At 56.8% G+C, this 57,037-nt stretch carries 55 protein-coding genes; 13 read left to right on the forward strand and 42 right to left on the reverse strand.

The annotated features are described in order from the left end of the window. Positions 1 to 32 precede the first annotated feature (32 nt). The 6 genes from aphA to dnaB form a co-directional block, all read right to left on the reverse strand. Positions 33 to 746 (reverse strand): acid phosphatase AphA, encoded by a 714-nt coding sequence (aphA, locus tag BFG58_RS09085; RefSeq protein ID WP_063622860.1) that lies wholly within the window; start codon positions 744 to 746, stop codon positions 33 to 35. A 240-nt stretch (positions 747 to 986) separates the two neighbouring features. Next, positions 987 to 2,180, reverse strand: coding sequence for an aromatic amino acid transaminase (gene tyrB, locus BFG58_RS09090; RefSeq protein ID WP_048226451.1), 1,194 nt, complete (start codon positions 2,178 to 2,180; stop codon positions 987 to 989). Between the two features lie 75 nt (positions 2,181 to 2,255). After that, complete coding sequence (locus BFG58_RS09095; RefSeq protein ID WP_069719697.1) at positions 2,256 to 3,266, reverse strand: AAA family ATPase; 1,011 nt, start codon at positions 3,264 to 3,266, stop codon at positions 2,256 to 2,258. Further along, entirely contained in the window at positions 3,263 to 3,820 is a 558-nt protein-coding gene (pnuC, locus tag BFG58_RS09100; RefSeq protein WP_069719698.1) for a nicotinamide riboside transporter PnuC, read from the reverse strand. Before pnuC ends, BFG58_RS09095 begins: the two co-directional genes overlap by 4 nt. 22 nt (positions 3,821 to 3,842) lie before the next feature. Continuing rightward, positions 3,843 to 4,922 (reverse strand): alanine racemase, encoded by a 1,080-nt coding sequence (gene alr, locus BFG58_RS09105; RefSeq protein ID WP_048030228.1) that lies wholly within the window; start codon positions 4,920 to 4,922, stop codon positions 3,843 to 3,845. A gap of 16 nt (positions 4,923 to 4,938) precedes the next feature. Next, complete coding sequence (dnaB, locus tag BFG58_RS09110; RefSeq protein WP_008503375.1) at positions 4,939 to 6,351, reverse strand: replicative DNA helicase; 1,413 nt, start codon at positions 6,349 to 6,351, stop codon at positions 4,939 to 4,941. Positions 6,352 to 6,411: 60 nt separating this feature from the next. On the opposite strand from dnaB, the gene BFG58_RS09115 reads away from it, so the two are divergent. Next, entirely contained in the window at positions 6,412 to 7,395 is a 984-nt protein-coding gene (locus BFG58_RS09115; protein WP_069719699.1) for a quinone oxidoreductase, read from the forward strand. 184 nt (positions 7,396 to 7,579) lie between these two features. Here BFG58_RS09115 and pspG read toward each other — a convergent pair whose 3' ends face one another. The 4 genes from pspG to BFG58_RS09135 all read right to left on the reverse strand — a co-directional run bounded on the left by pspG (position 7,580) and on the right by BFG58_RS09135 (position 11,008). Continuing rightward, positions 7,580 to 7,822 carry an envelope stress response protein PspG gene (gene pspG / locus BFG58_RS09120; RefSeq protein WP_008503373.1) on the reverse strand — a complete coding sequence of 81 codons (243 nt, stop codon included), beginning with the start codon at positions 7,820 to 7,822 and terminating at the stop codon, positions 7,580 to 7,582. Positions 7,823 to 7,958: 136 nt separating this feature from the next. Next, positions 7,959 to 8,954, reverse strand: coding sequence for a tRNA dihydrouridine(20/20a) synthase DusA (gene dusA / locus BFG58_RS09125; protein WP_032623124.1), 996 nt, complete (start codon positions 8,952 to 8,954; stop codon positions 7,959 to 7,961). A gap of 82 nt (positions 8,955 to 9,036) precedes the next feature. Next, positions 9,037 to 10,347, reverse strand: a complete 1,311-nt coding sequence (locus tag BFG58_RS09130) for a conjugal transfer protein TraF (RefSeq protein ID WP_048030222.1) — start codon at positions 10,345 to 10,347, stop codon at positions 9,037 to 9,039. 172 nt (positions 10,348 to 10,519) lie between these two features. Next, positions 10,520 to 11,008 (reverse strand): cupin domain-containing protein, encoded by a 489-nt coding sequence (locus tag BFG58_RS09135; protein ID WP_048030220.1) that lies wholly within the window; start codon positions 11,006 to 11,008, stop codon positions 10,520 to 10,522. A 115-nt stretch (positions 11,009 to 11,123) separates the two neighbouring features. Between BFG58_RS09135 and zur the strand changes: the two genes are divergently transcribed. Then, a complete protein-coding gene (gene zur, locus BFG58_RS09140; RefSeq protein ID WP_008503369.1) occupies positions 11,124 to 11,636 on the forward strand; it encodes a zinc uptake transcriptional repressor Zur in 513 nt (170 codons plus the stop codon). Positions 11,637 to 11,683: 47 nt separating this feature from the next. On the opposite strand, the gene BFG58_RS09145 is transcribed toward zur, so the two are convergent. The 4 genes from BFG58_RS09145 to BFG58_RS09160 form a co-directional block, all read right to left on the reverse strand. Then, a complete protein-coding gene (locus BFG58_RS09145; RefSeq protein WP_014830284.1) occupies positions 11,684 to 11,893 on the reverse strand; it encodes a CsbD family protein in 210 nt (69 codons plus the stop codon). Positions 11,894 to 12,013: 120 nt separating this feature from the next. Next, positions 12,014 to 13,351 carry an MATE family efflux transporter DinF gene (gene dinF / locus BFG58_RS09150; RefSeq protein WP_048030219.1) on the reverse strand — a complete coding sequence of 446 codons (1,338 nt, stop codon included), beginning with the start codon at positions 13,349 to 13,351 and terminating at the stop codon, positions 12,014 to 12,016. A gap of 63 nt (positions 13,352 to 13,414) precedes the next feature. After that, positions 13,415 to 14,023 carry a transcriptional repressor LexA gene (gene lexA / locus BFG58_RS09155; protein WP_045909165.1) on the reverse strand — a complete coding sequence of 203 codons (609 nt, stop codon included), beginning with the start codon at positions 14,021 to 14,023 and terminating at the stop codon, positions 13,415 to 13,417. A gap of 108 nt (positions 14,024 to 14,131) precedes the next feature. Then, on the reverse strand, positions 14,132 to 14,500 hold the full coding sequence (locus BFG58_RS09160) for a diacylglycerol kinase (protein ID WP_021242750.1): 369 nt from the start codon (positions 14,498 to 14,500) through the stop codon (positions 14,132 to 14,134). Between the two features lie 154 nt (positions 14,501 to 14,654). Between BFG58_RS09160 and plsB the strand changes: the two genes are divergently transcribed. Next, entirely contained in the window at positions 14,655 to 17,075 is a 2,421-nt protein-coding gene (gene plsB / locus BFG58_RS09165) for a glycerol-3-phosphate 1-O-acyltransferase PlsB (RefSeq protein ID WP_069719700.1), read from the forward strand. Positions 17,076 to 17,179: 104 nt separating this feature from the next. Here plsB and gntU read toward each other — a convergent pair whose 3' ends face one another. The 5 genes from gntU to BFG58_RS09190 form a co-directional block, all read right to left on the reverse strand. Further along, the gene (gntU, locus tag BFG58_RS09170; protein WP_014833577.1) at positions 17,180 to 18,520 is read right to left on the reverse strand and encodes a gluconate transporter; all 1,341 of its coding nucleotides are present in this window, start codon (positions 18,518 to 18,520) and stop codon (positions 17,180 to 17,182) included. Between the two features lie 3 nt (positions 18,521 to 18,523). Beyond that, on the reverse strand, positions 18,524 to 19,051 hold the full coding sequence (gntK, locus tag BFG58_RS09175) for a gluconokinase (RefSeq protein WP_008503362.1): 528 nt from the start codon (positions 19,049 to 19,051) through the stop codon (positions 18,524 to 18,526). 126 nt (positions 19,052 to 19,177) lie between these two features. Further along, positions 19,178 to 20,173: a gluconate operon transcriptional repressor GntR gene (gntR, locus tag BFG58_RS09180; protein WP_021242747.1), complete on the reverse strand. Its 996-nt coding sequence runs from the start codon at positions 20,171 to 20,173 to the stop codon at positions 19,178 to 19,180. A 101-nt stretch (positions 20,174 to 20,274) separates the two neighbouring features. Further along, entirely contained in the window at positions 20,275 to 20,970 is a 696-nt protein-coding gene (locus BFG58_RS09185; protein WP_021242746.1) for a pirin family protein, read from the reverse strand. Between the two features lie 123 nt (positions 20,971 to 21,093). Then, positions 21,094 to 22,131 (reverse strand): oxidoreductase, encoded by a 1,038-nt coding sequence (locus BFG58_RS09190; protein ID WP_069719701.1) that lies wholly within the window; start codon positions 22,129 to 22,131, stop codon positions 21,094 to 21,096. Positions 22,132 to 22,387: 256 nt separating this feature from the next. Here BFG58_RS09190 and yhhY point away from each other — a divergent pair, with 256 nt between their 5' ends. Then, positions 22,388 to 22,876 carry an N-acetyltransferase gene (yhhY, locus tag BFG58_RS09195; RefSeq protein WP_021242744.1) on the forward strand — a complete coding sequence of 163 codons (489 nt, stop codon included), beginning with the start codon at positions 22,388 to 22,390 and terminating at the stop codon, positions 22,874 to 22,876. Between the two features lie 106 nt (positions 22,877 to 22,982). On the opposite strand, the gene ggt is transcribed toward yhhY, so the two are convergent. Further along, the gene (gene ggt / locus BFG58_RS09200) at positions 22,983 to 24,728 is read right to left on the reverse strand and encodes a gamma-glutamyltransferase (protein WP_175430170.1); all 1,746 of its coding nucleotides are present in this window, start codon (positions 24,726 to 24,728) and stop codon (positions 22,983 to 22,985) included. A gap of 123 nt (positions 24,729 to 24,851) precedes the next feature. Between ggt and BFG58_RS09205 the strand changes: the two genes are divergently transcribed. Continuing rightward, the gene (locus BFG58_RS09205) at positions 24,852 to 25,229 is read left to right on the forward strand and encodes a DUF2756 family protein (RefSeq protein ID WP_045328887.1); all 378 of its coding nucleotides are present in this window, start codon (positions 24,852 to 24,854) and stop codon (positions 25,227 to 25,229) included. Here BFG58_RS09205 and ugpQ read toward each other — a convergent pair. The 10 genes from ugpQ to livK form a co-directional block, all read right to left on the reverse strand. Continuing rightward, on the reverse strand, positions 25,213 to 25,959 hold the full coding sequence (ugpQ, locus tag BFG58_RS09210; RefSeq protein ID WP_069719702.1) for a glycerophosphodiester phosphodiesterase: 747 nt from the start codon (positions 25,957 to 25,959) through the stop codon (positions 25,213 to 25,215). The genes BFG58_RS09205 and ugpQ overlap by 17 nt on opposite strands. Continuing rightward, a complete protein-coding gene (locus BFG58_RS09215; RefSeq protein WP_069719703.1) occupies positions 25,956 to 27,026 on the reverse strand; it encodes a sn-glycerol-3-phosphate import ATP-binding protein UgpC in 1,071 nt (356 codons plus the stop codon). Before BFG58_RS09215 ends, ugpQ begins: the two co-directional genes overlap by 4 nt. A gap of 1 nt (position 27,027) precedes the next feature. After that, positions 27,028 to 27,873 (reverse strand): sn-glycerol-3-phosphate ABC transporter permease UgpE, encoded by an 846-nt coding sequence (ugpE, locus tag BFG58_RS09220; RefSeq protein ID WP_013099125.1) that lies wholly within the window; start codon positions 27,871 to 27,873, stop codon positions 27,028 to 27,030. Beyond that, positions 27,870 to 28,757 carry a sn-glycerol-3-phosphate ABC transporter permease UgpA gene (gene ugpA, locus BFG58_RS09225; protein WP_032650577.1) on the reverse strand — a complete coding sequence of 296 codons (888 nt, stop codon included), beginning with the start codon at positions 28,755 to 28,757 and terminating at the stop codon, positions 27,870 to 27,872. Before ugpA ends, ugpE begins: the two co-directional genes overlap by 4 nt. 127 nt (positions 28,758 to 28,884) lie before the next feature. Next, positions 28,885 to 30,201 (reverse strand): sn-glycerol-3-phosphate ABC transporter substrate-binding protein UgpB, encoded by a 1,317-nt coding sequence (gene ugpB, locus BFG58_RS09230; protein ID WP_008500103.1) that lies wholly within the window; start codon positions 30,199 to 30,201, stop codon positions 28,885 to 28,887. A 247-nt stretch (positions 30,202 to 30,448) separates the two neighbouring features. Then, positions 30,449 to 31,162 (reverse strand): high-affinity branched-chain amino acid ABC transporter ATP-binding protein LivF, encoded by a 714-nt coding sequence (gene livF, locus BFG58_RS09235; RefSeq protein ID WP_008500102.1) that lies wholly within the window; start codon positions 31,160 to 31,162, stop codon positions 30,449 to 30,451. Position 31,163: 1 nt separating this feature from the next. Continuing rightward, on the reverse strand, positions 31,164 to 31,931 hold the full coding sequence (gene livG / locus BFG58_RS09240; RefSeq protein WP_024906698.1) for a high-affinity branched-chain amino acid ABC transporter ATP-binding protein LivG: 768 nt from the start codon (positions 31,929 to 31,931) through the stop codon (positions 31,164 to 31,166). Further along, entirely contained in the window at positions 31,928 to 33,205 is a 1,278-nt protein-coding gene (gene livM / locus BFG58_RS09245) for a branched chain amino acid ABC transporter permease LivM (protein WP_063622872.1), read from the reverse strand. The genes livG and livM overlap by 4 nt, the downstream gene beginning before the upstream one ends. Further along, the gene (livH, locus tag BFG58_RS09250; RefSeq protein ID WP_008500099.1) at positions 33,202 to 34,128 is read right to left on the reverse strand and encodes a high-affinity branched-chain amino acid ABC transporter permease LivH; all 927 of its coding nucleotides are present in this window, start codon (positions 34,126 to 34,128) and stop codon (positions 33,202 to 33,204) included. The genes livM and livH overlap by 4 nt, the downstream gene beginning before the upstream one ends. A 46-nt stretch (positions 34,129 to 34,174) precedes the next feature. Next, positions 34,175 to 35,284, reverse strand: a complete 1,110-nt coding sequence (gene livK, locus BFG58_RS09255; protein WP_008500098.1) for a high-affinity branched-chain amino acid ABC transporter substrate-binding protein LivK — start codon at positions 35,282 to 35,284, stop codon at positions 34,175 to 34,177. Between the two features lie 424 nt (positions 35,285 to 35,708). Here livK and panM point away from each other — a divergent pair, with 424 nt between their 5' ends. Then, complete coding sequence (gene panM / locus BFG58_RS09265; RefSeq protein ID WP_045909159.1) at positions 35,709 to 36,092, forward strand: aspartate 1-decarboxylase autocleavage activator PanM; 384 nt, start codon at positions 35,709 to 35,711, stop codon at positions 36,090 to 36,092. Between the two features lie 133 nt (positions 36,093 to 36,225). On the opposite strand, the gene livJ is transcribed toward panM, so the two are convergent. From livJ to ftsY, 6 genes are all read right to left on the reverse strand, one after another. Then, positions 36,226 to 37,326, reverse strand: coding sequence for a branched chain amino acid ABC transporter substrate-binding protein LivJ (gene livJ / locus BFG58_RS09270; protein WP_072163886.1), 1,101 nt, complete (start codon positions 37,324 to 37,326; stop codon positions 36,226 to 36,228). A gap of 197 nt (positions 37,327 to 37,523) precedes the next feature. After that, positions 37,524 to 38,789 carry a 4-aminobutyrate--2-oxoglutarate transaminase gene (locus tag BFG58_RS09275; RefSeq protein ID WP_048030200.1) on the reverse strand — a complete coding sequence of 422 codons (1,266 nt, stop codon included), beginning with the start codon at positions 38,787 to 38,789 and terminating at the stop codon, positions 37,524 to 37,526. A gap of 136 nt (positions 38,790 to 38,925) precedes the next feature. Further along, positions 38,926 to 39,783 (reverse strand): RNA polymerase sigma factor RpoH, encoded by an 858-nt coding sequence (gene rpoH, locus BFG58_RS09280; RefSeq protein ID WP_008500093.1) that lies wholly within the window; start codon positions 39,781 to 39,783, stop codon positions 38,926 to 38,928. A gap of 251 nt (positions 39,784 to 40,034) precedes the next feature. Next, positions 40,035 to 41,090 carry a permease-like cell division protein FtsX gene (gene ftsX / locus BFG58_RS09290; RefSeq protein WP_045909157.1) on the reverse strand — a complete coding sequence of 352 codons (1,056 nt, stop codon included), beginning with the start codon at positions 41,088 to 41,090 and terminating at the stop codon, positions 40,035 to 40,037. Continuing rightward, positions 41,083 to 41,748, reverse strand: coding sequence for a cell division ATP-binding protein FtsE (gene ftsE / locus BFG58_RS09295; protein ID WP_025758973.1), 666 nt, complete (start codon positions 41,746 to 41,748; stop codon positions 41,083 to 41,085). Before ftsE ends, ftsX begins: the two co-directional genes overlap by 8 nt. A gap of 2 nt (positions 41,749 to 41,750) precedes the next feature. Then, the gene (ftsY, locus tag BFG58_RS09300) at positions 41,751 to 43,211 is read right to left on the reverse strand and encodes a signal recognition particle-docking protein FtsY (protein WP_069719704.1); all 1,461 of its coding nucleotides are present in this window, start codon (positions 43,209 to 43,211) and stop codon (positions 41,751 to 41,753) included. A gap of 127 nt (positions 43,212 to 43,338) precedes the next feature. Between ftsY and rsmD the strand changes: the two genes are divergently transcribed. Continuing rightward, positions 43,339 to 43,941 carry a 16S rRNA (guanine(966)-N(2))-methyltransferase gene (gene rsmD, locus BFG58_RS09305; RefSeq protein WP_069719705.1) on the forward strand — a complete coding sequence of 201 codons (603 nt, stop codon included), beginning with the start codon at positions 43,339 to 43,341 and terminating at the stop codon, positions 43,939 to 43,941. After that, a complete protein-coding gene (locus tag BFG58_RS09310) occupies positions 43,925 to 44,206 on the forward strand; it encodes a DUF1145 family protein (protein WP_008500088.1) in 282 nt (93 codons plus the stop codon). The genes rsmD and BFG58_RS09310 overlap by 17 nt, the downstream gene beginning before the upstream one ends. A gap of 82 nt (positions 44,207 to 44,288) precedes the next feature. Here the strand turns inward: BFG58_RS09310 and BFG58_RS09315 are convergent, their stop codons facing one another. Then, positions 44,289 to 44,648, reverse strand: a complete 360-nt coding sequence (locus tag BFG58_RS09315) for a DUF2500 domain-containing protein (RefSeq protein WP_069719706.1) — start codon at positions 44,646 to 44,648, stop codon at positions 44,289 to 44,291. Between the two features lie 129 nt (positions 44,649 to 44,777). Here BFG58_RS09315 and BFG58_RS09320 point away from each other — a divergent pair, with 129 nt between their 5' ends. Together BFG58_RS09320 and zntA are read left to right on the forward strand one after the other, a co-directional pair. After that, complete coding sequence (locus BFG58_RS09320) at positions 44,778 to 45,404, forward strand: lysoplasmalogenase (protein WP_045909154.1); 627 nt, start codon at positions 44,778 to 44,780, stop codon at positions 45,402 to 45,404. Between the two features lie 76 nt (positions 45,405 to 45,480). Beyond that, positions 45,481 to 47,652 carry a Zn(II)/Cd(II)/Pb(II) translocating P-type ATPase ZntA gene (gene zntA, locus BFG58_RS09325; RefSeq protein WP_069719707.1) on the forward strand — a complete coding sequence of 724 codons (2,172 nt, stop codon included), beginning with the start codon at positions 45,481 to 45,483 and terminating at the stop codon, positions 47,650 to 47,652. Between the two features lie 89 nt (positions 47,653 to 47,741). On the opposite strand, the gene ubiA is transcribed toward zntA, so the two are convergent. From ubiA to malK, 5 genes are all read right to left on the reverse strand, one after another. Continuing rightward, complete coding sequence (gene ubiA, locus BFG58_RS09330; RefSeq protein WP_063622879.1) at positions 47,742 to 48,611, reverse strand: 4-hydroxybenzoate octaprenyltransferase; 870 nt, start codon at positions 48,609 to 48,611, stop codon at positions 47,742 to 47,744. Between the two features lie 12 nt (positions 48,612 to 48,623). Beyond that, positions 48,624 to 49,121: a chorismate lyase gene (gene ubiC / locus BFG58_RS09335; RefSeq protein ID WP_021242729.1), complete on the reverse strand. Its 498-nt coding sequence runs from the start codon at positions 49,119 to 49,121 to the stop codon at positions 48,624 to 48,626. A gap of 180 nt (positions 49,122 to 49,301) precedes the next feature. Beyond that, complete coding sequence (gene malM, locus BFG58_RS09340; RefSeq protein ID WP_048030189.1) at positions 49,302 to 50,255, reverse strand: maltose operon protein MalM; 954 nt, start codon at positions 50,253 to 50,255, stop codon at positions 49,302 to 49,304. A gap of 112 nt (positions 50,256 to 50,367) precedes the next feature. Then, positions 50,368 to 51,693 (reverse strand): maltoporin, encoded by a 1,326-nt coding sequence (locus BFG58_RS09345; protein WP_074168353.1) that lies wholly within the window; start codon positions 51,691 to 51,693, stop codon positions 50,368 to 50,370. 71 nt (positions 51,694 to 51,764) lie between these two features. Then, positions 51,765 to 52,874, reverse strand: a complete 1,110-nt coding sequence (gene malK / locus BFG58_RS09350) for a maltose/maltodextrin ABC transporter ATP-binding protein MalK (RefSeq protein ID WP_008500080.1) — start codon at positions 52,872 to 52,874, stop codon at positions 51,765 to 51,767. 370 nt (positions 52,875 to 53,244) lie between these two features. On the opposite strand from malK, the gene malE reads away from it, so the two are divergent. From malE to malG, 3 genes are all read left to right on the forward strand, one after another. Continuing rightward, a complete protein-coding gene (gene malE / locus BFG58_RS09355; protein WP_045909150.1) occupies positions 53,245 to 54,435 on the forward strand; it encodes a maltose/maltodextrin ABC transporter substrate-binding protein MalE in 1,191 nt (396 codons plus the stop codon). Positions 54,436 to 54,555: 120 nt separating this feature from the next. Further along, positions 54,556 to 56,100 (forward strand): maltose ABC transporter permease MalF, encoded by a 1,545-nt coding sequence (gene malF / locus BFG58_RS09360; protein ID WP_048030187.1) that lies wholly within the window; start codon positions 54,556 to 54,558, stop codon positions 56,098 to 56,100. Positions 56,101 to 56,114: 14 nt separating this feature from the next. Next, positions 56,115 to 57,005, forward strand: coding sequence for a maltose ABC transporter permease MalG (gene malG / locus BFG58_RS09365; protein WP_008500077.1), 891 nt, complete (start codon positions 56,115 to 56,117; stop codon positions 57,003 to 57,005). The last annotated feature ends 32 nt before the right edge of the window (positions 57,006 to 57,037 follow it).

Here is a 57,037-nt window from a genome sequence, read left to right on the forward strand (position 1 = left end):
ATTAAAAAAGAGTCAAACTCGCTGCCAGGGACTCAGTACTCCGAGTTGACGATCACCTCTTCGCCAAACTTTCCGGCCATCGGCAGCGGTCGATAGGTAGAGTTAGACGCGCGTAACACCCTGATCCCTCTGGCACCTGCATCCTGCGCGGCGGAAATGTCGTTATCCGAATCGCCATAAAACACTTTGATGTTTTTCTTTTCCAGCCACTGGATTTTGGTGTTTTGCCCCTCTTTGTCACCCGCAAAGATGACCGGATTCATGTTGGCTGCCGGGATCTGGAAATCGTCCTGCAGGGTTCTGGAGACGGTTTCCGTTTTGGTCTGGCTACGACCGGTGACGAAATAAATACTGTCGCCACGCTTAACATGCATAGCAATTACCGCCCGGGCGACCTCTTTCGGAATGCTGTACTCGTCCCAGCCGTTATTCATTTTTTCCCAGAACTCCGGGTTCTTCAGATACGCTTCGCTGTCGGGAGAATACATTTTTTTGCCGCGCCAGAATCCCGGGCTTGAGAACAACACGGTATCGTCAATATCGAAGCCCACGGCCATTGGTGGGCGCCCCATCAGGCTGTTTTCGATTTGGGCCACGGAAACCCAGTGAATGGGCGCCTGCTCGGCGAGAATGGCGGCGGTAGTGCCGGTGTAAAGCGGCGTCGGGGCGGAAGCTCGCGCGACGACGGCGCTGTTAAGTGAGAACAATAAGCAGGCGGCGCTGAGCGCCAGTGTGATCTTGCGCATATTTTCCCTTGAATATTCAGCTTGTTATCGTTTTATTTTGAGTGAATGGTCAAAAAACTATCCGACCATAACCCCAGCGGGAGGTGAAGGGAAGGAGTTTTTGCTTATGAAGCGGAATAAAAAGAAGACGATCACAAAGCGCAGCGCCACCGGGCAATGACTGGCACCGGCGCGAACAAAAAAGCCGGGTGGCGGCTGCGCCTTACCCGGCCTACATATAGCATGCAAGTAAGTGAATACTTACATTACGGAGGCAAACGCCTGCGCCACGCGATGAACGTTGCCGGCATTCAGGCCCGCCACGCACATACGGCCGCTGGCGATCAGGTAGACGCCGAACTCTTCGCGCAGGCGATCGACCTGCGCCGCGCTCAGTCCGGTATAGCTGAACATCCCGCGCTGCTTGAGCAGATAATCAAAGTTATGCCCAGGCACAGCCTCTTTCAGGACATTAACCAGTTCCTGACGCATCGACAGGATGCGCTTACGCATCGCCTCCACTTCGCCAAGCCAGGACGCTTTCAGCGTTTCGTCACCGAGAACCGTTGCCACCACCTGAGCACCAAAGTTTGGCGGGCTGGAGTAGATACGGCGCACCGTCGCTTTCAGCTGACCCAGCACGCGGCTGGCTGCTTCGGCGTCTTCACATACCACGGAAAGACCACCAACGCGTTCACCGTACAGGGAGAAGATTTTAGAGAAGGAGTTACTCACCAGAACAGGCAGCCCGGCGCTGGCAGCGGCGCGGATGGCATAGGCGTCTTCTTCCATACCCGCGCCAAAGCCCTGATAGGCAATATCGAGGAATGGGATCAGGTTACGGGCCTTCAGCACCTCGATCACCGCATCCCACTGGGCATTGGTGAGATCGGCACCGGTCGGATTATGGCAGCACGGATGCAGCAGCACAATACTGCGCTCCGGCAGGGTGTTCAGTTTTTCCAGCAGCGCGTCAACGCGCACGCCGTTCGTTTCGCTGTCGAACCACGGATAGGTCGCCACCTTAAAGCCCGCGCCCTCGAAGATCGCAACGTGGTTTTCCCACGTCGGGTCGCTGACCCACACGCCTGAATCCGGGAAATATTTTTTCAGGAAGTCTGCGCCCACTTTCAGCGCACCCGAGCCGCCCAGCGTCTGGATGGTCGCCACGCGTTTTTGCGCGAGCACCGCGTGATCGGCGCCGAACAGCAGCGGCGCGATGGTGTTGCGATAAGCGTTTAGCCCTTCCATCGGCAGATACAGAGAAGCGCCGTGTGGAACAGCGTTCAGACGCGCTTCGGCTTCAGCTACGGCTTTTAATTGAGGAATAATGCCATCCTCGTTGTAATACAGACCGATGCTGAGGTTCACTTTGTCGCTGCGAGGATCTTCTTTGAAACGCTCCATTAAGGAGAGGATAGGGTCGCCGGCATAGGCGTCAACTTTCTGAAACACGCGATAGTTCTCCGGAATTCGATGAGGCAGGGATTTCAACAATAAACCGGAAGCAGGTGAAGGTCGAGTGCGATATCAGGCCAGACACTCGATATATCGGCAAATGCAATCGATTCGCTCAGGCACCGAGCCCTGCACGCGCAGAAAAGGAATGTTTCGTTGTGATAGCTCTGCTTCATACCATACCTGCTGTCTGTGGCGAAACGCCTCCCCCTGCCGGGTGCCATCCTGCACAAACGGAAAATCATCTCCGCAAAGCACGACCAGTGCATAGTCTCGTTCAGCAAGCGCCATTAACGCCTGCGGCGCGCTGCCAAACTGATCGAGCGCGTAAAACAGGGTCGTTAAAGGTGACGTATCACAGACCAGATAAGGCGCCGTGCAGGCTGATTCTTCCCGACGCACCTGCTCGCGGGCAATATGCAGCAAATCCTCCAGATCAAGGATGCCGTTCTTCTCTTCCCAGTGTTCACGACCATACTCTGCAACGTACGGAACGTTTAGCGTTTGCGCCAGTGTCTTTGCAAGCGTACTTTTGCCCGTCGATTCTCCACCTAATAAGCAGATACGAAAAACAAAGCTGCGATACACCTCAGGGGACATCATCTTGCGATAACGATGAACATCAGAGCGGATGAGCGTTCCCGATGGAGCTTCTGGTCCCTGTTGACGCTGGAGACGCACGTGCGCAACCGGTCGTCCGAAACGCTGGCTCAGGACAGTGGCAAACCCGTCTCCATAGTCTTCGGCAGTAAATACCGCCTCTGGCTGACAATGCAGAATGTCCTCACATAGCGTTGCAACATAATGCCGGTGAAGATCGTCATCAGCGTCATTCGGTGGCGGTGGCGCAAGGCCATATGAAGCCAACACTTGCGGCGAAAGCACGAGGTGGCGACATTGTGGGAAGCGCGTTGTTAACCAGTTAAGCCGCTTTTCAGGTTCGTAACCGCGTATTTCCGGCGACGAATAGCTGATGATACAGACCGTCTCGCACTGCTCAAGTGCCGTATTGATGAGCGCTTCATGGCCCGCATGTAATGGTGCGAATTTGCCTACCACCAGGCCGTTGGCATACAGCGTCATTGCGCACGGATCTCCTTGCGCCACTGATACAGTCCGTGCCACGCATTAAACCAAAACACCAGATATAAACCGGCGGTCAGATACAGTTCTCTCGTCGCGTACAGCGGTACTGCCAGCGTGTTAACGGCAAGCCAGATGTACCAGTTTTCCAGACGCCGTCCCATCAACATAAACTGAGCAAGAATGCTGAATGTCAAAATGATGGAGTCCAGCCAGGGGGCCCATGCATTGGTATAGAGATGCAATATCCACCCGTACGCCGCTGCTACGCTTACGGCGCAGACTAAAAGCATAAAAAAATGTCCCGGTCTGGTACGACGAACAGGCAAGACCTCTCCATGATTGCCTTTAAGCCAATGCAGCCAGCCGGTTATGCTCGTTATGATGAAAAAGAACTGAAGGGTAACGTCAGCATAAAGCTGAACAGAATAGAAGACCCAGGCATAAAGCCCGCTACCAATGATACCTATCCACCACGTATGGATATTGTTTCTGGCGGCCAGCCAGACGGAGAGAGCATAGGCCAGACACGCAGCGATTTCTGAAGGGGACATTATCCTTCCCTGGAATAAAATGTTAGTCGACGTACTTCATCGCCACCCGAGACGTCAGGCGGGTAATAAGTTCGTAAGCACTCACTTTCGTGATTTCAGCAATACGTTCAACGGGTAAACCTTCCCCCCACATCACCACATCGTCGCCGGGTTTATCCTGGGCTTCAGGACCCAGATCGACACAAATCATGTCCATCGCCACGCGGCCAACGATCTTTACTTCGCGACCGTTGACCAGCACCGGCGTACCCGTGGGTGCAGCGCGCGGATAACCGTCGCCATAGCCCATCGCCACGACGCCGAGACGGGTATCACGCTCGCTGATCCAGGTGCCGCCGTAGCCCACCGGCTCACCGGCTTTGTGTTCGCGCACGGCAATCAGAGTAGACACCAGAGACATGACCGGCTGAAAACCCATGTCCGGCCCCCAGGGTTTATTCTCCAGCGGCGACACGCCGTAAAGAATGATGCCCGGTCGCGCCCAGTCGAAATGCGACTGCGGCCACAGCAGGATCCCGCCGGATGCGGCGATCGAGCGCATCCCCGGCTTACCTTCGCAGAAGGTATTAAAGATATCCAGCTGCCGCTCGGTCGCACCGCACTCGGGCTCATCGGCACGGGCGAAGTGGCTGACAATATTCACCGGCTGGCGCACGTTTTTACACCGGCATAAACGCTGATAAAACGCTTCCGCACTTTCCGGACGCACGCCCAGACGGTGCATGCCCGTATCAAGCTTCATCCACACGGTCACCGGCTCGCTCAGCTCAGCGGTTTCCAGTGCGGCCAGCTGTTCTTCGTTGTGTACCGCCGTGTGCAGATGCTGATCTGCGATGGTTGGCAGATCGGTGGCTTCGAAAAAGCCTTCGAGGAGCAGAATCGGTTGGGTAATCCCCCCCGCGCGCAGGCGGAGGGCTTCTTCAAGACGGGCGACGCCAAAGGCGTCGGCATCGGGGAGCGTTCGCGCGGTCTCAATAAGACCGTGTCCGTAAGCGTTCGCTTTCACGACTGCAACGAGCTTGCTGGCGGGGGCCAGTTCACGCAGACGTTGCAGGTTGTGTCGCAGAGCGCGGCGGTTAATCACAACAGTTGCCGCTTGCATTTGAATTCCTTAGAAATTACTCATCATCATATTGAGGACCGGCATAGTTGTCGAAACGCGACCACTGTCCGTTAAAGGTCAGACGTACCGTCCCGATCGGGCCGTTACGTTGTTTACCAATAATAATTTCGGCGATCCCTTTCAGGTCGCTGTTCTCGTGATAAACCTCATCACGGTAGATAAACATGATTAAGTCGGCATCCTGCTCGATGGAGCCGGATTCACGCAGGTCGGAGTTGACCGGGCGCTTGTCAGCACGTTGTTCCAGAGAACGGTTAAGCTGCGACAGCGCCACCACCGGCACGTGCAACTCTTTGGCTAACGCCTTGAGCGAGCGGGAAATTTCGGCGATCTCCAACGTACGGTTGTCGGAGAGCGACGGGACGCGCATCAGCTGAAGGTAGTCGATCATGATAAGGCCGATACCGCCGTGTTCACGGGCGATACGACGCGCGCGGGAACGGACTTCCGTCGGCGTCAGGCCGGAAGAGTCATCAATATAGATGTTACGTTTTTCCAGCAGAATGCCCATCGTGCCGGAGATGCGCGCCCAGTCCTCATCGTCGAGCTGGCCGGTACGGATGCGGGTCTGGTCCACGCGCGACAGCGATGCCAGAGAACGCATCATGATCTGCTCAGAGGGCATCTCAAGACTGAAAATGAGTACCGGCTTATCCTGCAACATCGCCGCGTTTTCGACGAGGTTCATCGCAAAGGTCGTTTTACCCATCGACGGACGCGCCGCGACGATAATCAAATCCGACGGCTGCAGACCGGCGGTTTTCTTGTTGAGATCATCATAACCAGTGTTCACCCCGGTCACACCGTCGTGCGGCTGCTGGAACAGCTGTTCGATACGGGCAACGGTGGCGTCGAGGACGTCGGCGATATTTTTGGGGCCTTCGTCTTTGTTGGCGCGGCTTTCGGCGATTTTGAAGACGCGGGACTCGGCAAGATCGAGCAGGTCTTCACTGGTGCGACCCTGCGGATCAAAACCGGCTTCGGCGATCTCATTCGCCACCGAGATCATCTCGCGGACAACGGCACGTTCACGCACGATGTCGGCATAAGCGCTGATGTTTGCCGCACTTGGCGTGTTTTTTGACAGTTCTGCCAGATAGGCAAACCCGCCGACGCTGTCCAGCTGTCCCTGACGCTCCAGCGATTCCGCGAGCGTGATCAGGTCAATCGGGCTACCCGACTCCTGCAGGCGCGCCATTTCGGTAAAGATATGACGGTGCGGACGGGTGTAGAAATCCTCAGACACCACGCGCTCGGCGACGTCGTCCCAGCGTTCGTTATCCAGCATTAAACCGCCCAACACCGACTGTTCCGCTTCAATCGAGTGCGGCGGGACTTTTAACCCTGCGACCTGGAAATCACGCTCGCGAGGTTCAGTCTGTTTGTTGAAGGGTTTGTTTCCTGCCATAGTGAATGGAGTTACCGAGATAAAGAGTGGGTCGAAAGATTACCACATTCTGGAGGAAGCATGGCAACACGTATTGAATTTCACAAGCATGGTGGCCCTGACGTACTCAACGCGGTGGAGTTCACCCCCACCGCGCCTGGCGAAAACGAAGTGCAGGTTGAAAACAAAGCCATCGGCATAAACTACATCGACACCTATATTCGCGGCGGGCTCTACCCGCCTCCGTCGATGCCGAGCGGACTGGGCACCGAGGCAGCCGGTGTCGTCATCAAAGTGGGCAGCGCGGTTAAGCATCTTAAAGAGGGCGACCGCGTGGTGTATGCGCAATCTGCGCTGGGCGCTTACAGCACCGTCCACAACGTCCCGGCGGATAAAGCCGCCCTGCTGCCTAATGCCATCTCCTTTGAGCAGGCGGCGGCCTCCTTTCTGAAAGGCTTAACCGTTTACTACCTGTTGCGTAAAACCTATGAAATTAAACCCGACGAGCAGTTCCTGTTTCATGCCGCGGCGGGTGGTGTCGGGCTCATCGCCTGTCAGTGGGCAAAAGCGCTGGGTGCAAAACTGATCGGCACCGTGGGCAATGCCCAAAAAGCGCAGCGCGCACTGCAGGCGGGCGCCTGGCAGGTGATTAACTACCGTGAAGAGAGCATCGTCGAACGGCTGAAGGAGATCACAAGCGGCAAAAAGGTGCGCGTCGTGTATGACTCGGTTGGGAAAGACACCTGGGAGGCATCGCTGGACTGCCTGCAGCGTCGTGGGCTGATGGTGAGCTTCGGAAACGCCTCAGGTGCTGTCACCGGCGTGAATCTCGGCATCCTGAACCAGAAAGGCTCGCTGTACGTCACGCGCCCTTCCCTGCAGGGTTACATCACCAACCGGGAAGAACTTGAGGAAGCCAGCAACGAGCTGTTCTCGCTGATCGCCAGCGGCGTCATTAAGGTGGATGTGGCAGAAGCGCAGAAATACCCGCTAACCGATGCGCAGCGTGCGCATGAGGTGCTGGAGAGCCGGGCAACGCAGGGGTCGAGTTTGTTGATTCCCTGAGCCCCAAAAAGAAATTGGGCTTCCCGTGGGAAGCCCTTTCTTTTTTTAGTTCGGCTGTATGTAGGGTACAGCGCGATGAATTCTTTAACGGCAGTCATAGTGACAGATTCGATAAGTAAATCCTATTCTGTTCTAAGCCATGCTGCCGGAAAAGTTACAACTCTGTGACGAACCCCTCAATACCTTAGTAACGGAAGCGGTTATTGCGCTGATAACTGGGCACTTTTGGCGATTTAATCGCCCGTATCACCCACACCACCGCCACGGCCAGCAGTAACCACGGCAGCAGTTTGATCGTCAGGGCAAACAATCCGCCAATAAACATGACGACCGTCGCCACCACGATAGCCGCCAGAATGCCGAGCAGCGAAATGCCCGTTGCTAACAGCATGACAAAAAAGCCAATCACAAAAAGTAGTTCCAGCATGGTGCTCTCCCACGAGTTCCCGAATGATGCTGCAAACATTACAAGAATCATGCCAGACATAACCTGTTGTTCTTAAAGCAAAACGCCCCGCGAGAATTCGCAGGGCGTGGTGAATTTGACGAATTTTTAGCGAAAGTTATCGCTTGTCTGCCACCAGTCGCAGCGCATGTTCCAGCACCTCGATATCGGCACCGGCTTTATGTGCGTTTTCGCTCAGGTAGCGACGCCACTGACGCGCGCCCGGAATGCCCTGGAACAGCCCAAGCATATGGCGGGTGATATGGCCGAGATACGTACCGTTGCTCAGCTCGCGCTCAATGTAAGGATACATCGCCCGCACGACGGCAACCGGATCGGTGTCTGCACCTTCGATGCCAAAGATTTCGCGATCGACCGTCGCCAGAATGCCCGGGTTCTGATACGCCTCGCGCCCAACCATCACCCCATCCATATGTTCAAGGTGCGCTTTGGCCTCTTCCAGCGACTTGATGCCGCCGTTAATGGACATGGTCAGATGCGGGAAGTCACGCTTCAGCTGATACACGCGCGGGTAGTCCAGCGGCGGGATTTCACGGTTCTCTTTCGGGCTCAGGCCGGAGAGCCAGGCTTTTCGCGCATGGATGATGAACATCTCGCATTCACCCTTTCCGGAGACCGTATTGATGAAATCGCACAGAAATTCGTAGCTGTCCTGGTCGTCAATCCCGATACGGGTTTTGACCGTCACCGGAATGGAAACGACATCACGCATCGCCTTGATACAGTCCGCTACCAGCTGGGCATTCCCCATCAGGCAGGCACCGAACATACCGTTTTGCACACGGTCGGACGGACAGCCAACGTTCAGGTTGATCTCGTCGTAGCCGCGCGCTTCCGCCAGCTTCGCACACTGCGCCAGCGCGGCCGGATCGCTGCCGCCCAGCTGCAGGGCAACCGGATGCTCTTCTTCGCTATAGGCCAGATAGTCGCCCTTCCCGTGGATGATTGCGCCCGTGGTCACCATTTCGGTGTACAGCAACGTATGGCGGGAGAGCTGGCGCAGGAAATAGCGGCAGTGTCTGTCCGTCCAGTCGAGCATCGGCGCAATGGAAAAACGGTGTGCAGGGAAAGCGGTCTGTAATTCTGACGACATGGCGAAGTTTTAAGCATCTGGTGGAAAAGGGGCGCTACTATAGCACAAAGAAAAGCCGGAGGCGCAGCGCCTCCGGATGACTTTAGAACGTCATGCTCAGCTGAGCCCCTGCGCCCCAGGTTTCGTCTTCACCGTACAGGCCCATCAGGTCAACATGCACGGTGCTAAACGGCGCGAAACCGACACCGCCGGTAAAGACATTACTGTCGTTACCCTTCACGTCGGCACGATAACCCGCACGCACCGCCAGCCAGCTCAGCGGTGTCACCTCGGCACCGACACCCACGTACTGCGACGTATCTTCACTCTTGAAGCCTTTGGTTTCCGTCAGATCGCCATCGGCGGTCAGCGTCACCAGATCGTTGTGCCAGGCGGCACCGGCGGTCACCAGCGGACGGATCTGGTAGGTGTCTTTATAGCTCACCACTTCTCCCGTACGGCCATTGCGGATACGGATATCTTTGGTGTCGATATCACGCGACATCAGGTTTTGTCCGCTTACGCCAACGGTCCAGTTTTCGCCGAAATCGGCCGCAATACCGGCATCCACGTTGAAGCCCGTATCGTCAGTACGGTAGCGGCTGTCGTTCCACTTGTTACTGTCGTAATCGTAGATTGACGTGGTGTAGTTATAGACCCAGGTTTTTTGCAGTTTTGGTGTTACGCCCACGGAAACCGGGACGCCGCCGAGATCAAACTGACGGGCAACGGCAACACCGTAGTCGGAGACAATCGCCGCCCGGCCGGACGCCGTTGAGTTGAGGTTCTTAGTGATCTGATCCGTACCGTTCAGCGCAGCATCCAGCGCAACACCGGCCGCCACCACATTACTTCGTTGAATACCACGCAGATAATCAATGTCTTGCTGATCGATAGACGAGCTCACCCGGCCATGTGCATAACCTTTCGCCATGAAGGCGACGGAAAGGACATCGTTAGGGATACTCACCGCAAGCCCTGCACCAGCCGTTGCGCGTGCGGTTTTGCCTTTGAGATAGTCCAGCTCATCGGCCAGATCTTTGGCCGCGCCCTGGAATTGATTAATGGAACCTAACGGATTGGTGATAATTTCTCGTGGCGTGAGATTATCAACCACATCCTTGTAGTGATTGATTTTGTCATTGATGTTATCAATCTCGTCCTGAAGATTGTCTTCATCCGTCACCTGCACCCCAACGGCTGGCAAGATGACCGTCACATCATCGTCCGGTTTTGCCTTTGCCAGCAGCGCCGGGTTGATTAACGCCCCACTGCCATAGCTTCCCGACGCCACGCCGGTGCCACCCATGGCGTCGCTGCGTGATTCTGTCCAGGTATTGGCTGCTCCCGCCTGATTTGCCATAAACAAGGAGACAGCAATGCTAACCACCGAAAATTTAAAATTTTTTTTCACAGTATGCCCGTTATAGTCTGTTATGAAATAACCCCTGTCTGTTATCACCCAAACAGGAACGAACTATTGCTGTGAATAAGTAGTAAAAGACCCGCTATTTCTTTCCCTAAGTAAAACTCCCTTACGGCCTGTTATATTTTGTGACGGCCCTCAATATTTATAGAAGAGGAAATTATTTTTTCCCAGGTTTTCCATCATGCGGCCCAAAAAACTGTGGGGGATGGTCTACCCAGCGATCTTCCCGCGTGGCGGCATACTCAGGGTTGAGCGGATAGTAGATGCGGTTGTGCTTCTTGTTGGCCTCGCCAACGACCAGTAACCGAACCTCGTCGTCCGTGTTGTTGATAAAGGTATGACAGATGCCGGTTCCGGCGGGAAAACCTACACTGTCGCCAGGCTCCAGCTTCCACAAGTAGCCGTTAATCCAGGCTTCAGGGTAACCTTCGAGCACGTAAATAAACTCTTCTTCGTCGCTCTCCGCATGCGGATAGGACGTTCTGCGCCCCGGCGGCAGGCGCTCATGATGGATGCCAATACGCCCGAGCCCAAGCCTGCGAGCCAGCGGTGCGCCGATAGAGAACAGCTCATCGCTGTCGGGGTAGGTCGAGTCATCCGCGCCTTCCACGTCGCGCCAGTGCCGAATACAGTCAGGTCTTTTCATTTTGGTTCTCCCGGTTTTCGATGGGTCAGGTATAGCACAGACTGGCGGATCTCGGTGTTTTTAGCAGAACATGATAAAGTGGGGGTTTTCCGTCCTATAACATCCGGGGTGCTACATGGATAAGTCCACAAAAGAGCTGTTAGCGCAGGCCGAAAAGCTGTGTGCGCAACGCAATGTGCGCCTGACTCCGCAGCGCCTTGAAGTCTTACGCCTGATGAGCCTGCAGCAGGGTGCCATCAGCGCCTACGATCTGCTGGATCTGCTGCGCGAAAGCGAGCCGCAGGCAAAGCCGCCGACGGTCTATCGCGCACTGGATTTCCTGCTTGAACAAGGGTTTGTGCACAAGGTGGAATCCACTAACAGCTATGTGCTGTGCCATCTGTTCGATCAGCCCACCCACACATCGGCGATGTTTATCTGTGACCGCTGCGGCGTGGTGAAAGAAGAGGCTGCGGAAGGCGTGGAAGATATTATGCATACGCTGGCAGCGAAAATGGGTTTTGCCCTGCGTCATAACGTGATTGAGGCGCACGGGCTCTGTTCCGCGTGCGTGGAGGTGGAAGCCTGTCGTCATCAGGACGCGTGTCAGCACGACCACTCTATTCTGGTGAAGAAAAAGCCGCGTTAACGGCAAAAGAAAAGGCGGCTTAGAGCCGCCCTGTGGGTTATTCAGCGTTACCAGCGGTAGTCGTTGCGTTTTTCCCAGTCGCCCACTTCTTTTTCCGCCTGGTCTTTTGCGTAGCCGTAACGTTCCTGAATTTTACCGACAAGCTGATCGCGTTTACCTTCGATGACGGTCATGTCGTCATCCGTCAGCTTACCCCACTGTTCTTTCGCTTTACCTTTGAACTGCTTCCAGTTGCCGCCGATTTCGTCTTTATTCATCATCGTGTCCTCTTCGTTAAGCGTCGGGTCGTAACGTCCGTTACGTTCTTTTCTGCTGGACGTGATAATTATTGTAGTTAAGGATTCCGTGGTTAATTTCATATTCGGAATCTTTAACCGTCACGATATATCGGAGCGCGAGGGAAACCAGGTATTGTTTTGCCAGTGTCGATGCCAGATAAACGCCAGCGATAACCCGCGCAGTGAGAGGAAGACGGCCAGGGCCAGCCACAAACCATGATTACCCAGCCAGGGGAGCGTCAGCAGCGTCAGACCAAACCCAGCCGCCGCGACGGCCATGCTGTTGCGCATTTCGGCCCCGCGCGTCGCACCAATAAACATGCCGTCCAGCAGATAACACCAGACGCCAACCACCGGTAAGACGACTTGCCAGATGAGATAGTGGCTCGCCAGCTCGCGCAGCGCAGGGAGAGAGGTAAGCAATGCAACGATCTGCTCACCAAAGCAGGCGTAAACCAGGCCAAATGCCAGCGCCACCAGTCCCGACTGACGGCAGGCAGCCCGCCAGACATCCCGTAGCTGACCGCTTTCGCGCGCCCCGTACGCCTGCCCGGAATGCGCTTCAACCGCATAGGCAAAACCGTCCAGCGCGTAGGCGGTAAACGTCAGCAACGTCATCAATACTGCGTTGACCGCGACGATTTCTGGCCCCAGTCGAGCTCCGAAAACCGTCAGTGCCCCGAAGCAAAGCTGGAGAAGAAGCGAGCGCAGCATGATGTCACGGTTGAGGGCCAGCAGCTTACGGATATTGCCGCGCCATGCGGTTTTGAGCAGCGCCAGGGAGATCCCGCGCATGGCCAGTACACGCCAGACCATCCATAAGCCAATGATAAAGGTCCCGTATTCGGCAATCGCCGTCGCCAGCGCCGCACCCCGCACGTTCATATGCAGACCCATGACCAGCCAGACATCCAAAACGATATTGAGCAGGTTACCCACCACCAGCAAAATCACGGGCGCACGGGCGTACTGCACGCCCAGTAGCCACCCCAGCAGAACCAGGTTAGCCAGCGACGCGGGCGCGCTGAGCCAGCGGATTTCAAGGAAACGTCGCGCCTGCTCTAATACCGCCTCGCTGCCGCCAACAATATGAAGCGCAAGATCGATCAGGGGTGCCCGCAATAAAACGATGAACGCACCCGCGCCAAGCGCGAGGATCAGCGGCTGCACCAGCGCGCGCGCCAGACGCAGCGGATCTTTCGCGCCATAAGCCTGTGCGGTAAGACCGGTGGTGCTCATGCGCAAAAAGAGCAGCAGCATAAACAGGAAGCTGGTTGCCGTCGCGCCAATCGCCACGCCGCCAAGATAAACCGGTGAATCAAGATGGCCTATAACGGCAGTATCGACCAGCCCCAGCAAGGGCACGGTAATATTGGAGAAAATCATCGGCAGAGCAAGACGCCACAATGCCTTATCGGATGCCGTCAGCAGTGACATGAAAGATACCGGGAGTGGGGAATGAATCAGGCTACAGCGGTGCCATAGCCTGTCAGGAAGAGGTTACAGCCATTCACCGTTGCGAATCACCCCGACCGCCAGACCTTCGATAGAGAAGTTCTGTTCGCGGAGATCGACCACAATGGGTGAAAACTCGCTGTTTTCAGGCAGCAACTGTACGCTGTTACCCTGTTTTTTCAGACGCTTAACGGTCACTTCGTCATCAATGCGCGCCACCACCACCTGGCCGTTTCGCACATCCTGTGTTTTATGCACCGCAAGCAGATCGCCATCAAGAATACCGATGTCTTTCATTGACATGCCGCTGACGCGCAGCAGGAAGTCAGCGCTCGGTTTGAACATACCAGGATCGACCTGGTAATGGCCTTCAATATGCTGCTGAGCCAGTAAAGGCTCACCGGCAGCAACACGCCCTATCAGCGGAATGCCCGTCTCTTCTTCCACCAGCAGGCGAATACCCCGTGACGCGCCCGAGACAATCTCAATCACGCCCTTACGCGCCAGCGCTTTCAGGTGTTCTTCGGCAGCATTTGGAGAACGGAAACCCAGACGCTGCGCGATTTCCGCACGCGTGGGTGGCATACCCGTCTGGCCGATATGATCCCGGATGAGATCAAACACCTCTTGCTGCCTGGTCGTTAACGCTTTCATTCCGCCCCCTGGGTGTATATACAGTTATGCTGTGAGTATATACAGTCAAAGGCGATTTTGGAACCAAAAACTGCACAAAAAACCAGGGACTTAATTATTCCTCGAGGCTCATCGGAAATGTGACCAAAGCAGCGTGACCCAGGTGATAACGGCAGTGATAATCGCCAGCAACACGGCAGCAGAGCCCATGTCTTTTGCACGGCCAGAAAGCTCATGGAAATCGGAACCAATGCGATCCACAACGGCCTCGATAGCGCTATTAAGAATTTCCACTATCATCACCAGAAGAACGGAACCGATAAGCAGTACGCGGGTAATCGCATCAACATCAAGGAAACAGGCGACGATCACCGCGATGATAGCGGCGACGCCCTCCTGGCGAAAGGCGGCTTCGTTGACCCATGCGGCACGGAAACCTTTCCATGAATAGCCGGCGGCTTTGATGATACGTGTTAACCCAGTGGTATTATTGGCCATTAAAAGAACCTTTTTTAAAAAAGAGCGTCAGTAACAGGAGCCGTAGCGCGTTTCGCTACAGCCTGAAGTATGACGGGTAACAACAGAAATTTTGCGCGCTTTCTGTTATCCTTGCGCCGCAATTGCATTATTAACCAGAGGCTTTACATCGTTTATGTCCGGCTGGCCACGAATTTACTACAAATTACTTAATTTACCATTAAGCATCCTGGTAAAAAGCAAGTCTATCCCAGCAGAACCCGCGCTGGAATTGGGGCTCGATACGTCACGCCCCATTATGTACGTTTTGCCTTATAACTCGAAGGCTGACTTACTGACGCTTCGCGCCCAATGTCTGGCGCATGACTTACCTGACCCGCTTGAACCGCTGGAAGTTGACGGTACGCTGCTGCCGCGCTACGTGTTCATTCACGGTGGACCGCGCGTGTTTACCTATTACACGCCAAAAGAAGAGTCCATCAAGCTGTTCCATGACTATCTCGACCTGCACCGCAGCAATCCCGATCTGGATGTGCAGATGGTGCCGGTATCGGTGATGTTTGGTCGTCGTCCGGGCCGTGAAAAAGGCGAAGAGAATCCGCCGCTGCGCATGCTTAACGGCATCCAGAAGTTCTTCGCGGTCTCCTGGCTGGGACGCGACAGCTTTGTGCGTTTCTCCCCTTCCGTTTCGCTGCGTCGCATGGCGGACGAGCACGGCACCGACAAGATCATCGCGCAAAAACTGGCGCGCGTGGCGCGTATGCACTTCGCCCGTCAGCGCCTGGCTGCCGTAGGACCACGCCTCCCGGCTCGTCAGGATCTGTTCAACAAGCTGTTGGCCTCCAAAGCGATTGCCCGCGCCGTTGAAGATGAAGCGCGCAGCAAGAAAATTTCGCATGAGAAAGCCCAGCAGAACGCCATTGCGCTGATGGAAGAGATTGCAGCGAACTTCTCTTACGAGATGATTCGCCTTTCTGACCGTATTCTCGGCTTTACGTGGAACCGCCTCTATCAGGGCATTAACGTCCATAACGCCGAGCGCGTGCGTCAGCTGGCGCATGATGGCCATGAGATTGTCTATGTCCCCTGCCACCGCAGCCACATGGACTACCTGCTCCTTTCCTACGTGCTCTATCATCAGGGGCTGGTACCACCGCACATCGCAGCCGGTATCAACCTGAACTTCTGGCCAGCAGGTCCGATTTTCCGCCGCCTGGGCGCGTTCTTTATTCGTCGTACCTTCAAGGGCAACAAGCTCTACTCCACCGTGTTCCGCGAGTATCTGGGCGAGCTGTTCAGCCGCGGCTATTCCGTGGAGTACTTCGTGGAGGGCGGTCGTTCCCGTACCGGACGTCTGCTCGATCCGAAGACCGGCACGCTGTCGATGACCATCCAGGCGATGTTGCGCGGAGGTACCCGTCCGATCACGCTGGTGCCTATCTACATCGGCTACGAGCACGTGATGGAAGTGGGCACGTACGCGAAAGAGCTGCGTGGTGCGACCAAAGAGAAAGAGAGCCTGCCGCAGATGCTGCGCGGCTTGAGCAAGCTGCGTAATCTCGGTCAGGGCTACGTGAACTTCGGTGAGCCGATGCCGCTGATGACGTACCTGAACCATCACGTTCCGGAGTGGCGCGAGTCCATCGATCCTATCGAAGCGGTGCGTCCGGCCTGGCTGACGCCAACGGTTAACGGCATCGCATCCGAGCTGATGGTGCGCATTAACAACGCCGGTGCGGCTAACGCCATGAACCTGTGCTGTACGGCACTTCTGGCTTCACGTCAGCGCTCGCTGACCCGTGAACAGCTCACGGAGCAGCTGGATTGCTATCTGGATATGATGCGTAACGTGCCGTACTCGGTTGATTCGACCGTGCCTTCTGCAACCGCCAGTGAACTTATCGATCACGCGTTGCAGATGAACAAGTTTGAGGTCGAAAAGGACACGATCGGCGACATCATCATTCTGCCGCGCGAGCAGGCAGTGCTGATGACCTACTACCGCAACAACATCACGCATATGCTGATGCTGCCGTCGCTCATGGCCGCCATTATTACCCAGCATCGTCATATCTCCCGTCAGGAGCTATTGCGCCATCTTGAGACCATCTATCCGATGCTGAAAGCGGAGCTGTTCCTGCGCTGGAGTAAGGATGAGCTGGCGACAGAACTGGATAAGATGATGGAAGAGATGCGTCGCCAGGGGCTGATTACCCTGAACAACGACGAGCTGCACATCAATCCGTCACGCTCCCGCACCCTGCAGCTGCTGGCGGCCGGTGCGCGCGAAACGCTGCAGCGCTACGCCATTACGTTCTGGCTGCTGAGCGCGAATCCGTCTATCAACCGCGGTACGCTGGAGAAAGAGAGCCGGACGCTGGCCCAGCGCCTGTCCGTTCTGCACGGCATTAACGCCCCTGAATTCTTCGACAAAGCGGTCTTCAGTTCCCTGGTGCTGACGCTTCGCGATGAAGGCTTCATCAGTGATACGGGTGATGCCGAGCCGGAAGAGACGCTGAAGGTGTACCAGATGCTGGCAGAGCTGATTACCTCGGACGTGCGCTTGACGATTGAGAGCGCCACGCAGGGCGAGTAACACAATGCCGGGTTATGGCCCGGCCTGACGCCCTGGATAATAAAAAGGCCCGGTAAGCGCTGACGCTACCGGGCCTTATTTTTAGCCTTGTTAAATCACCGCATTTAGCTGAGCAGCGTAAAGGCAATCATCCCGACAATTGCACCCGTCGTGCCGAGGATGGTTTCCATCAGCGTCCAGGTTTTCAGGGTTTGCGCTTCGGTGGCGCCGGTAAACTTACCGAACAGCCAGAAGCCGGCGTCGTTAACGTGAGAGACCACAATCGAACCACCCGCGATACAAATAGAAAGCGCAGCCATCTGGGCACCGGAGTAGTTCAGCTGTTCAATCACCGGCATCACCAGACCCACGGCGGTTAAACACGCCACGGTAGCAGAACCCTGGATGATACGTACCGCCGCAGCCAGCACAAAGCAGGTCACCGCAATCGGCAGGCCCATCCCGGTCAGCGCTTCACCCAGAGCCGGGCCCACGCCGGAATCCACCAGCACCTGCTTGAACACGCCGCCTGCACCGATCACCAGCAGGATAATCCCCGCAGGCTGCAGCGCCGCACCGCAGATCTCCATCACCCGGTCTTTTGGCATCCCCTGACGCATCGCCAGGCCGTAAATCGCCACCAGACACGCCACCAGGATCGCCGTGAACGGGTGACCGATGAACTCAAACCACTCGTAGGCAGTGGACCCCACCGGCACAAAGCGCGCAGCGATGGTTTTCAGACCCACCAGCACCAGCGGCAGCAGGATCAGCGACAGGCTGAAGCCGAAGGATGGCATTTTGCCCTCGCCCAGGTGCGGCTCGGTAATGTCATCCGGAATGTGCAGCTCAACGTAACGGCTGATGAAGTTGCCCCACAGCGGGCCGGCGATAATCATCCCCGGGATTGCCGCGCACAGGCCAATCAGAATCATCCAGCCAAAGTCGGCGTGCATCTGGGATGCCAGCAGCATCGGGGCGGGTCCCGGCAGCAGAAACGCCGCAGCCGCCGCCACGCCCGCAAACAGCGGAATGACCAGCTTCACGAGGTTAGTACCGGTATGGCGCGCCATAGAGAATGCGACGCTTATCAGCAGCACAACGGCCACTTCGAAGAACAGCGGCAGCGCGCAAATCAGACCGGCCAGACCAATCGCGTAGTGCGCACGGCTGTGGCCAAAGGATTTCAGCATCTTGACGGCAATCTGGTCGACCGCACCCGTCTCGTGCAAAATCTTGCCAAACATCGCGCCCAGCGCGACCACAATCGCCAGGAAGCCCAGCGTACCGCCCATCCCTTTTTCCATCGTCGCGGCGATCTTGTCGAGCGGCATACCGGAAAAGAGACCAGCACCAATAGAAACCACCATCAAAGCAACAAAGGCGTGCATACGCGCCTTCATCACTAAAAACAGCAGCAGCAATACCGAACCCACTGCTGTCAAAACTAGCGTTAATGTACTCAAAACTTACTGCCTTTTATTAATGACCTCGATGGTGCTGGCAACAACACCCTCCAGTGACTGATCGATATCAACCACTAAGACGTCTTTCTCGTCTTCACCCGGTTCCTGCAGCGCTTCGAACTGCGTTACCAGCATCTGGGTTTTGAAGAAGTGACCTTTGCGCGCCTTCAGGCGGCTTTCAATCACCTCGAAATCCCCTTTCAGGTAGATGAAAGAGAGGTTCGGGTTGCCGTCGCGCAGCAGGTCGCGATAGGTTTTTTTCAGCGCGGAGCAGACGATCAGGGAGACTTTGTTGGTGCGCTGCATCGCGAACGCGGCGTCATTCAGCGCCTGCAACCACGGTTTGCGGTCGTCATCGTTCAGCGGCTCGCCGGAGGCCATTTTCATGATGTTGCTGCGCGGATGGAGGAAGTCGCCATCAAGAAACGCAGCCTGGAGTTGATGCGCCACTTCGCTGGCCACGGCTGATTTCCCGCTACCGGAAACGCCCATCAGGACGTAGACGTGGTGATCGTGATTAGTCGTGCTCAAAGGGTGTCCCTCAGTCAATTGTTACGGGTAACAGTTATCGGTAACATTGTCCTGCTGGGGCAAAAGAGAAGCAATATCCAAACGTGCGCGAAGTGAATAAGTGTGAGCTACTTCAAATTTGTCAGTTCAAATAGATCCACCCGGTGACAAGGTGAAACCTAAATCTAACATTTTCGGGGTCACCGTCTCGCCACGAATGCGCGCCAGCAGGCGTTCTGCGCCAATACGGCCCATACGTTCACGCGGCGTCAGGACGCTCGCCAGACGCGGCTCCATCACCTGGCCAATATCGTGGCCGTGGAAACCGGCGATCGCCATATCATCAGGGATCTTCAGCCCCAGACGCTGACACTCAAATGCTGCGCCGACCGCAAGGTCATCGTTGGTACAGAAAATACCGTCCAGTTGCGGATACTCGCGTCGCGCCTGACGCATCAGCTCAATACCCGACGTATAGGAAGAGGACTGCTCCACCATCACGCTGTACGGGGTTAAGTTCGCGTCGAGCATCGCCTGCTCGTATCCCTTCTGTTTGATGATAGTACGTTCATCAAGACGCGCACCCAGATAGGCGATATGACGATGCCCGCGGGCGATGATGGCCGCCGTCATCTGACGCGCCGCTTCGAAGTTATCAAACCCCACGGCAATGTCGAGGCACGGCGACTGGCTGTCCATCAGCTCCACGACCGGAATACCGGCCACTTCAATCATTTTGAGCGTGCGGGCAGTGTGGGTTCGTTCGGTTAAAATCAGGCCGTCAATGTTCCAGGAAAGCATCGATTCAAGACGTTCCTCTTCGAGTTCCGGCTTGTACCCGTAGTGGGCGAGCATGGTCTGGTAGCCAAACGCATCGGTGACGCTTTCAATTCCACGTAATACTTCTGCGAAAACCTGGTTGGTCAAAGAAGGAAGCAGAACGCCCACCGCGCGGCTGGTCGCATTGGAGAGAATATCGGGCGCGCGGTTGGGGATATAACCCAGTTCATCAAGGGCAGCGGCAATCTTGCCACGTAACGCCACGGAAACCTGTTCCGGGTTACGTAAAAAACGGCTGACCGTCATTTTGGTCACACCGACGCGATCGGCGACATCCTGAAGTACGGGGCGTTTCTTTTTCATCGTCCTGAGAAATCTTGAAGTGAGAGATTTGCTCAGTTTACCACGGACAAAGCCCATCCTTCCCCTGTCAAAGGGAAGGATGGGGATTTATTTATGTTTTATTACACCGGCGGCAGGTCAAACAGCAGAATTTCGCTTTCGCTGTCGGCGTGCACGGAGATCGCCTGCTCGTCCCAGATGGCCAGACCATCGGCGGTTGTCGCTTTGGTCCCGTTGATGGACACGTCGCCTTTCACCACCTGGATCCAGACGCGGCGGTTAGCGGCAATCTGATGCACGGACTGTTCATCTTTCGCCAGCGCCCAGCGGTACAGCTCCATATCCTGATGCACTTTCAGGGAGCCTTCACGCGCATCCGGGGAGAGCACCAGTTGTTTACCCTGTTTCGCGTCGAAGCGGCGCTGCTCGTAGCGCGGCGTGATGCCGGTCTCTTCTGGAATGATCCAGATTTGATACAGGTGCAGTTTTTCCGTTTTGCTTGGGTTGTACTCAGAGTGACGCACCCCGGTACCCGCGCTCATAATCTGGAACTCGCCCGCCGGAACCTGCTCTTTGTTGCCCATGCTGTCCTGGTGCTCAACCGCGCCTTCCAGCACATAGGTCAGGATTTCCATGTCTTTGTGCGGGTGGGTACCAAAGCCCTGGCCTGCATCAATCACGTCGTCGTTAATCACGCGCAGTGCGGAGAAGCCCATGAAGTTCGGGTCGTAGTAGTCGGCAAACGAGAATGAATGCCATGAGTCCAGCCAGCCATGATTCGCGTGACCACGTTCGTTTGCTTTGCGTAAGTAGATCATTGTTTTCACCCTCAGTTCGTTTCGATGGAGTAAGTGTGGACGCAAACGGCCTGGGATCATAGAGGGTGAAAATTGACTCCTCTGTTCAAAAATTGTGAACAAGTGCAGAGGAGCCGTTTTTGCTTATTTTGCGAGGGTTATCGTGGCAGGAGAAGCCTGTTCGAAGGCCCGTTCAAGGATTTCGAGGTTGGTCAGAACGTCAGATTCCTTGACGTAATTCGCCATGCCGTTTGTGAGGGTCTCAAACAGCGCATCATAGACGCGGCCATAGTCGCCGGTTTCCGGCTTCAGCGTTTCTTTGACCGTCACGCCCTCGTCGTTCACATACTCCAGCACGCCCACGGAATCGTCCGCGGCAAAGCCTGGTTCACCCGGCATGATATTGGCCTTCAGGCTGGTCTCCTGCTGGTCGATACCGTATTTGATAAACGAACCTTTAGTGCCGTGAACGATAAATTTCGGGTAGTCGATTTTCACCAGGTGACTGGTTTTGACGATGGCCTTCAGATCGCCGTAGAACAGCTGGGCTTCGAAGGTATCGTCCGGGTTGGCTTTGTTGCGCAGGCTGCGAATGTCATACGCCACGTGGTCCGGGCGGCCAAACAGGGAGATGATCTGGTCCATGGTGTGCACGCCCAGACCATAGAACGAACCATCCTGAGGCAGTCCGGGTTGCGTTTCCGCCACCGGACGGTAGTAATCGAAGTGACTTTCGATTTCCACGATGTTGCCGAGCTTGCCGCTTTCAATCGCTTTTTTCGCCGTCAGGAAGCAGCTGTCAAAGCGACGGTTCTGATACGGCGTGACGGTCAGGCCTTTGCTTTTCGCCAGCGCGAACAGCTCTTTCGCTTCGGCAATAGTCGGGGTGAACGGCTTTTCTACCAGCACGTTTTTACCCGCATTGAGCGCGCGTTTGGCATAGTCAAAATGGCTGTCGGCGTGGGTGCAGACAACCACCAGCTTCACCTGTGGGTCGTTAAGCACCTCATCGAGATCGCTGGTGAAGTGGATGTGGGAATACTGCGGAGATTGCTCTTCCGGCTTCGCGCGGCGGCGGTAGATATGGGCCACATGCCAGCTGTCTTTGCGGTTAAGAACATACGGAAGGTGATAGCGGGTCGTACTTTTACCAAATCCAATAAATGCGCAATGTAGTGTCATAGCTCAGTCCTTTTGGAAGGTTACTGAGTCTAACCATAACAAAAAAAAAGCCAGCTAAAAGCTGGCTAAAGTAATACTGGAAGCAATGTGAGCAATGTCGTGCTTTCAGGTTCCCGTAGGGGTCTTCCTGAATGCAGAGCAATAATAATCATTCTCATTCGCACTTGTCCAATACTTTTTGCAAAAAATAGCGGTTGACTCAAATTTTAAAGTCATTGATGTTGGAAGGGACGTTTAACTGACTGAGGAACAAGGAATGAGTGAGATAGTGATACGCCACATCGAACCCAGCGATGCAGAAGCTTTACGTGACATCATGTCGCATCCTGATGTGTATCACGACACGCTACAGCTCCCTCATCCTTCTATGGAAATGTGGCACGAACGCGTTGCGACAAAACCAGGCCGGCGCCATCTCGTTGCCTGTCTGGACCAGCGCGTTATTGGACATATGGCGCTGGACGTAATGGAAAACCCGCGTCGCAGCCATGTTGCCACATTCGGCATCAGCGTGGCTGCGGATATGCAGGGACGCGGCGTAGGCCGCAGGCTCATGAGCGAGATGATCAACCTGTGTGACAACTGGTTGCGCATTGAACGTATCGAACTGACGGTCTTTGCCGATAACCCCGCGGCAGTTGCCCTCTATAAAAATTTTGGTTTTGAAATCGAAGGGACCGGCAAGAAATTTGCCCTGCGCAACGGCGAATATGTGGACGCGTATTATATGGCGAGAATGAAGTGACACACTCCCCTCACCCCGGCCCTCTCCCCATAGGGGCGAGGGAGAAAAGACCGCACCGTGCAATCCCCTCTCCCCTATGGGGAGAGGGTTAGGGTGAGGGGAATAATCAATACCCCGCCGTCAAATCATCCACCGAACGCGGATCTGATGCGCCAAACAGCGCTCCGTCCGGCCCCACCATAATGCTCTGGGTGCTGCCCATCGCCTCTTTCACCGCCACCTTCTGCCCACGCTGCTCAAGCAGTTTAATGGTGTCCGGGCTAAAGCCCTTCTCGACGCGCAGCTCGTCCGGCAACCACTGGTGGTGGAAACGCGGGGCGTTGGTGGCTTCGGCGACGTTCATCCCAAAGTCGATGCTGTTCACCACCATCTGCAATACGGTGGTGATAATCCGGCTGCCGCCCGGGCTACCGGTTACCAGCCAGGTTTTGCCCTCTTTCACCACGATGGTGGGCGACATGGACGACAGCGGACGTTTCTTCGGCCCTACCGCGTTCGCATCGCCGCCGACCAGCCCGTAGACGTTCGGCACGCCCGGCTTGGCAGAGAAGTCATCCATCTCGTTATTCAGCAGAATGCCGCTGTTACCCGCCACAATCCCGGTGCCAAACGTGGTGTTGAGCGTATAGGTCACCGCCACCGCGTTACCATCTTTATCCACCACCGAGAAGTGGGTGGTCTGGTTGCTTTCATACGGCGCCAGCTTGCCGGGGCGGATCTCGCTCGACGGCTTAGCCTTGTTGATGTCGATCTGATCGGCAATGGATTTGGCGTACGCCTTGTTGGTCAGCGCCTGCCACGGCACCTTCACGAAGTCCGGATCGCCGAGATATTCCGAGCGGTCAGCGTAGGCGCGTTTTTCCGCCTCCGCCATTATCTGCATGGCATCCGCGCTGCCGAAGCCGAACTTGTGCATATCGAAGTTTTCAAGAATGTTGAGGATCTGCACGATGTGAATGCCCCCGGAAGACGGCGGCGGCATGGAGAAGACCTCGTATCCGCGGTAGGTGCCGCTAATCGGCTCGCGCTCTACCGCCTTGTAGTCCGCCAGATCCGCTTTGGTGATGAGTCCGCCGTTCTTCTGCATCTCTTGTGCAATCTGGTCGGCAATCGCCCCTTTGTAGAAGGCGTCAGGACCGTGCTCCGCAATCAACTCCAGGCTTTTAGCGAGGTTCTTCTGCACCAGCTTATCGCCCTTCTTCAGCGGTTCACCGTCTTTCCAGAAGATGGCCTTGCTGTTTTCGTGATTCGGAATCACTTCGCTGCCGTAGGTTTTGAGGTCGTCTGCCAGCGCGTCATTCACCACAAAGCCCTCCCGCGCCAGCTTGATAGCAGGCTGTACCACCTTGTTCAGCGGCATCGTGCCGTATTTTTCCAGCGCCAGCGAGAAGCCCGCAACGGTGCCCGGCGTGCCGGACGCGAGATGCGAGGTCAGGGATTTTTTACTGTCCGGGTTCCCCTGGTCATCGAGGAACATGTCCCGTGACGCCTGAGAAGGCGCCATTTCACGGAAGTCGATAGCGGTGGTTTTCCCGTCTTTGGTACGCAGCATCATAAAGCCACCGCCGCCCAGGTTCCCCGCCTGCGGGTGCGTCACCGCCAGCGCATAGCCCACGGCGACCGCCGCATCCACCGCGTTACCGCCCTGCCTGAGAATATCGACGCCCACGCGGGTCGCCAGCGCATCCACGGATGCCACCATGCCGTGGGTTGCCCGCACGGGATGAAAAACATCTTCCTCCACGCCGTAAGAGACCGGAGGCGCCGCGGGCGGGTTGGCCGCCACGCTAAATGTACCGCCTGCCATCAGCGCGGCGAGGGCGACCCAGCGCAAAAACGTTGGTTTCATCATTATTGTTCTCCAGGTGAAGGGATCCATATTCCCCGCTTAAGCCTGGTTCACAACTCCTAAAAAATCATCGTCATGGTGAAATCAGGGTAAACTTAAGAGAGACCTCAAAAGGAGGAAATGACAATGAAACGCTTATTGATTCTTACGGCGCTGATCCCCTTTGCCGCGCTCGCACAGCCACTCAACACCATGAATAACCCGAACCAGCAGGGGTATGTCATCCCGAGCCAGCAGCGTATGCAGACCGAGATGATGAGCCAGCAACAGCAGCAAAAAGGGATGCTGAATCAGCAACTGAGAACGCAGACCCAGATGCAGCAACAAAGCCTGCAAAATCAGATGAACGCCAATACCCAGCGCGTGCAGCAGGGGCAGGTGCGCGAGCAGCCGTTGCCGAACAAAAACGGCGGAATGTTAGGTGGGATGACCTCGTCAGGCAGCGGACAGCAGCATATGCTGCCGCCGCAGTCGAATGGCAGTATGCTTAATCCGCAGAACTAAAGTCCGGGCCGATCAGGTCAATCGCATCGGTACAGATGCTGTCCACGCCCCAGCGCAGCAGTTCGGCCGCACGCTGGGGTTTATTGACGGTGTAAACCAGAATACGCAGGCCCGCGTCTTTCAGCATCTTCACCCGCGCCTCATCCAGCAGCTTGTGATTAAGATGAATAGAGACACACGCTAAGCGCGTCGTCAGCTCGCACCAGTCCTCGCGCCACTCGTCCAGCAGCAGTCCGCGCGGCAGTTCCGGCGCTGCGGCCTGTGCGGCCTCCAGCGCATCGATTTCAAATGATGACAGCAGCGGTGCGGTCATCCCCTCCCACAGCTCACGCGCGGCAAGGGCAATGACTTTGCCCGTCAGCGGCCCGGTGCCGGTGGTCGGTTTAATTTCGATATTGGCCATCATGCCGTGCTGGCGACAGCGATCGGCCACTTCCGCCAGCAGCGGCAGCGGTTCGCCTTTGAATTCGCCGCTGTACCAGCTTCCGGCGTCGACTTTCAGCAGATCGCGCCACGGCAGCTCGCCCGCGACGCCCCAGCCGTTGCTGGTGCGTTCGAGGTTATCGTCATGCAGCAGGAAAATCTCGCCGTCTTTCGACAGCTTGGCGTCGAACTCGATCATCGTGTGGCCGTAGCGCGCGCCAACGTCGATCGCCGCCAGGGTATTCTCCGGCGCCAGCTTACCGCCGCCCCGGTGGGCGACGACATGGGGATAAGGCCAGTTGCTCATACTCGTTGTCCTGTTTCACCGTCAAACAGGTGCAGATGATTTTCCGGCAGGTGTAGCCACAGCGTACTGCCTGCTTTAGGGCGCTCCTGATGTGCCAGACGCACCACCATTTTTTGTTCGCCCCAGCGCCCGTGCGCCAGGTTATCTGCACCCAACATCTCCAGCGTGTCCATGACCAGCGGCACGCCGCCTTCCGCCTGAGTGGTTAAACCGATATGTTCCGGGCGGATACCGAGCGTCATCTTACGCCCGGCGTAGCCACGATAGTACCAGTTGATCGGCAATGCCATCCCGCTTTCCAGCTCAAAGTGCGAGCCCGCGCTGCTGATGCGCCCTTCCAGCAGATTCATCGCCGGGCTGCTGATAAAGCTCGCCACAAAGCGGGTGGCTGGTTTCTCGTAGACTTCCACCGGGGTACCAATCTGCTCGGCAACGCCTTTGTTCATCACCATCACGCGCTGGGCGAGGGTCATGGCTTCGACCTGATCGTGGGTAACGTACAGCGATGTGGTTTTCAGACGACGGTGCAATTGCTGCAGCTCAAGACGCATCTGCACGCGCAGCTTGGCGTCGAGGTTAGACAGCGGCTCGTCGAACAGGAATACCGCCGGGTCGCGCACGATGGCGCGCCCCATCGCTACGCGCTGGCGCTGGCCGCCGGAGAGCTCGCGCGGGCGGCGCTTGAGCAGGCCGTCCAGTTCCAGAATGCGGGCGGCTTCTTTCACGCGCTCCTCGATATGGCCTTTGCCCATGCCGCGGATTTTCAGCCCCCAGGCCATGTTCTCCTCCACGCTCATGTGCGGATAGAGAGCGTAGTTCTGGAAGACCATCGCGATGCCTCTGTCTTTCGGCTCCATCTCGGTGACGCGCTGGCGGTCAATCCAGATATCCCCGGAGGTCACGCGCTCCAGCCCCGCCACCATGCGCAGCAGGGTGGATTTACCACAGCCGGACGGGCCGACCATCACGATAAACTCCCCGTCCGCCACGTCGAGCGTGAGCGGCTGAATCACCTGGGTTTTGCCGTCCCAGCTTTTGGTTACTGCCTGAAGTTTTAAACCTGCCATCTTATTTCTCGCTATCGACCAGGCCGCGGACAAACGCGCGCTGCATGGCTAAAACAATGACTACGGGTGGGATAAGGGTCAGCAGCATCGCCGCCATCACCTGGTTCCAGAGGGTGGTGCCTTCGCCGGTGGCAATCATGCCTTTGATGCCCGCCACGGCGGTGCCGAGATTGACGTCCTGAATAATCAGCAGCGGCCACAGGTACTGGTTCCAGCCGTAGATAAAGGTGATCACAAACAGCGCCGCAAGGTTGGTTTTCGACAGCGGCAGCACGATGTCGCGGAAGAAGCGCATCGGCGATGCGCCATCAATGCGCGCCGCTTCAATCAGCTCGTCCGGCAGGGTCATAAAGAACTGGCGAAACAGGAAGGTGGCGGTCGCCGAGGCCATCAGCGGCAGGGTCAAGCCCGCGTAGCTGTCGAGCATCTTCAGGTTGGCGATCACTTCCACCGTCGGGAAGATACGCACCTCCACCGGCAACATCAGGGTGATAAAAATCATCCAGAAAAACAGGTTGCGCAGCGGAAAGCGGAACCAGACGATGGCGAAGGCCGAGAGCATCGACACCGTAATTTTGCCGACCGTAATGCCGAACGCCATGATGAAGCTGTTGAGCATCATCAGCCAGAACGGCGCGCTGTTGGCGCCCACGCCCTGGGTCCAGATGGTCTTCATATTCTCGAACAAATGTGTGCCTGGGATCAGCGTCATCGGCGTGTCGAACACCGCTTTGGTGTCCAGCGTGGCGGCGACAAAGGCCACGTACAGCGGAAACAGGATGACGATAATCCCCAGAATCAGCATGGTATGGCTGAAAATCGTCAGCCCGCGACGGTTCTCAATCATTGGTAGCGCACCTTACTTTCGACATAACGGAACTGCACCACCGTGAGGATGATGACGAGGAACATCAGCACCACCGACTGCGCGGCGGAGGCGGAGAGATCCAGCCCGGCGAAACCTTCGCGGTAGATCTTATAGATAAGCGTGGTCGTCGCCTGCACCGGACCGCCCGCGGTCGCCGCGTCGATCACCGGGAAGGTGTCGAAGAAGGCGTACACGAGGTTAACCACCAGCAGGAAGAAGCTCACCGGGGCGATCAGCGGCAGCGACAGTCTGAAGAAGCGACGAATAGGCCCTGCGCCGTCAATCGCGGCGGCCTCCACCAGCGAACGGGGAATGGACTGCAGCGCGGCAAAGAAGAACAGGAAGTTATAGCTGATCTGCTTCCACACCGAGGCGAACACCACCAGGAACATCGCCTGACCGCTGTTCTGGGCGTGGTTCCAGTCGTAGCCGAACTCTGCCAGGAAATGGGTAATCAGCCCGCGACCGGGGTTAAACAGGAAAATCCACAGTACGGCAGCGACGGCGGGCGCCACGGCGTACGGCAGCAGCATCAGAGTCTGATAAATACGACTGCCGCGCACCACGTAGTCCACCAGCGCGGCGAAAAACAGCGAGGCGACAAGGCCGCTGACGGTGACCAGCGCGCTGAACTTCATCGTCGTCCAGAAGGCGTCCAGGTAGTAGCTGTCATGGAACAGCGCGGTAAAGTTGTCCAGCCCGACAAACTGGCTGGAGAGCCCAAACGGATCGACGCTTTGTACCGAGTACCACAGCGCTTCGCCCGCAGGCCAGATAAAGAAGATAACGGTGATGACCAGCTGAGGCGCGACCAACAGGTACGGCAGCCAGCGGGAACGGAACACCGGACGGGATGATGACATAGGTTAGCTCTGTAGGTATTCACCCCTCACCCTAACCCTCTCCCCAGAGGGGAGAGGGGACTGCACGGAGCCGTCTTTTCTCCCTCGCCCCTTTGGGGAGAGGGCCGGGGTGAGGGGCAGGTTTGAATTACGATTTCGTCGACTGCTCAAAGCGGCGCAGCAGCTGATTCCCGCGCTCTACTGCGGAATCCAGCGCCTGCTGTGGCGTTTTCTTCCCGGTCCACACGCTTTCCAGCTCTTCATCCACAATGGTGCGGATCTGCGGCATGTTGCCCAGGCGCAGGCCTTTGGTGAACGGCAACGGCGGCTTGTTCAGCATCTGACGCGTCGCGATGTCCGCGCCCGGGTTCTTGCTGTAGAAGCCCTGCTCGCGGGTCAGGTCATACGCGGCTTTGGTGATCGGCAGGTAGCCGGTCTTCTGGTGCCATTCGGCAGCGTTTTCCGGCTTCGCCAGGAAGTCGAGGAACTCGGCCACGCCTTTATAGGTGCCCTTGTCTTTACCCTGCATCACCCACAGGCTCGCCCCGCCGATGATGGCGTTCTGCGGCGCGCCCTTCACGTCAGCGTCATACGGCATCATGCCCACGCCGTAGTTGAATTTGGCGTAGTGACGGATATCCGCCAGAGAGCCGGACGAGGCGGTGGTAATGGCGCAGTCGCCGTTATAGAACTTCTCGGTGGATTCGTCTTTACGCCCGAAGTAGCTGAAGTCGCCCTTCTTGTTGAGTTCTTCCAGCAGCGCAATGTGCTTCACCTGCTCCGGCTTGTTGAACTCCAGTACCGCATCGGTGCCGTCGAAGCCGTTGTTTTTGGTCGCCACCGGCAGGCCGTGCCAGGCGCTGAAGTTTTCAATCTGGATCCAGCCCTGCCAGCCGCTGGCGTAGCCGCACTTCATCCCCGCCGCTTTCAGCTTCGCGGTGTATTCGGCCAGGTCCTGCCAGGTTTTTGGCGGCTGCTCCGGGTCTAAACCGGCTTTCCTGAAGGCGTCTTTGTTGTAGTACAGCACCGGCGTGGAGCTGTTAAACGGCTGAGACAGCAGATGTCCGGTTTTGGAATCGGTGTAGTAACCCGCTACGGTCGGCACAAACTGGGATTCATCAAAGTTGATACCCGCCTCTTTGAACACTTCATACACCGGCTTGATAGCTTTGGAGGCCATCATGGTGGCGGTGCCCACTTCATAAACCTGTAACAGTGCAGGCGCGTTGCCGGTACGGAAGGCGGCGATGCCCGCGCTCAGGCTCTGCTCGTAGTTACCTTTGTACACCGGCACAATTTTGTAATCCGGATGGGTGTCGTTGAAACGCTGCGCCAGGGAGTCAACTTCTTTACCCAACTCCCCTTCCATGGAATGCCAGAACGGAATGGTCGTCACAGCCATTGCGTTCGTCGCAAAAGCCAGACCCAGTGCCAGACCCAAAGCTGTGTGTCGTAACGATGTCATTGTCATCTCTCTTATTGTGCCGGATGCGCGATATCACGCGTTTTATGCTCGCGAGGTAACATGACATGCTCGAATGACAGAAAAATAACTGTTTGTTTACAGATAAGTGACAGTAAAGGGTCAGGGGGATGATGGTTGTGTGAAGGGGTGTAGTGGTTAAAAAAGCCGGGTGGCGGCTACGCCTTACCCGGCCTACTCGATCCCTGTAGGCCCGGTAAGCGCAGCGCCACCGGGCGATACAGACAGCTCAGCCGCCCAGGTAAGCACTCCGCACCGCTTCGTTCGCCAGCAGCGCATCGCCGGTGTCTTCCAGCACCACGCGGCCGTTCTCCAGCACGTAGCCACGGTCAGCGAGCTTCAGCGCCTGGTTGGCGTTCTGCTCGACGAGGAAGATGGTCATCCCCTCTTTACGCAGCTGCTCGATGGTGTCGAATATCTGCTGGATGATGATCGGCGCAAGACCGAGCGACGGCTCGTCCAGCAGCAGGAGACGCGGCTGGCTCATCAGCGCGCGGCCAATTGCCAGCATCTGCTGTTCACCGCCGGACATGGTGCCCGCACGCTGAATGCGACGCTCCCACAGGCGCGGGAAGAGTTCGTACACCCACTTGATGCGGGTCTGGTATTCATCGCGATGGGCGAAGAAACCGCCCATCGCCAGGTTCTCTTCCACCGTCATACGCGAGAAGACGCGACGCCCTTCCGGGACAATCGCCACCGCCTCACGCATGATTCTGGCCGTCTGCCAGTCGGTAATGTCTTTGCCATCAAACACAATCCGCCCGCTGGTGGCGCGCGGGTCGCCGCACAGGGTGCCGAGCAGCGTGGTTTTGCCCGCGCCGTTGGCGCCAATCAGGGTAACGATTTCACCCTGATTGATATGCAGGCTGACGTCGTGCAGCGCCTGGATCTTGCCGTAGTGCGCGTTGACCTTGTCGAACGTTAACATCGCTTTTTCCATCTTATGCCTCACCCAGGTATGCGCGGATCACGTCCGGGTTGTTGCGGATCTCTTCCGGCGTGCCGTTTGCCAGCGGCGTACCCTGGTTAACCACGTAGATACGGTCGGAAATGCCCATTACCAGCTTCATGTCGTGCTCAATCAGCAGAATGGTGGTGTCGTGGTGATCGCGCAGTTCGGCAATCAGCTCGTCCAGCTCTTTGGTCTCTTTCGGGTTGAGGCCGGCCGCCGGTTCGTCGAGCATCAGGATCTCCGGCTGGGTCACCATGCAGCGCACAATCTCCAGACGACGCTGGTCGCCGTAGGCCAGGTTGCTCGCCTGACGGTTGGCGTGCTGCAGCAGGCCAATGCGGTCGAGCCAGGTGGCGGCGCGATCGAGCGCTTCATCCTGGGCGCGGCGGAAGGCCGGGGTTTTCAGCAGGCCGGAGAACAGCCCGGTTTTCAGCTGCTGATGCTGCGCGACCAGCAGGTTCTCAATCACCGTCATCTCGCGGAACAGACGCACGTGCTGGAAGGTACGCACCACGCCCATGCGGGCAATCTGCTGGCCAGGCAGCCCTTCAAGATGCTTGTCGCGCAGCATGATGGTGCCGCCCGTCGGCTTGTAAAAACCGGTCAGGCAGTTAAATACCGTGGTTTTCCCCGCGCCGTTCGGGCCAATCAGGGAGACAATCTCTTTCTTGTGCAGATCCAGTGACACATTGTTGACCGCCAGCAGGCCGCCAAAACGCATCATCAGACCGTTAACGGATAATAATGGCTGACTCATGCCTGCTCTCCTTTCGCTTGCCCGTTCTTCAGCTTCAGCTGTGGACGGGTCATCGGCAGCAAGCCCTGCGGACGCCAGATCATCATCAGCACCATCAAACCACCCAGCATTAACATGCTGTATTCGTTAAAGTCGCGCATCAGCTCGCGCGAGACCACCAGCAGGATGGCCGCGAGGATAACGGCAAACTGCGAGCCCATCCCGCCGAGCACCACAATCGCCAGCACAAAAGCGGATTCGGCAAAGGTGAACGATTCCGGGCTGACGAAGCCCTGACGCGCGGCAAACAGCGTCCCGGCGAAACCGGCAAACGCGGCGCTGATGGTGAATGCGGTCAGCTTGATGCGGGTCGGGTTCAGGCCCAGGGAGCGGCAGGCAATCTCATCTTCGCGCAGCGCTTCCCACGCGCGGCCCAGCGGCATGCGCAGCAGGCGGTTAATCACGAACAGGGTAATCACCACCAGCAGCAGCGCCACCAGATAGAGCCAGATGACGCGGTCGGACGGGTCATACTTCACGCCGAAGAAGTTACTGAAGGTGTCCCAGCCGCCTTCGCGGGCGGTACGGCTGAACTCCAGGCCAAAGAAGGTTGGTTTCGGGATCTGGCTGATGCCGTTCGGGCCGCCGGTCACTTCGGTGTTGTTCAGCAGCAGGATACGGACGATTTCGCCAAAGCCTAAGGTCACAATCGCCAGGTAGTCACCGCGCAGGCGCAGTACCGGGAAGCCGAGCAGGAAGCCTGCCGCGGCTGAGACCAGCCCCGCCAACGGCAGGCAGGTCCAGAAGCCGAGGCCGTAATAGTGGTTCAGCAGCGCGAAGGTGTAGGCGCCGATGGCGTAGAAGCCGCCGTAGCCCAGCACCAGCAGGCCAGAGAGCCCCACCACCACGTTCAGACCGAGACCGAGGATCACGTAGATCATGGTCAGGGTAGCGATATCCACGGTGCCACGAGAGACCACAAACGGCCACGCCACGGCAGCCACCAGCAGCACCACGAGGAACAGCTTCTGCTTAACGGTAGACCCGTCGATGGCCGGCAGAACGAATTTCGGCCCGGAGACGTTTTTCAGCGACTTCTGGAACAGCGGACGCAGCAGCTGGAACAAGAACACCACGGCAGTGCCGATAAACACCCACTGCCAGCGGATGTCGGGGGCGGTATCCACCACCAGCTTCGTCCCATCCAGACCTAACTGGACGCCCATAAAGACGCCTGCCAGCACGAAGAACATGGCGGCAGAGAGCAGCGCCATTGCAAAATGCATCGGTTTCATACTTTCTCTACCTCCGGACGGCCCAGAATGCCGGTAGGCATGACCAGCAGAACCAGAATCAGCAGGGCAAACGACACCACATCTTTATATTCCGTGCTCAGATACGCCGAGGAGAGCGCTTCCGCCACGCCCAGGATCAGGCCGCCAATCATCGCGCCCGGAATACTGCCGATACCGCCCAGCACCGCCGCGGTAAAGGCTTTCATCCCGGCCATAAAGCCGATGTACGGGTTGATTACGCCGTAGAACTGGCCGAGCAGGACACCTGCGACGGCCGCCATCGCGGCGCCAATCACGAAGGTCAGGGCAATCACGCGGTCGGTGTTGATGCCGAGCAGGCTCGCCATTTTCAGGTCTTCTGCGCAGGCGCGGCAGGCGCGTCCCATCCGCGAGTAGCGGATGAACAGCGTCAGGGCAAGCATTGCAATAAAGGTCACGACCCAGATAACCAGCTGCATGGTGGTGATAGAGGCCGCGAAGTTTTCACTGGCCCCCACAATCCACTGGCCGTTAAAGAGGCTTGGCAGCGCCACGTCGCGCGAGCCTTCGGTCAGGCTGACGTAGTTTTGCAGGAAGATCGACATCCCGATGGCGGAAATCAGCGCAATCAGGCGTTTGGAGCTGCGCACCGGCCGGTAGGCCACGCGCTCGATGCTCCAGCCGTAGGCGCTGGCAATCACAATCGCGCCGACAAACCCGGCGGCGACCAGCAGCCAACTGCTGTCGATGCCCATCATCATCAGGGCGGCGATAATCATAAAGGAGACATAGCTACCGATCATGTAGACCTCGCCGTGGGCGAAGTTAATCATGCCGATAATGCCGTAAACCATCGTATAGCCGATGGCAATCAGCGCGTAGGTGCTTCCCAGCGTGACGCCGTTAAACATCTGCTGCAGGAAATAGAGAAACTGCTCGGACATATGCAAACCTTTTTATACCCGCCCGTCAGTCCGGGCGGTGGGATAATTATTTGGCGGCCGAGGATGACCCGTCGGCGTGCCACTTAAAGACACCAAACTCAAATCCCTTCAGATCGCCTTTCTCATCCCAGTTCAGCGGCCCAATCACGGTGTTCGCCCCGTGTGCTTTTAAATCTTTCACCAGATCCAGCGGTTCTTTGCTGCCGGTACGATCCAGCGCGGTGGCCAGAGACTGCACGGCGGCGTAGGTGATCCAGACGTACGGACCACTCGGATCTTTCTTCTGCGCCTTGAGCGCATCCACGATAGCCTTGTTGGCCGGATCCTGGTCATAGCGTTTTGGCATCGTCACCAGCATGCCTTCGGCAGAATCCCCGGCGATGTTGGACAGGGAAGCATTGCCCACACCCTCTGGCCCCATAAACTGGGTCTTCAGACCGGTGGCGCGCGCCTGACGCAGCATCTGCCCCATCTCCGGGTAGTAGCCGCCGTAGTAAACAAAGTCGATATTCTCTTTTTGCAGACGAGCGATCAGCGCGGAGAAGTCTTTTTCACCGGCGGTAATCCCGTCGAAGAAGACGATGTTTGCGCCGCCTTTTTTCAGGCCGTCCTGAACGGAGCGCGCCAGGCCTTCACCGTACTGCTGCTTGTCATGAATAATGGCGATACGCTGCGGCTTGACGGTTTCAAGGATGTATTTGGCGGCGGTTGGCCCCTGAGAGGAGTCCAGCCCGGCGGTACGCATGATGTGCTGATAGCCGCGCTGGGTCAGTTCCGGGTTGGTCGCACCGGGGGTGATCATCAGAATGCCTTCGTCTTCGTAGATATCAGACGCGGGCTGGGTGGACGACGAGCACAGGTGGCCGATCACATACTGGATGCCATCGTTGACGATTTTGTTAGCGACCGCGACGGCCTGTTTCGGATCGCAGGCGTCGTCATATTCTACGCCCACCAGCTTGTCGCCTTTGATGCCGCCCTTTGCGTTGATGTCTTTGATGGCCTGGCGCGCACCGTTGAACTCCATGTCACCCCACTGGGCAACAGGGCCGGACATCGCACCCACAACCGCAACTTTAATGTCCTCCGCCATGGCGGCATGCGAGATCGACAGTGCGACCATCCCCGCGATTAACGTCTTCGCGTTCCTTTTCATCTCTGAATCCCCATTCGTGATGTCGTGTTTATATTTTGTTTTATTATGGTTAAAAAGCATTCTGTACTTTTAATGAACAACGCTATTTTTACCAGTGCCTTTAATGGTTTAGCGCAGGTTTTTGTCAAAAACCAGACTAAAATCTCTATTTTTCAGGCGATTAAGCAAAGATAATATTCTGAAATCAGGCAGAGATAAACAACTAAAAGTGCAGTTTGCAGCATAAAATAACGGTACAAAGCGCCGAATAAATCACTACCCATCAGGTTAAAATTCTGCGTATTTTTCGATCCATGTGTTTTCAAACTGCCCAACGCGTTGCCAAAAAACTAATCACCTGGCGAATGAGAATAAAAAGAGGAAGCCCCTGAGTGAATAAATTGAGTACACTGCCTCTACTCAATTTGATTTGGACAAGTAGCTAATGAAACTGACTATCGTGCGTCTGGTGACCTTTAGCGACCAGGATCATATCGACCTGGGCAAGATCTGGCCGGAATATTCCCCTTCGTCGCTACGCGTGGATGAGACCCACCGCATTTATGCCGCGCGTTTTAACGAGCGCCTGCTGGCAGCGGTTCGCGTCACCCTGAGCGGTACAGAAGGGGCGCTGGACTCGCTGCGCGTACGTGACGTCACCCGTCGTCGCGGCGTGGGACAGTATTTAATTGAAGAAGTGATCCGCGAAAACCCGAGCGTGACCTCCTGGTGGATGGCCGACGTGGGCGTGGAAGACCGCGACGTGATGGCGGCGTTTATGCAGGCGTTAGGCTTTACGGCGCAGGAGAGCGGGTGGGAGAAGCGCTAAAAGAAAGCCGGGTGGCGGCTGCGCCTTACCCGGCCTACGGGGTGCTGTGCGGTCTGATGCCCTCACCCCGGCCCTCTCCCACGGGGAGAGGGTGCAAACACTAAAATGGCAACCTTACGGTTGCCATTTGCGTTTATTTTGCGTCGGTCGCCGTGCCGTTAGCATGCCAGTCAAACACGCCGAACTCGAAGCCCTTCAGGTCGCCCTTCGCGTCCCAGGAAAGAGGCCCCATGACGGTCTCAACCGTGTTTGCTTTCAGCCAGGTGGCAATCTCAGCCGGATCGGCTGACTGGTTCAGGCCCGCCTGAAGAGACTGCAGCGCCGCATAGGTGGTCCAGACGAACGCGCCGCTTGGATCCTGTTTCTTCGCCTTGATGGCATCTACGATAGGTTTGTTCGCAGGAACCTGGTCGTAGTTCTTCGGTTTGGTCACCAGCAGGCCTTCAGCGGATTCACCTGCGATGTTAGACAGAGAAACGTTCGCCACCCCTTCCGGGCCCATGAACTGGGTTTTCAGACCCGCTGCGCGCGCCTGGCGCAGGATCTGACCCATTTCCGGGTGGTAGCCGCCGTAGTATACGAAGTCGATATTCTCTTTCTTCAGACGCGCCACCAGGGTGGAGAAGTCTTTCTCACCGGCGGTGATCCCGTCGAAGAACACCACATCGGCATTGGCTTTCTTGAGGTTGTCCTGCACTGAACGCGCCAGACCTTCACCGTACTGCTGCTTGTCATGAACGATGGCAATGCGCTTCGGCTTCACTTTTTCAACGATGTATTTCGCCGCGGTTGGGCCCTGGTCAGAGTCCAGACCGGTGGTACGCAGGGTCAGCTTGTAGCCGCGCGCGGTCAGCTCCGGTGCGGTCGCAGCCGGGGTGATCATCAGGATACCTTCGTCTTCGTAGATGTCAGACGCGGGCTGAGTAGAAGAAGAGCACAGGTGACCGATAACGTATTTGATCCCGTCGTTCACCACTTTGTTCGCGACCGCGACCGCTTGTTTCGGGTCACAGGCATCATCATATTTTACGATCTGCAGTTTTTCGCCCTTAATACCGCCTTTGGCATTAATGTCTGCAACCGCCTGTTCTGCGCCAGTAAATTCCTGGTCGCCGTACTGCGCTACCGGTCCGGACATGGCGCCAACCACAGCCACTTTAATGTCTGCCTGCGCCATGGTGCTGAATGCCAACGCGATACATCCTGCCAGTAACGCTTTACCCTTCATGTTCATCCTGAGATTCCCCATTATTATGGTTATTACGATTGTTGTGATGTTGTTGTGCAGCGCTTTATGTCAGTTATAGGTGTGCTGTTCGCGCTTTTTCAGCATACTCTGCTAAAACATACCCGATTTTTATGATTTTGGAATAGCTAATTTGAAATGAATATATGATAGGCCCGGCAGGGATTTTCGCCGGGCATATGGCTTTAACGTGTCAGCGAGGCGGAGATAATGTCCAGCGCTTTACGGAACTGCACTTCGGGAATCGTCAGCGGATACAGGAAACGAATGACGTTGCCGTAGACGCCGCAGCTCAGAAGAAGCAGTCCTTCCTGCAACGCACGCTCCTGCACCTGACGGGTAAATTCTGGCGAAGGCTGGCCCGTTTGCGGGTCGTTAAACTCCACCGCCACCATCGAACCCTGGGCGCGAATATCCGCGATATACGGGCAGTGTTCCTTCGCTTTGTTCAGCACTTCCACCAGGTGATGGCCAAGATGCGCCGATCGCGTACAGAGATCTTCCTCATCAATCACGTCCAGTACGGCATGCGCCGCCGCAATCGCCAGCGGGTTACCTGCGTAGGTGCCACCCAGCCCGCCCGGCGCGGGCGCATCCATCACCTCAGCACGGCCCGACACCGCCGAGAGCGGCATCCCGCCCGCCAGGCTTTTCGCCATGGTGATCAGATCCGGTTTCACGCAGTGGTGTTCCATCGAGAACAGCTTGCCGGTGCGGGCGAAGCCGCTTTGCACCTCGTCGGCAATCAGCAAAATGCCGTGGGTATCGCACAGGGCGCGCAGCGCCTGCATAAAATCAGCAGGAGCGATGTTGAAGCCGCCCTCCCCCTGAACCGGTTCGAGAATTATCGCTGCGACCTGGTCAGGAGCAATATCCGCTTTAAAGATACGTTCCAGGCTTTTCAACGCCTCAGCGGTGCTGACGCCGTGCAGTTCATTCGGATACTGCGCGTGATACACCGAGCCGGGGAAGGGCCCAAAGCCGAGCTTGTAAGGCGCAACCTTGCCGGTCAGTGCCATGGTCATAAAGGTGCGGCCGTGGAACGCGCCGCCAAAGGTGATAAGGCCAGGACGTCTGGTAAAGGCGCGGGCAATTTTTACGGCGTTTTCCACCGCTTCTGCGCCCGTCGAGAAGAACGCCGTTTTCGCCGGGCCGTCAATGGGCACGCGTGCGTTGATGCGCTCGGCAAGCGCCACGTAGCCTTCGTACGGCACGATCTGGTACGCCGTGTGGGTAAAGGCGTGGAGTTGTTTTTCGATGGCGGAAATGACTTTGGGATGGCGATGGCCGGTATTCAGCACCGCGATACCGGCGGCGAAGTCGATGTACTCATTGCCCTCGACGTCCCACACCGTGGCGTTTTCTGCTTTATCGGCATAGAAGTTACACATCACGCCGATGCCGCGAGGCGTCGCCTGTAAACGCCGGTCGTTCAGTTCGTTGTTTTTCACCCTGTCCCCCTGAGAAAGTCGCCTGCTTAGCGCATCAGTAAGTGTTTGCCAGGGGGAGGGAATTCGCCAGAGCGGGCGCTAAAAAAACAAAACCCCCAGACTCTCATCCAGGGGTTCTCGGTGTACTTCGCGGAAATTACGCTTCGATAGCAGCGCGAAGTTTTTTCATGGCGTTCTTTTCAAGCTGACGGACACGTTCCGCAGAGACGCCGTAGCGGTCGGCCAGCTCCTGCAGCGTGGACTTGTTGTCTTCGTCCAGCCAGCGGGCGCGGATAATATCCTGGCTACGTTCGTCGAGGCCTTCCATCGCATAGCTCAGCTTGTTCGCGGCCTGATCTTCCCAGTTGTCCTCTTCGATGCCGTCAGCAAAGTTAGAGGTTTTATCCTGCAGATACAGAACCGGTGCCATTGGCTGGCTGTCGGATGCGTCGTCGTCGGAGGACATATCAAAGGTCATGTCCTGCGCGGCCATACGGGATTCCATCTCACGCACGTCTTTGCTGGATACGCCCAGCTCGCGCGCCACCATTTCCACTTCATCCTGATTGAACCAGCCCAGACGCTGCTTAGTTTTACGCAGGTTGAAGAACAGTTTGCGTTGCGCTTTTGTCGTGGCGACTTTCACGATACGCCAGTTGCGCAGCACGTATTCATGAATTTCTGCTTTGATCCAGTGTACGGCGAAGGAGACGAGTCGCACACCCACTTCCGGGTTAAAGCGACGCACAGCCTTCATCAGGCCGATGTTACCTTCCTGAATCAAGTCCGCCTGCGGCAGGCCATAGCCCGCATAATTACGAGCAATGTGAACAACAAAGCGCAGGTGAGACAGGATCAGCTTTTTCGCTGCTTCCAGATCGCCCTGGTAATGCAGCTTTTCAGCAAGCTCCTTTTCTTCCTCGGCCGTTAACATCGGCCAGGTGTTCGCAGCCCGGATGTAAGATTCCAGGTTACCAACAGGGGCTAAAGCTAAAGTTTGCATTTCTTTGGTCATTCATTCCTCTCAGTGTTTCTTCTGGTCCAGGTTGTCCCCGTCAGGCAACAACCATGCCAAAGCGTTTGAGCAACGAGATTAGCATTCACTCTTTTATCAGACAGTGATTTTATCCACAAGTTCCAGGTGCAACGGTGAATAAATTACGCACAAAATGTGACATGGAGATGATAACAGGGGAAGAGACAACAGGGACGCTTTCCCTGCAGAGCGAACATCTCGGTGCAGGGAAAGATTATATCACGCTTTTATTAGTCGGGAGTAAAGTGACGTAAATGTTGAACGGTTGCCAGCCACGCTGCCACCCACCCAATCATCGAACACACCAGCAGCAACAACAGGCACTCATCGAACCCTAAACCACTGATATCAAACTTCGTTCCGAAAACCTGCGCCACTTCAGTCACGGCAGAGGAAAGCCGCATCACCAAAATTTCTGACAATATCAGTGAAAGAAATGCGCCGGAAAAACCGAGCAGTGCGCCACCGTAAAGGAACGGTCGGAGGATGAAGCCATCTGTCGCACCAATCAGTTTCTGCACGTTGATGGTGTCGCGACGGGCGAAGATGCTCAGACGAACGCTGTTGCCGATGACGAGGAAGACCGCCGCCACCATCAGCACGCCAATCATCGCCGCGACGCGGCCTACCAGCCCGGTCAGAGCAGAGAGACGCGCAAACCAGCTGTCATCCATGCGCACTTCATCAATCCCCTTAATGCGCGTAATGCGATCGCGCAGGGTGTTAAGCGAATCTGTCCCCTGGAAATCCAGCTTCGGGATCACCACCGCCACGGCGGGCAGCGGGTTCTCCTCGAGCATATCCAGCGCGCCGCCAAAGCCAGACCAGTTCCTGAACTCGCCCAGCGCGTCTTCACGTGAGAGATAATTGACCTTCTCCACGCCCTGCTCGGCCTGAATTTGCCCAACCACCTGCGCCGCTGCGTTATCGTCGAGCGCTTTATCCAGATAGACCGTGATCTGCGGAGACGGATAATACTGCGACGCCGCCTGGTTGACGTTTTTATAGACCATATAGCAGACGCTTGGCAGCGTGAGGGAGATGGCGATCACCATCACCGTCAGGAACGTCGCCAGCGGTTTGCTTTTCAGGTCCTGCAGCGCGCCGTGGAACGCGTAGCGCACCTGCTCGTTAAACACGTTGGTTTTACGGGAGGCTGGCTTTGGCGCGGCCTTCTGGCGCTTCGGCGCATTACGATTGCCGTCACCCCCGCCCTGCGGCTTACGGAAACGGTCAAACCGGTTCCCGAACTGCCGAATCTGGTTTATTGCATCACGCTTATTCACCGTGGCCTCCGTGCAAATGACCGTCGCTCAGGGTCAGCATGCGGTACGAACGACGGGAAATCAGCCCGATGTCGTGCGTCGCCATCAATACGGTAACCCCCACGCGGTTAAACTCCTCAAACAGACGCAAAATCCCTTCTGACAGGGCATCGTCCAGGTTACCGGTCGGTTCATCCGCCAGCAGCACCGCAGGCTTGTTCACCACCGCACGGGCGATACCCACGCGCTGCTGTTCACCGCCGGAGAGCTGGATCGGGAAGTTCTTCGCTTTGTCCAGCAGCCCGACCTTATCCAGCGCCGCGGAAACGCGACGGCGGATATCGTCATAGCTGGCGCCGGCAATAATCAGCGGAATGGCCACGTTATCGAAAACGGTGCGATCCATCAGCAGGTGGTGATCCTGGAAAATCATGCCGATCTGACGACGCAGGAACGGCACTTCGCGGTTTTTCAGGCGGCTGATCTCATGGCCGCCGAAAAAGATTTTCCCGGCGCTTGGCCGCTCGATCCCACAGATAAGCTTGAGCAGGGTACTTTTCCCCGCGCCGGAATGGCCGGTCAGGAATGCCATCTCGCCCGGCTGCAGGTGGAATGTGACCCCCTGCAGCGCTTGTCTCCCACCGAGATAGGCCTTGCTGACGTGTTCAAAGCGAATCATTGTTAGTCCTCTCGGGCAAATAATGCCTCAATAAAGTCGTCCGCCTTAAACGGACGTAAATCCTCAATACGCTCGCCCACACCGATGTAACGGATAGGAATGCCGAACTGGTCGGCCACGGAGAAGATCACCCCGCCTTTCGCGGTGCCGTCCAGTTTGGTCAGCGTGATCCCCGTCAGTCCTACCGCTTCATGGAACAGTTTTGCCTGGCTGATGGCGTTCTGTCCGGTGCTGGCATCAATGGTCAGCATAATTTCATGCGGTGCGTCTTCGTCCAGCTTCTTCATGACGCGAACGATTTTCTTCAGCTCTTCCATCAGGTGCGATTTATTCTGCAAACGCCCTGCGGTATCGGCAATCAGCACATCCACGTTGCGCGMCTTCGCTGCCTGGATGGCGTCAAAGATCACGGACGCGGAATCCGCGCCGGTATGCTGAGCAATGACCGGGATGTTGTTGCGCTGGCCCCAGACCTGCAGCTGCTCAACCGCCGCCGCACGGAAGGTGTCGCCCGCCGCCAGCATCACCGATTTACCCTGCTGCTCGAACTGACGCGCCAGCTTGCCGATGGTGGTGGTTTTACCCACGCCGTTCACGCCGACCATCAGAATAACAAATGGCGTTTTGCCTTCAATATTAAGCGGTTCGTCAACTTTTGCGAGAATTTCACCCATCTCGTCTTTCAGCAGGCCGTACAGCGCTTCGGCGTCACGCAGCTGTTTGCGGCTCGCCCCTTCGGTCAGATTAGTGATGATCTTACGGGTGGTTTCGACACCCACGTCCGCAATCAGCAGTTGCTCTTCCAGCTCTTCAAACAGATCGTCGTCGATCTTCTTGCCGCGGAACAGACTGATAAATCCGGAACCTAAGTTTTCTTTGGTTTTAAGCAGGCTGCGCTTCAGACGCGCGAAGAAACCCTCTTTGGTCGGTTTTTCCTGCTCCTGAACGGTCTCTTCTTCCGGTTCTTCTTCCACCGGCACCACGATGACCGCTTCTTCAGCGGCCTCGGCCGCCAGCGCCTGAGCTTCCAGCTCTTCGTCGGTCAGCTCTGGCTCAAGCGCCGCCTCTTCTTCCACCGCCTCAACAATTTCAACGGTTTCCGCTTCGGCCTGCCACTCTTCGGCAGACACCGCTTCGTCTTTGACCTCTTCCGGCAGCGGAAGCTCTTCGTGTTCGATAGCAGCCTGTGGTGCTTCGATAGCGGCTTCTACGACAACCGGCTCTGGCTTCTCGCTTTCCTGAACCTGTTCAGTGACCTCAACCACCTCTTCAGCAAAGGTTTCAACCTCTTCTTTGCTGTGCGCCGTCTCTTCCGCGTCGACAACCGCGGCGGTTTCTACAGGCGTTTCAGGCTGCGACGGCTCTTCAACGGCATGTTGCTCTTCGGTTTTCTGTTCTGTTTCTTGCTCTTTTTCACCGAAGCCCAGCCAGGAAAAGAAGCCACGTTTTTTTTGTTTTGCCATCTGCGACTACACTCCTCGCGGCGCTATATACATGGAAGCTAAAAAAATGATGAAATAGTCTAACACTTTACTTAATTGACATCACCGCCCGCAATCGCAGGCCAATTGTTAACAGAGCTTTCCTGAGATGAAGAAACCCAACCGCGCCCCGGCCGGTCAAATTCGTATTATCGGCGGTCAATGGCGAGGCCGGAAATTACCGGTGCCGGACAGCCCCGGTTTACGCCCCACTACCGACCGCGTGCGCGAGACGCTGTTTAACTGGCTGGCCCCGTCAATGGTAGACGCCCGCTGCCTGGACTGCTTCGCCGGTAGCGGCGCGCTCGGGCTGGAAGCGCTGTCGCGCTATGCTGCCAGCGCCACGCTGCTGGAGATGGAGCGCGGCGTGGCGCAGACGCTGCAGCAAAATCTGGCGACGCTGAAAGCGAGCAACGCGAAAGTGGTGAACACCAACACGCTGACCTTCCTCGCGCAAAAGGGCACGCCGCACACCGTGGTGTTTGTCGACCCGCCGTTCCGCAAGGGGCTGCTGGAGGAGACGTTATCCCTGCTGGAGCAAAACGGCTGGCTGGCGGATGACGCATTGATTTACGTGGAAAGCGAAGTGGAAAACGGTTTACCGCCGGTTCCCGCCCACTGGGATCTGCACCGTGAAAAAGTCGCAGGTCAGGTTGCTTATCGTCTGTATCACCGTCAGGCACAAGGAGGATCCGATGCCGGTACTGATTAATCTGGGACGCTTGCTGATGCTGGGCGTCTGGGCGTTTTTGCTGCTCAATCTGGTGCACCCGTTCCCGCGTCCGATGAATATTTTCGTTAACGTCGCGCTGATTTTCACCTCGTTCATGCACGCCCTGCAGATGGTGATGCTGAAAAACGGTCTGCCGAAAGACGGCCCGCAGATGACGGGCTGGCAGCAGCTGCGCGTGTTTATTTTCGGCGTGTTTGAGCTGCTGGTGTGGATGAAGAAGTTTAAGGCGCAGGTGAAGAAGTAAGGTGCGCGCTATCGCCCGGTGGCGCTTCGCTTACCGGGCCTACGAAACCCTGTAGGCCGGGCAAACGCAGTGCCGCCCGGCGTTACCGCTCCGGTGCAAACCCTTCTAATCGCGACCCTTTGTAGCTCAGCGTTCCTTTCTCTCCCACCGTCAGCTGGTGGTACTGCTGCGCCTCCAGGCGGAAGGTCATCTCGAGGCCGCCCGTTTCCGGCTTAAAGCTCGCTTCATAGCGCATTGTTGTGCCCGCAGGCGTCACCTGCTGCTGGCGCGAGCGGCGGTCATTGAGCGGTTTTTCGCGTTTGTTCGTCACCACCACGCGCTTTTGCATCAGCGGTGCGGCATCGTTATCCGCCTTCTCGCGGCGCTGCTGCACGAAGCGGAACGAGGCGGCAATGACGATAATCGCCACCACGATAATGAAAAACAGCGGCATCTTGCTCATTCTACAATCCCATCAGATTATGCGGAATTCAGGATACCCTGCCTTCCCCGCCATTGCCAAACGCCCGCCCGCGTCACTACACTGGATCAGAAACTGATTATTCAGACTTAACAGATACAGGGAGTTAATATGCTTTGGTCATTTATCGCTGTCTGTTTTTCCGCATGGCTTTATGTCGATGCGTCGTACCGTGGTCCCACCTGGCAGCGCTGGCTGTTTAAACCCGTCACGCTGTTGCTCCTGTTGCTGCTGGCCTGGCAAGCGCCGATGTTCAACGCCGTCAGCTATCTGGTGCTCGCCGGGCTGTGCGCCTCTCTGATTGGCGACGCCCTGACCCTGCTGCCGCGCCAGCGCCTGCTGTATGCCGTAGGGGCATTTTTCCTGTCGCACCTGCTGTATACCATCTACTTCGCCAGCCAGATGACGCTCTCTTTCTTCTGGCCGCTGCCGCTGGTCCTGCTGGTGATTGGCGCCCTGCTGATCGCGGTGATCTGGTCGCGTCTGGAAGAGATGCGTTTGCCGGTCTGCACGTTTATCGCCATGACCCTGGTGATGGTATGGCTGGCAGGTGAACTGTGGTTCTTCCGTCCGACCGCTCCGGCAATGTCCGCATTCTTCGGCGCCGCGCTGCTGCTGATTGGGAATATCGTGTGGCTGGGCAGCCACTATCGCCGCCGTTTCCGGGCGGATAACGCGATTGCCGCCGCCTGTTACTTTGCCGGGCACTTCCTGATTGTGCGTTCGCTGTATATCTAAATAACGCTTGACTCTGGAGTCGACTCCAGAGTGTATGCTGCGGTTAATGAGAAAATTATCATTGCCGGAGACTGCCATGTCGACTCCAGAAACACCCAAAAAAGTTCCTCAATTCTCGGCGCTTAAGCTCAGTCCGGTTCCGCCTCAAGACGACTGCTGCTGCGAAGGCGCGTGCGAAACGCAAACGGAAATGCTGCCCGAAAGCGGCAACCGCTACAGCTGGGTCGTTAACGGCATGGACTGCGCCGCCTGCGCCCGTAAAGTAGAAAATGCGGTGAAACAGGTGCCGGGCGTCAGCCACGTTCAGGTGCTGTTCGCCACCGAAAAGCTGCTGGTTAGCGCCGAAAACGACGTCAGCAAACAGGTGGAAGCCGCGGTAAGCAAGGCGGGTTACAGCCTGCGTAGCGAAGCCGCGCCCGCGGAAAAAACGTCTTCCCTGCGGGAAAACCTGCCGCTCATCACCCTCATCATCATGATGGCACTGAGCTGGGGGCTGGAACAGATTAACCATCCGTTCGGCAACCTGGCGTTTATCGCCACCACGCTGGTCGGTCTGTTCCCGATTGCCCGTCAGGCGCTGCGCCTGATGAAAAGCGGCAGCTGGTTTGCCATCGAAACGCTGATGAGCGTGGCGGCCATCGGCGCGCTGTTTATTGGCGCGACGGCAGAAGCGGCGATGGTGCTGCTGCTGTTCTTAATCGGTGAACGCCTTGAGGGCTGGGCAGCCAGCCGGGCGCGCAAAGGGGTCAGCGCGCTGATGGCGCTGAAGCCGGAAACCGCCACGCGCGTGGTAAACAGCACGCGTGAAATGGTCGCCATCACGACCCTTCGTCCGGGCGACGTGATTGAAGTCGCGGCAGGCGGACGCTTGCCTGCAGACGGTGCGCTGCTTACCGCCACCGCGAGCTTTGATGAAAGCGCCCTGACCGGCGAATCCATTCCGGTTGAACGTGAGGCGGGTGAAAAAGTGCCTGCAGGCGCCACCAGCGTCGACCGTCTGGTGCAGCTCACCGTGCTTTCCGAGCCGGGTGACAGCGCCATCGACCGCATCCTGAAGCTGATTGAAGAGGCCGAAGAGCGCCGCGCGCCGGTCGAACGCTTTATCGACCGCTTCAGCCGGATCTACACGCCCGCCATTATGCTGGTGGCTCTGCTGGTTACCGTCGTCCCACCGCTGTTCTTTGGCGCGCCGTGGGAGGGGTGGATTTATAAAGGGCTGACGCTATTGCTGATCGGCTGTCCTTGCGCGCTGGTGATTTCCACCCCGGCGGCCATTACGTCCGGGCTGGCGGCTGCGGCACGTCGCGGGGCGCTAATTAAGGGCGGCGCGGCGCTGGAGCAGCTGAGCCAGGTCCAGCATATCGCTTTTGATAAAACCGGTACGCTGACCGTCGGCAAGCCGCAGGTGACCGGCGTGTATCCGCAGGACATCAGTGCAGATGAACTGCTGACCCTGGCCGCCGCCGTTGAGCAGGGGTCCACTCACCCGCTGGCGCAGGCGATTGTGCGAGAAGCGCAGTCGCGCGGGCTGAACATCCCTCAGGCAACTGCCCAGCGGGCGCTGGTCGGGACAGGGATTGAGGCCACCGTTGACGGTAAAAAGGTACTGATTGTCGCGGCGGGCAAGTCTTCTACGCCAGAGGTGGAGGCGTTAGAACAGACCGGGCAAACTGTCGTGACCGTTATGCAGGACGGCACCGCAAAAGGGATGCTGGCGCTGCGCGATACCCTGCGCGATGACGCAAAAGAGGCCGTGGCAGCGCTCCATCAGCTGGGCGTGCAGGGCGTGATTCTCACCGGCGATAACCCGCGCGCGGCGGCTGCGATTGCCGGCGAGCTGGGGCTGGCGTTTAAAGCCGGATTGCTGCCGGCGGATAAGGTCAGCGCGGTGACGGAACTGAATGCTCAGGCGCCGCTGGCGATGGTCGGTGACGGGATTAACGATGCCCCGGCGATGAAAGCCTCCACCATCGGTATTGCGATGGGCAGCGGGACCGACGTCGCACTGGAAACGGCTGACGCGGCGCTGACCCACAACCGCCTGACCGGGCTGGCGCAGATGATCGATCTTGCGCGCGCGACGCGGGCCAATATCCGTCAGAACATCGGCATCGCGCTGGGGCTGAAGGGGATTTTCCTGGTGACCACGCTGCTCGGCATGACCGGGCTGTGGCTGGCGGTGCTGGCGGATACCGGCGCGACGGTGCTGGTGACGGCGAACGCGCTCCGGCTGTTGCGTCGCCGGTAAAAAAACGCCCGGTGGCGCTGACGCTTACCGGGCCTACATATCCTGCTAAATCGTAGGCCGGGTAAGGCGAAGCCGCCACCCGGCTTTTTTTAGATGAAGTAGCTCATCGCCAGGCCTAAAAACAGCACCAGACCGACGTAGTTATTGTTCATAAACGCCTTGAAGCAGGCATCGCGTTCGCGCTTCGCAATCAGCTTTTGCTGGTAGGCAAACAGCAGCCCCGCCACCAGCACGGACCAGTAAAACTCCCAGTTCAGCCCGTTCAGGCGACCGATCGCCACCATCAGCGCCAGTACCGCGACCTGCAGGATACCGATAATCAGCTTGTCCTGACGGCCAAACAGAATGGCGGTGGATTTGATGCCAATTTTCAGGTCATCGTCGCGGTCAACCATCGCGTACTGCGTGTCGTACGCCACCGCCCAAAGTATGTTCGCCAGGAACATCAGCCAGCAGCTGAGCGGTAAGGACTCACTAACTGCCGCAAACGCCATCGGAATCGACCAGCCAAACGCCGCCCCCAGCACCACCTGAGGCAGGTGGGTATAGCGCTTCATAAACGGATAAACCCAGGCCAGGGCCAGGGCCGCGACGGAAAGCAAAATGGTCATGGTGTTGAGGGTTAACACCAGCAGGAAAGAGAGCAGCACCAGAATGATGAACAGCACGCGGGCTTCTTTCCCGGTGACCTGCCCGCTGGGTAACGGACGACCGGCAGTACGCTTTACATGGCCGTCGAATTTACGATCGGCATAATCATTGACCACGCAGCCCGCCGCGCGCATCAGCCAGACGCCAGCCACGAACACGCCAAGGATCCACAGCGGCGGCACGCCCGGCGTGGCAACCCACAGCGCCCATAGGGTCGGCCACAGCAGCAGCAACGCGCCAATCGGTTTATCGGTACGCATTAAGCGGTGATACGCCAACAGCTTATTCTGCGTCAGGCTCCACTCCATTTTTTCTTCCTCTTAGTACAACGGCGATGCCGGTAAAAAAAGCTCCGTCAGAATTAACGGCTTACCGCTCAGGCGAAGGCGGGAACGACGCCCCCACAGTTCGGCATCACGACCAATCTCAATAAAATCCCGGGTAAGCTCAGACGAGGTGAAAAGGTAACGCCCCAGCGGCGTTTTCCCCAGACGTTGCAGCGCCAGTTCTGGCCCGGAAAGGGTGGACTCGGGCACCACCGTCCGCCCGGCAAGCCACGGCTCGCCATCAGCGCAGAGTAAAATTTCACGCAGCCAGTAACGTGGCTCGTGCGGCAGTAGCGGCAGCTCGTTGGCGATCTCATCGCCAGAGACAAACCCTTCCTGAATCAGGGTCACCGTGACCGTTTTTCCCTGCTGCTCAAAACGTTTCGTCATGGAATCTTCCAGCAGCAACCAGTCCAGTTGCTGGGGATCAAGCGCAGGTATTTGGTCGAAATAGCGCAGCGCACGCAGTTGCGTTAGCGCAGGGTGTGACATGCCAGACTCTCCGATACATAACGTAATGGCATTGTATCGCAGAAACACGGATTGAGGGGGGCCAAACGTTATTTAACGATCACGATCGCAACAAGAGTGCAACAGCCCGGCGGAGACGAAAAAAAGTGCGCCCACTCAGGCGCACCAAACGACTAACAAATCAGCACTGCGGGGAAACGGTTACCCCTTGCCTTTTACACTGCTGATAAAGGTGGAACGGGCAGTGGTTGAACCTAAACGTTCGGCTTCATCAAGCAGTTTCAGCGCTTTATCGACATCGCCGCGCTTCACCGCCTGCTTAATGGCGTTGTTGAAGTATTCTTCGGTGTCGTTCAGTACCGGCTCCGCTTTCTTCGCCGGGGCTGGCGCTGCGGTCGCTACCGGTGCGGCTGTCGTGGCAGCAGGTGCGGTATAGGCAGGCGCAGCGGTGTTACCTACAGTGACAGGGCCGGTACCGGAGGAGCCAAACAGCGGGCCGACCAGGACGCTGGATGCACTGCTGGTCGACACTTTCAGCTTCACAAGGCCGTCAGTGGTATGGCGGGCAATCGGGTCCGGGATATCCGGCACGGCGTTACCTACGCCTTTGGCATAGGCCTTAGCGGGATCAAGCAGCGTAGTGGTTTGCTGCAAATCTTTTTCCGTGGTGAAGACGAGTACATAAATTTTCTGCTGACCCAGCGCAGGCGTCAGTCGCATTACCCCTTCGAGGCGGTCTGCGCTCATGACGCCGGGTTCCTGATAGGTAAAGTATTCGCTCGGGAAGAACGCAGAAGGCGTCATGTTCTGGTCAAGAATCAGCACGTTCGGTGCAAAGACGCTGGTCTGTTTATTGACTTCACTGGAGAGCGTTAACGTCAGTTCGCCAATGTTAGCGGGCACGCTGTATGCGACCACCGGGCCACTGATGCCTGGAACATTAAGCGGTTGTCCCCCCGTCGAGAGCTGGGTCGTTTGGGCTTTAGATTGATCGACAGGCGTCCAGACCAGCTGTTGCAACGCTGCGGCCGGTATGGCCGGCGCGGATGTTGTGTTTTGCGGAACGAAATTCACATTAGCGAGCGTTACAGCAGGCGCGCTCGCCAGCAGCCCTGCGGATAAACAAAGGGCAAGGAGAGTTTTGTTCATTTTCATTGTTATCACCTCAAAATGCACAGGTCAGCGGTAGCCAGGCAATAGCGCGCCGTCCCAAGGATTGAGGGGCTTGCGCCCCTCAGTTTGGTCATTACGTCAGGTTAAGACGGTATTACCACCAGATTTCCATCTGGGCGCCGAAGGACCACTCGTCGTTGTCACCGCGGCTGTAGGTTGTGGCTTTGGTATCGCTTTTTGCAATGCCGTTGTCATAACCCCATTTCTCATCCCACTTCGCGTAAGTTGCGAAGACACGGATCGCTGGACGGGACCAGATGCTGTCACCGGCCTGCCATTGCTGTGCAAGGGTAATTTTGTACTGGTTGTTGGTATCGTCAGTTTTCTGCGACTTAACGTTGTCGTAGCCCACTTCAAGCAAGGTGCTCATGATTGGCGTCCATTTATACATTGGGCGCACACCCACGGTGTACCAGGTCGTACCGTTGTTGTCGTCACGATCGATATCCTGATACATACCGACGTACATCAGATCCCAGCTGTCACCCAGAGAGATCGCACCGTGGTCAAGAATACGAACCAGAGAGCCGTTGTTGTTGATCTTGTTGTCTACAACACCAATTTCAGCGTCTTTGTCATAGTTGTTGCCGGTGAAGGAACCCTGAGGAATACCTTTGCCCTGAGTGGTCATTGCATCGGTAGCGTACTGGACAACAAACTTGTTGTAGCCTTTCAGCATGCTCTGGGTATGTTCAGCGGTGAACATCCAGCCATCTTTAGATGCGCCGTCAGCGAAGCTGTAACCGTCAGTTTTGTTAGCTCGGCCATAGTCAACACCCAGCTCCAGCGTACCGCCCGGGTTGATTTCCATCTGCGCTAAACGCACATCGAAGACGTCGTTAGCGGTGTCTTTGAAGTTATGATAGATATCGTTGCTGGTGAAGATGTATGAGCCACCCGCTTCCTGAGAACGGGTCGCGGCCAGAGACAGTTTACCGAAGCCCAGATCGACGTTTTCGATACCCGCACCAGGACCTGAAATATCCCAGTAGTAGAAGTCGATCATGTGGACGTCATGACGCTGATAGAAGCGCTTACCGGCCCAGATGGTGGAACCTGGCAGCCACTCAATCAGGTTTTTACCCTGCACGTTGGCTTCACGGAACGCCGGATCAGTGGCTTCCCAGTCGTTCTGTTGCGCCACGGAGTACGCTACGTTGGTGTCGAAGTAGAAGCTCTTGTCGCCTTCTTTCCACACTTCCTGGCCCAGCTTCAGTTCCGCATAGGTTTCACATTCGTTACCCAGACGGTATTTACTTTGAGCACCGGTTGCCTGGAAGCACTGTTGTTCGCCGCCACTCCCCGTCCAGCCGATACCGGAACGAGCATAACCATGGAAATCCACGGCCATTGCCTGAGCAGACATTACGCCCGCTGCGACGGCAACTGCCAGAGGAAGTTTGCGCAGAGTAATCATCATTCTATCTCCTGAGATCATTGCTTTTCTTTGAACACTTCACCTGTCGGTTTCGTGTCTTCTTTTGGGATTGCTTAAACGCCTGGCTCTTTGTGCAACCGACGACATGCAGTGCCATCCTCACGGAACAGATGGCAACGCTCTGGCGGCAAGCCGATAGCGAATGTGGCACCCTCTTCTACCAACACCACGTCGTTCTGGCGGTAGACCAGGTTCTGACGGATGGCGGGGATCTGGATATGAATCTGTGTTTCGTGACCAAGCTGTTCGACGACCTGAACCTCACCTTCCAGCGTCACATCGGCGATGTGGCTCGGCAGTAAATGCTCAGGACGAATACCGAGGGACATGTTTGCCCCCACCTGTACGTTGGCGCTGTCGACCGGCAGCCACACCTGCTGGCGGTTTGGCAGCTCCACCTGTACCTGTTCAATCGCTGTCGCGGTCACTTTGACGGGCAGGAAGTTCATCTTTGGCGAGCCAATGAAGCCCGCAACAAAGCGGTCTGCCGGGTAGTGATACAGCTCCAGCGGTTTGCCCACCTGCGCCACGCGACCGGCATCCAGCACCACGATTTTGTCGGCGAGGGTCATCGCTTCGACCTGATCGTGGGTGACGTAAATCATCGTGCGGCCAAGACGCTTGTGCAGACGGGAGATTTCGATACGCATCTGGACGCGCAGGGCGGCATCCAGGTTGGAAAGCGGTTCATCGAGCAGGAAGACGCGCGGCTCGGCAACCAGCGTACGGCCGATCGCCACACGCTGACGCTGACCGCCGGAAAGCGCTTTCGGCTTACGCTCCAGCAGGTGCGCCAGCTGTAACACTTCCGCCACCTGCGTCACGCGCTGGTTAATGACCTCTTTCTTCGCGCCAGCCAGCTTCAGACCAAAAGACATGTTCTCGGCGACGGAAAGATGGGGATAGAGAGCATAAGACTGGAACACCATGCCTACGCCACGTTCGGCAGGCGGGATGTCATTCATTCGGGTATCACCGATCAGCAGGTCGCCGCTGGTGATGGTTTCAAGACCGGCAATCATACGCAGCAGAGTTGATTTACCGCAGCCTGATGGGCCGACAAATACCACGAATTCACCTTCGTGGATGTCCAGATTGATGTCTTTCGACACCACAACGTCACCCCAGGCTTTCGTTACATTACGCAGCTGTACGCTCGCCATGCCCTTCTCCCTTCGTTACAACCTGTCACCGACAGAAACATTCAAGATAAGTTCACTATGGGGTATCCATTACTTTCCCGAATCCTCCACCCCCCGGCTTTTTTATGGGGGAGGAGGCGGGAGGATGAGAGAGCAGGCTCTGCGACCGGCACGGGCGGGCCAGGGCAAAATTCGTGAAGCCGCCTGCAAAATTCAGTGCGTTTTTATGTGCGCCAGCACTCATAACTTAAATTTATGCAACGGAGATCACACAAACGGGGGGTGGGGCGTAGGGGTTGGGAGGATGGAAAGAGGATGTCAAATAAGGAGACTGAGTCACGTTGAACCACTGAAGTCATACCACGAGACATCACCAAAAAGGATGGCAGATATGAATATCAAGACTGGCGCACGCGTTTTCGCATTGTCCGCCCTCGCAGCAATGATGATTTCCGCACCGGCGCTCGCCAAAATTGAAGAAGGCAAACTGGTTATCTGGATTAACGGCGACAAAGGCTATAACGGCCTGGCCGAAGTGGGCAAAAAATTCGAGAAAGACACCGGCATCAAAGTGACCGTAGAGCATCCGGACAAACTGGAAGAGAAATTCCCGCAGGTTGCGGCAACCGGCGACGGCCCGGACATCATCTTCTGGGCGCATGACCGTTTCGGCGGCTACGCGCAGTCTGGCCTGCTGGCTGAAGTCACCCCGGACAAAGCGTTCCAGGACAAACTGTTCCCGTTCACCTGGGATGCCGTTCGCTATAACGGCAAGCTGATCGCGTACCCTGTCGCGGTCGAAGCCCTGTCTCTGATTTACAACAAAGACCTGGTCCCTAACCCGCCGAAAACCTGGGAAGAGATCCCGAAACTGGATAAAGAGCTGAAGGCGAAAGGTAAATCCGCCCTGATGTTCAACCTGCAAGAGCCGTACTTCACCTGGCCGCTGATTGCTGCCGACGGTGGTTACGCGTTCAAGTTTGAAAACGGCAAATACGACGTGAAAGACGTGGGCGTCGACAGCGCGGGTGCGAAAGCGGGTCTGACCTTCCTGGTTGACCTGATCAAGAACAAACACATGAACGCGGATACCGATTACTCCATCGCGGAAGCGGCGTTCAACAAAGGCGAAACCGCGATGACCATCAACGGTCCGTGGGCCTGGACCAACATTGATAAGAGCAAAATCAACTACGGCGTGACGCTGCTGCCAACCTTCAAAGGCAAGCCGTCTAAACCGTTCGTTGGCGTGCTGAGCGCAGGCATCAACGCTGCCAGCCCGAACAAAGAGCTGGCGAAAGAGTTCCTCGAAAACTACCTGCTGACCGATCAGGGTCTGGATGAAGTGAACAAGGACAAACCGCTGGGCGCCGTCGCGCTGAAATCTTTCCAGGATCAGCTGGCGAAAGACCCACGTATCGCGGCCACCATGGATAACGCCCAGAAAGGCGAAATCATGCCGAACATCCCACAGATGGCCGCATTCTGGTACGCCACCCGTACCGCGGTTATCAACGCTGCAAGCGGTCGCCAGACCGTTGATGCCGCGCTGAAAGATGCTCAGGGCCGTATTACGAAGTAAGCAGAAAAACGGCGGGTGGCGCGTGCGCTTACCCGCCCTACGACTACGGCACGATCCGTAGGTCAGGTAAGCGCAGCGCCACCTGACGATAAGATTCCACCGTTGTAGAGGAAGAACCCCATGGATGTCATTAAAAAGAAACGCTGGTGGCAAAGCGACGCGCTGAAGTGGTCAGCGATCGGTCTGCTGTGCCTGCTGGTGGGTTACCTTGTTGTTTTAATGTACGTACAAGGGGAATATCTGTTCGCCATCATGACGCTGATTTTAAGCTCTGCTGGCCTGTATATTTTCGCCAACCGTAAAGCCTACGCCTGGCGCTATGTCTACCCTGGCGTGGCCGGGATGGGGCTGTTTGTTCTGTTCCCGTTGATTTGTACCGTCGCCATTGCGTTTACCAACTACAGCAGCACCAACCAGCTTGCGCAGGAACGCGCGCAGCAGGTCCTGCTGGACCGCTCATACCAGGCAGGCAAGACCTTTAACTTCGGCCTCTATCCTGCAGGCAACGAGTGGAAGTTAGCGCTCACTGACGAAGCAAGCGGGAAATACTATGTCTCTGACGCCTTCAAATTTGGCGGCGAGCAGAAGCTGGCCTTAAAAGAGGCGCAAGCCCTGCCGGAAGGTGAACGTGCCAACCTGCGCGTCATTACCCAGAACCGTCAGGCGCTGACCCAGCTCACCGCCGTGCTGCCAGACGAAAGCAAAGTGATCATGAGCTCGTTGCGCCAGTTCTCAGGCACCCAACCGCTCTATACCCTGGCGGATGACGGCACGCTGACCAACAACCAGAGCGGTGTGAAATATCGTCCGAATAACGACATTGGTTTCTATCAGTCCATTACTGCCGACGGCAAATGGGGTGATGACAAGCTCAGCCCGGGCTATACCGTCACCATCGGCTGGGACAACTTTACCCGCGTGTTTACCGACGAAGGCATTCAGAAACCGTTCTTCGCCATCTTCGTCTGGACGGTGGTCTTCTCCGTACTGACCGTAATCCTCACCGTGGCCGTGGGCATGGTGCTGGCCTGTCTTGTCCAGTGGGAATCCCTGAAGGGCAAAGCGATCTACCGCGTGCTGCTGATTCTGCCGTATGCCGTGCCGTCGTTTATCTCAATTCTGATTTTCAAAGGGCTGTTTAACCAGAGCTTCGGTGAAATCAACATGATGCTGAGCGCCCTGTTCGGCATCAAACCGGCCTGGTTCAGCGACCCAACTACCGCCCGCTCGATGATCATCATCGTGAATACCTGGCTGGGCTATCCGTACATGATGATCCTGTGCATGGGGCTGCTGAAGGCCATCCCGGATGACCTGTACGAAGCTTCGGCGATGGACGGTGCGGGTCCGTTCCAGAACTTCTTTAAGATTACGCTGCCGCTGCTCATCAAGCCGCTCACCCCGCTGATGATTGCCAGCTTCGCCTTTAACTTTAACAACTTCGTGCTGATTCAGCTGTTGACCAACGGCGGCCCGGACCGCCTGGGCACCACCACGCCAGCAGGCTATACCGACCTGCTCGTGAGCTACACCTACCGTATCGCCTTCGAAGGCGGCGGCGGTCAGGACTTCGGTCTGGCGGCGGCGATTGCCACCCTGATCTTCCTGCTGGTAGGCGCACTGGCGATAGTGAACCTGAAAGCCACGCGTATGAAATTTGACTAAGGAGGGCACTGAACATGGCTATGGTACAACCCAAATCTCAGAAACTGCGCCTCCTGGCGACGCATTTAGGCCTGCTGATTTTTATCGCGGCGATCATGTTCCCGCTGCTGATGGTAATCGCCATCTCCCTGCGTTCGGGTAACTTCGCCACCGGGAGCCTGATCCCGGACGAAATCTCATGGGAGCACTGGAAGCTCGCGCTGGGCTTCAGCGTGGAGCACGCGGATGGCCGCGTCACGCCACCGCCGTTCCCGGTGCTGCTGTGGCTGTGGAACTCGGTGAAAATCGCAGGCATTACTGCGATCGGTATCGTGGCGCTGTCCACCACCTGCGCTTACGCATTTGCCCGTATGCGTTTCCCGGGCAAAGCGACGCTGCTGAAAGGGATGCTGATTTTCCAGATGTTCCCGGCGGTGCTGTCGCTGGTGGCGCTGTACGCCCTGTTTGACCGCCTGGGCCAGTACATTCCGTTTATCGGCCTGAACACCCACGGCGGCGTGATCTTCGCCTACCTTGGCGGTATCGCACTGCATGTGTGGACCATTAAAGGCTATTTCGAAACCATCGACGGCTCGCTGGAAGAAGCGGCCGCGCTGGATGGGGCTACCCCGTGGCAGGCGTTCCGCCTGGTGCTGCTGCCGCTGTCGGTGCCGATTCTGGCGGTGGTGTTTATCCTGTCGTTTATCGCTGCGATCACCGAAGTACCGGTTGCCTCACTGTTACTGCGTGATGTGAACAGCTACACCCTGGCCGTGGGTATGCAGCAATACCTCAACCCGCAAAACTACCTGTGGGGCGACTTTGCCGCGGCGGCCGTACTCTCTGCCATCCCGATTACCGTGGTGTTCCTGCTGGCGCAGCGCTGGCTGGTCAACGGCCTGACGGCGGGCGGTGTGAAAGGTTAAGTTTCATTTTGTTATGCCACTGCAACCCTCAA

The sequence above is a fragment of the Enterobacter sp. ku-bf2 genome (assembly GCF_001742765.1).
Taxonomy (GTDB): domain Bacteria; phylum Pseudomonadota; class Gammaproteobacteria; order Enterobacterales; family Enterobacteriaceae; genus Enterobacter; species Enterobacter quasiroggenkampii.

Coding starts and splice junctions, on each gene's coding strand:
- malM (WP_048030189.1), bottom strand. CDS start 50,255: ATGAAAATGAACAAAACTCTCCTTGCCCTTTGTTTATCCGCAGGGCTG.
- ubiA (WP_063622879.1), bottom strand. CDS start 48,611: ATGGAGTGGAGCCTGACGCAGAATAAGCTGTTGGCGTATCACCGCTTA.
- yhhY (WP_021242744.1), top strand. CDS start 22,388: ATGAGTGAGATAGTGATACGCCACATCGAACCCAGCGATGCAGAAGCT.
- BFG58_RS09145 (WP_014830284.1), bottom strand. CDS start 11,893: ATGAATAAAGACGAAATCGGCGGCAACTGGAAGCAGTTCAAAGGTAAA.
- ugpE (WP_013099125.1), bottom strand. CDS start 27,873: ATGATTGAGAACCGTCGCGGGCTGACGATTTTCAGCCATACCATGCTG.
- lexA (WP_045909165.1), bottom strand. CDS start 14,023: ATGAAAGCGTTAACGACCAGGCAGCAAGAGGTGTTTGATCTCATCCGG.
- rsmD (WP_069719705.1), top strand. CDS start 43,339: ATGAAGAAACCCAACCGCGCCCCGGCCGGTCAAATTCGTATTATCGGC.
- panM (WP_045909159.1), top strand. CDS start 35,709: ATGAAACTGACTATCGTGCGTCTGGTGACCTTTAGCGACCAGGATCAT.
- zur (WP_008503369.1), top strand. CDS start 11,124: ATGGATAAGTCCACAAAAGAGCTGTTAGCGCAGGCCGAAAAGCTGTGT.
- alr (WP_048030228.1), bottom strand. CDS start 4,922: ATGCAAGCGGCAACTGTTGTGATTAACCGCCGCGCTCTGCGACACAAC.
- BFG58_RS09135 (WP_048030220.1), bottom strand. CDS start 11,008: ATGAAAAGACCTGACTGTATTCGGCACTGGCGCGACGTGGAAGGCGCG.
- BFG58_RS09315 (WP_069719706.1), bottom strand. CDS start 44,648: ATGAGCAAGATGCCGCTGTTTTTCATTATCGTGGTGGCGATTATCGTC.
- BFG58_RS09205 (WP_045328887.1), top strand. CDS start 24,852: ATGAAACGCTTATTGATTCTTACGGCGCTGATCCCCTTTGCCGCGCTC.
- livF (WP_008500102.1), bottom strand. CDS start 31,162: ATGGAAAAAGCGATGTTAACGTTCGACAAGGTCAACGCGCACTACGGC.
- ggt (WP_175430170.1), bottom strand. CDS start 24,728: ATGATGAAACCAACGTTTTTGCGCTGGGTCGCCCTCGCCGCGCTGATG.
- malF (WP_048030187.1), top strand. CDS start 54,556: ATGGATGTCATTAAAAAGAAACGCTGGTGGCAAAGCGACGCGCTGAAG.
- BFG58_RS09185 (WP_021242746.1), bottom strand. CDS start 20,970: ATGATCTACTTACGCAAAGCAAACGAACGTGGTCACGCGAATCATGGC.
- pnuC (WP_069719698.1), bottom strand. CDS start 3,820: ATGTCCCCTTCAGAAATCGCTGCGTGTCTGGCCTATGCTCTCTCCGTC.
- dnaB (WP_008503375.1), bottom strand. CDS start 6,351: ATGGCAGGAAACAAACCCTTCAACAAACAGACTGAACCTCGCGAGCGT.
- malG (WP_008500077.1), top strand. CDS start 56,115: ATGGCTATGGTACAACCCAAATCTCAGAAACTGCGCCTCCTGGCGACG.
- ugpQ (WP_069719702.1), bottom strand. CDS start 25,959: ATGAGCAACTGGCCTTATCCCCATGTCGTCGCCCACCGGGGCGGCGGT.
- BFG58_RS09160 (WP_021242750.1), bottom strand. CDS start 14,500: ATGGCCAATAATACCACTGGGTTAACACGTATCATCAAAGCCGCCGGC.
- livJ (WP_072163886.1), bottom strand. CDS start 37,326: ATGAACATGAAGGGTAAAGCGTTACTGGCAGGATGTATCGCGTTGGCA.
- ugpA (WP_032650577.1), bottom strand. CDS start 28,757: ATGTCATCATCCCGTCCGGTGTTCCGTTCCCGCTGGCTGCCGTACCTG.
- rpoH (WP_008500093.1), bottom strand. CDS start 39,783: ATGACCAAAGAAATGCAAACTTTAGCTTTAGCCCCTGTTGGTAACCTG.
- dusA (WP_032623124.1), bottom strand. CDS start 8,954: ATGTCGTCAGAATTACAGACCGCTTTCCCTGCACACCGTTTTTCCATT.
- pspG (WP_008503373.1), bottom strand. CDS start 7,822: ATGCTGGAACTACTTTTTGTGATTGGCTTTTTTGTCATGCTGTTAGCA.
- BFG58_RS09310 (WP_008500088.1), top strand. CDS start 43,925: ATGCCGGTACTGATTAATCTGGGACGCTTGCTGATGCTGGGCGTCTGG.
- malK (WP_008500080.1), bottom strand. CDS start 52,874: ATGGCGAGCGTACAGCTGCGTAATGTAACGAAAGCCTGGGGTGACGTT.
- aphA (WP_063622860.1), bottom strand. CDS start 746: ATGCGCAAGATCACACTGGCGCTCAGCGCCGCCTGCTTATTGTTCTCA.
- gntR (WP_021242747.1), bottom strand. CDS start 20,173: ATGAAAAAGAAACGCCCCGTACTTCAGGATGTCGCCGATCGCGTCGGT.
- malE (WP_045909150.1), top strand. CDS start 53,245: ATGAATATCAAGACTGGCGCACGCGTTTTCGCATTGTCCGCCCTCGCA.
- BFG58_RS09345 (WP_074168353.1), bottom strand. CDS start 51,693: ATGATGATTACTCTGCGCAAACTTCCTCTGGCAGTTGCCGTCGCAGCG.
- livH (WP_008500099.1), bottom strand. CDS start 34,128: ATGTCCGAGCAGTTTCTCTATTTCCTGCAGCAGATGTTTAACGGCGTC.
- livK (WP_008500098.1), bottom strand. CDS start 35,284: ATGAAAAGGAACGCGAAGACGTTAATCGCGGGGATGGTCGCACTGTCG.
- ugpB (WP_008500103.1), bottom strand. CDS start 30,201: ATGACATCGTTACGACACACAGCTTTGGGTCTGGCACTGGGTCTGGCT.
- livG (WP_024906698.1), bottom strand. CDS start 31,931: ATGAGTCAGCCATTATTATCCGTTAACGGTCTGATGATGCGTTTTGGC.
- zntA (WP_069719707.1), top strand. CDS start 45,481: ATGTCGACTCCAGAAACACCCAAAAAAGTTCCTCAATTCTCGGCGCTT.
- plsB (WP_069719700.1), top strand. CDS start 14,655: ATGTCCGGCTGGCCACGAATTTACTACAAATTACTTAATTTACCATTA.
- BFG58_RS09320 (WP_045909154.1), top strand. CDS start 44,778: ATGCTTTGGTCATTTATCGCTGTCTGTTTTTCCGCATGGCTTTATGTC.
- BFG58_RS09190 (WP_069719701.1), bottom strand. CDS start 22,131: ATGACACTACATTGCGCATTTATTGGATTTGGTAAAAGTACGACCCGC.
- dinF (WP_048030219.1), bottom strand. CDS start 13,351: ATGTCACTGCTGACGGCATCCGATAAGGCATTGTGGCGTCTTGCTCTG.
- livM (WP_063622872.1), bottom strand. CDS start 33,205: ATGAAACCGATGCATTTTGCAATGGCGCTGCTCTCTGCCGCCATGTTC.
- ftsE (WP_025758973.1), bottom strand. CDS start 41,748: ATGATTCGCTTTGAACACGTCAGCAAGGCCTATCTCGGTGGGAGACAA.
- BFG58_RS09115 (WP_069719699.1), top strand. CDS start 6,412: ATGGCAACACGTATTGAATTTCACAAGCATGGTGGCCCTGACGTACTC.
- BFG58_RS09095 (WP_069719697.1), bottom strand. CDS start 3,266: ATGACGCTGTATGCCAACGGCCTGGTGGTAGGCAAATTCGCACCATTA.
- BFG58_RS09215 (WP_069719703.1), bottom strand. CDS start 27,026: ATGGCAGGTTTAAAACTTCAGGCAGTAACCAAAAGCTGGGACGGCAAA.
- ubiC (WP_021242729.1), bottom strand. CDS start 49,121: ATGTCACACCCTGCGCTAACGCAACTGCGTGCGCTGCGCTATTTCGAC.